General features: G+C 52.9%; 40 protein-coding genes and 1 riboswitch (2 of these 41 running past the window's edge). Of the genes, 23 read left to right on the forward strand and 17 right to left on the reverse strand.

The window, feature by feature from the left end; genetic code table 11:
* On the reverse strand, positions 1-101 hold the 5' portion of the coding sequence (locus BCM14_RS08760; protein ID WP_106227631.1) for a TonB-dependent receptor. The gene continues 2,287 nt to the left of window position 1, outside the view; the window shows 101 of its 2,388 coding nt (coding positions 1-101); it begins with the start codon at positions 99-101; the stop codon falls past the left edge of the window.
* Positions 102-345: 244 nt separating this feature from the next.
* On the opposite strand from BCM14_RS08760, the gene BCM14_RS08765 reads away from it, so the two are divergent.
* The 4 genes from BCM14_RS08765 to BCM14_RS08780 all read left to right on the forward strand — a co-directional run bounded on the left by BCM14_RS08765 (position 346) and on the right by BCM14_RS08780 (position 2,858).
* Positions 346-1,134: a MotA/TolQ/ExbB proton channel family protein gene (locus BCM14_RS08765; RefSeq protein ID WP_106227632.1), complete on the forward strand. Its 789-nt coding sequence runs from the start codon at positions 346-348 to the stop codon at positions 1,132-1,134.
* Positions 1,135-1,200: 66 nt separating this feature from the next.
* The gene (locus tag BCM14_RS08770; protein WP_106227633.1) at positions 1,201-1,632 is read left to right on the forward strand and encodes an ExbD/TolR family protein; all 432 of its coding nucleotides are present in this window, start codon (positions 1,201-1,203) and stop codon (positions 1,630-1,632) included.
* Between the two features lie 43 nt (positions 1,633-1,675).
* A complete protein-coding gene (locus BCM14_RS08775; RefSeq protein WP_106227634.1) occupies positions 1,676-2,101 on the forward strand; it encodes an ExbD/TolR family protein in 426 nt (141 codons plus the stop codon).
* Positions 2,091-2,858, forward strand: a complete 768-nt coding sequence (locus tag BCM14_RS08780) for a TonB family protein (protein WP_106227635.1) — start codon at positions 2,091-2,093, stop codon at positions 2,856-2,858. Before BCM14_RS08775 ends, BCM14_RS08780 begins: the two co-directional genes overlap by 11 nt.
* 11 nt (positions 2,859-2,869) lie before the next feature.
* On the opposite strand, the gene cobO is transcribed toward BCM14_RS08780, so the two are convergent.
* Genes cobO through BCM14_RS08805 form a run of 5 tightly spaced genes read right to left on the reverse strand, consistent with a single transcriptional unit; the run spans position 2,870 to position 8,172 of the window.
* On the reverse strand, positions 2,870-3,439 hold the full coding sequence (gene cobO, locus BCM14_RS08785; RefSeq protein WP_106227636.1) for a cob(I)yrinic acid a,c-diamide adenosyltransferase: 570 nt from the start codon (positions 3,437-3,439) through the stop codon (positions 2,870-2,872).
* Positions 3,440-3,485: 46 nt separating this feature from the next.
* Positions 3,486-4,265, reverse strand: a complete 780-nt coding sequence (locus tag BCM14_RS08790) for an ABC transporter ATP-binding protein (RefSeq protein WP_106227637.1) — start codon at positions 4,263-4,265, stop codon at positions 3,486-3,488.
* Positions 4,262-5,281, reverse strand: coding sequence for a FecCD family ABC transporter permease (locus BCM14_RS08795; RefSeq protein WP_311042726.1), 1,020 nt, complete (start codon positions 5,279-5,281; stop codon positions 4,262-4,264). The genes BCM14_RS08790 and BCM14_RS08795 overlap by 4 nt, the downstream gene beginning before the upstream one ends.
* Positions 5,278-6,195, reverse strand: a complete 918-nt coding sequence (locus tag BCM14_RS08800; RefSeq protein ID WP_106227639.1) for an ABC transporter substrate-binding protein — start codon at positions 6,193-6,195, stop codon at positions 5,278-5,280. The genes BCM14_RS08795 and BCM14_RS08800 overlap by 4 nt, the downstream gene beginning before the upstream one ends.
* Before the next feature lie 39 nt (positions 6,196-6,234).
* Positions 6,235-8,172 (reverse strand): TonB-dependent receptor domain-containing protein, encoded by a 1,938-nt coding sequence (locus tag BCM14_RS08805; RefSeq protein ID WP_106227640.1) that lies wholly within the window; start codon positions 8,170-8,172, stop codon positions 6,235-6,237.
* Between the two features lie 69 nt (positions 8,173-8,241).
* Positions 8,242-8,463: riboswitch (cobalamin riboswitch) on the reverse strand.
* Positions 8,464-8,567: 104 nt separating this feature from the next.
* Between BCM14_RS08805 and BCM14_RS08810 the strand changes: the two genes are divergently transcribed.
* From BCM14_RS08810 to BCM14_RS08820, 3 genes are read left to right on the forward strand one after another with little or no spacing between them, the layout of a single operon-like run.
* On the forward strand, positions 8,568-9,368 hold the full coding sequence (locus BCM14_RS08810) for a thiazole synthase (protein WP_259673525.1): 801 nt from the start codon (positions 8,568-8,570) through the stop codon (positions 9,366-9,368).
* A gap of 25 nt (positions 9,369-9,393) precedes the next feature.
* The gene (thiD, locus tag BCM14_RS08815) at positions 9,394-10,212 is read left to right on the forward strand and encodes a bifunctional hydroxymethylpyrimidine kinase/phosphomethylpyrimidine kinase (protein ID WP_106227641.1); all 819 of its coding nucleotides are present in this window, start codon (positions 9,394-9,396) and stop codon (positions 10,210-10,212) included.
* A gap of 50 nt (positions 10,213-10,262) precedes the next feature.
* Positions 10,263-10,943, forward strand: coding sequence for a protein-L-isoaspartate O-methyltransferase family protein (locus tag BCM14_RS08820; RefSeq protein WP_106227642.1), 681 nt, complete (start codon positions 10,263-10,265; stop codon positions 10,941-10,943).
* Between the two features lie 29 nt (positions 10,944-10,972).
* On the opposite strand, the gene rfaE2 is transcribed toward BCM14_RS08820, so the two are convergent.
* The 6 genes from rfaE2 to ubiE all read right to left on the reverse strand — a co-directional run bounded on the left by rfaE2 (position 10,973) and on the right by ubiE (position 16,639).
* A complete protein-coding gene (gene rfaE2, locus BCM14_RS08825; protein ID WP_106227643.1) occupies positions 10,973-11,458 on the reverse strand; it encodes a D-glycero-beta-D-manno-heptose 1-phosphate adenylyltransferase in 486 nt (161 codons plus the stop codon).
* A 20-nt stretch (positions 11,459-11,478) separates the two neighbouring features.
* Positions 11,479-12,345 (reverse strand): ferritin family protein, encoded by an 867-nt coding sequence (locus tag BCM14_RS08830; protein WP_106227644.1) that lies wholly within the window; start codon positions 12,343-12,345, stop codon positions 11,479-11,481.
* Between the two features lie 79 nt (positions 12,346-12,424).
* Positions 12,425-13,987 carry a ubiquinone biosynthesis regulatory protein kinase UbiB gene (ubiB, locus tag BCM14_RS08835; RefSeq protein WP_106227645.1) on the reverse strand — a complete coding sequence of 521 codons (1,563 nt, stop codon included), beginning with the start codon at positions 13,985-13,987 and terminating at the stop codon, positions 12,425-12,427.
* A complete protein-coding gene (locus BCM14_RS08840; protein WP_259673513.1) occupies positions 13,984-14,637 on the reverse strand; it encodes a ubiquinone biosynthesis accessory factor UbiJ in 654 nt (217 codons plus the stop codon). Before BCM14_RS08840 ends, ubiB begins: the two co-directional genes overlap by 4 nt.
* 127 nt (positions 14,638-14,764) lie before the next feature.
* Positions 14,765-15,796 (reverse strand): Tim44 domain-containing protein, encoded by a 1,032-nt coding sequence (locus BCM14_RS08845; RefSeq protein WP_106227647.1) that lies wholly within the window; start codon positions 15,794-15,796, stop codon positions 14,765-14,767.
* Between the two features lie 102 nt (positions 15,797-15,898).
* Positions 15,899-16,639, reverse strand: coding sequence for a bifunctional demethylmenaquinone methyltransferase/2-methoxy-6-polyprenyl-1,4-benzoquinol methylase UbiE (gene ubiE, locus BCM14_RS08850; RefSeq protein ID WP_106227648.1), 741 nt, complete (start codon positions 16,637-16,639; stop codon positions 15,899-15,901).
* A gap of 184 nt (positions 16,640-16,823) precedes the next feature.
* Between ubiE and phoB the strand changes: the two genes are divergently transcribed.
* The 6 genes from phoB to BCM14_RS08880 are packed head-to-tail and all read left to right on the forward strand — an operon-like array spanning position 16,824 to position 21,970.
* On the forward strand, positions 16,824-17,522 hold the full coding sequence (gene phoB / locus BCM14_RS08855; RefSeq protein WP_106227649.1) for a phosphate regulon transcriptional regulator PhoB: 699 nt from the start codon (positions 16,824-16,826) through the stop codon (positions 17,520-17,522).
* 30 nt (positions 17,523-17,552) lie between these two features.
* Positions 17,553-18,890 carry a phosphate regulon sensor histidine kinase PhoR gene (phoR, locus tag BCM14_RS08860; protein WP_106227650.1) on the forward strand — a complete coding sequence of 446 codons (1,338 nt, stop codon included), beginning with the start codon at positions 17,553-17,555 and terminating at the stop codon, positions 18,888-18,890.
* A 51-nt stretch (positions 18,891-18,941) separates the two neighbouring features.
* The gene (locus BCM14_RS08865; RefSeq protein WP_106227651.1) at positions 18,942-19,373 is read left to right on the forward strand and encodes a VOC family protein; all 432 of its coding nucleotides are present in this window, start codon (positions 18,942-18,944) and stop codon (positions 19,371-19,373) included.
* 9 nt (positions 19,374-19,382) lie between these two features.
* Positions 19,383-20,162, forward strand: a complete 780-nt coding sequence (pxpB, locus tag BCM14_RS08870; RefSeq protein WP_106227652.1) for a 5-oxoprolinase subunit PxpB — start codon at positions 19,383-19,385, stop codon at positions 20,160-20,162.
* On the forward strand, positions 20,159-21,157 hold the full coding sequence (locus BCM14_RS08875; RefSeq protein WP_106227653.1) for a 5-oxoprolinase subunit C family protein: 999 nt from the start codon (positions 20,159-20,161) through the stop codon (positions 21,155-21,157). Before pxpB ends, BCM14_RS08875 begins: the two co-directional genes overlap by 4 nt.
* Positions 21,158-21,214: 57 nt before the next feature.
* On the forward strand, positions 21,215-21,970 hold the full coding sequence (locus tag BCM14_RS08880; RefSeq protein ID WP_106227654.1) for a LamB/YcsF family protein: 756 nt from the start codon (positions 21,215-21,217) through the stop codon (positions 21,968-21,970).
* Positions 21,971-22,008: 38 nt separating this feature from the next.
* On the opposite strand, the gene BCM14_RS08885 is transcribed toward BCM14_RS08880, so the two are convergent.
* Positions 22,009-25,947 (reverse strand): DUF3683 domain-containing protein, encoded by a 3,939-nt coding sequence (locus tag BCM14_RS08885; protein WP_106227655.1) that lies wholly within the window; start codon positions 25,945-25,947, stop codon positions 22,009-22,011.
* Between the two features lie 155 nt (positions 25,948-26,102).
* On the opposite strand from BCM14_RS08885, the gene ilvA reads away from it, so the two are divergent.
* Positions 26,103-27,611: a threonine ammonia-lyase, biosynthetic gene (ilvA, locus tag BCM14_RS08890; protein WP_106227656.1), complete on the forward strand. Its 1,509-nt coding sequence runs from the start codon at positions 26,103-26,105 to the stop codon at positions 27,609-27,611.
* Between the two features lie 52 nt (positions 27,612-27,663).
* On the opposite strand, the gene purT is transcribed toward ilvA, so the two are convergent.
* Complete coding sequence (gene purT, locus BCM14_RS08895) at positions 27,664-28,905, reverse strand: formate-dependent phosphoribosylglycinamide formyltransferase (protein ID WP_106227657.1); 1,242 nt, start codon at positions 28,903-28,905, stop codon at positions 27,664-27,666.
* Positions 28,906-29,044: 139 nt separating this feature from the next.
* Between purT and BCM14_RS08900 the strand changes: the two genes are divergently transcribed.
* The 6 genes from BCM14_RS08900 (at position 29,045) to hpf (ending at position 33,188) form a co-directional block, all read left to right on the forward strand.
* Entirely contained in the window at positions 29,045-30,034 is a 990-nt protein-coding gene (locus BCM14_RS08900) for a KpsF/GutQ family sugar-phosphate isomerase (RefSeq protein WP_106227658.1), read from the forward strand.
* A gap of 6 nt (positions 30,035-30,040) precedes the next feature.
* Positions 30,041-30,640 carry a KdsC family phosphatase gene (locus BCM14_RS08905; protein ID WP_106227659.1) on the forward strand — a complete coding sequence of 200 codons (600 nt, stop codon included), beginning with the start codon at positions 30,041-30,043 and terminating at the stop codon, positions 30,638-30,640.
* An 8-nt stretch (positions 30,641-30,648) separates the two neighbouring features.
* The gene (gene lptC, locus BCM14_RS08910; RefSeq protein ID WP_106227660.1) at positions 30,649-31,266 is read left to right on the forward strand and encodes an LPS export ABC transporter periplasmic protein LptC; all 618 of its coding nucleotides are present in this window, start codon (positions 30,649-30,651) and stop codon (positions 31,264-31,266) included.
* A complete protein-coding gene (gene lptA, locus BCM14_RS08915) occupies positions 31,263-31,886 on the forward strand; it encodes a lipopolysaccharide transport periplasmic protein LptA (protein WP_106227661.1) in 624 nt (207 codons plus the stop codon). The genes lptC and lptA overlap by 4 nt, the downstream gene beginning before the upstream one ends.
* Before the next feature lie 8 nt (positions 31,887-31,894).
* Positions 31,895-32,686 (forward strand): LPS export ABC transporter ATP-binding protein, encoded by a 792-nt coding sequence (gene lptB / locus BCM14_RS08920; protein WP_106227662.1) that lies wholly within the window; start codon positions 31,895-31,897, stop codon positions 32,684-32,686.
* Between the two features lie 175 nt (positions 32,687-32,861).
* On the forward strand, positions 32,862-33,188 hold the full coding sequence (gene hpf, locus BCM14_RS08925) for a ribosome hibernation-promoting factor, HPF/YfiA family (protein WP_106227663.1): 327 nt from the start codon (positions 32,862-32,864) through the stop codon (positions 33,186-33,188).
* Positions 33,189-33,282: 94 nt separating this feature from the next.
* Here hpf and BCM14_RS08930 read toward each other — a convergent pair whose 3' ends face one another.
* The 3 genes from BCM14_RS08930 to BCM14_RS08940 all read right to left on the reverse strand — a co-directional run bounded on the left by BCM14_RS08930 (position 33,283) and on the right by BCM14_RS08940 (position 55,339).
* The gene (locus tag BCM14_RS08930) at positions 33,283-34,038 is read right to left on the reverse strand and encodes a bestrophin-like domain (RefSeq protein ID WP_106227664.1); all 756 of its coding nucleotides are present in this window, start codon (positions 34,036-34,038) and stop codon (positions 33,283-33,285) included.
* Positions 34,039-34,067: 29 nt separating this feature from the next.
* Positions 34,068-53,327 (reverse strand): autotransporter-associated beta strand repeat-containing protein, encoded by a 19,260-nt coding sequence (locus tag BCM14_RS08935; RefSeq protein ID WP_146129750.1) that lies wholly within the window; start codon positions 53,325-53,327, stop codon positions 34,068-34,070.
* A gap of 281 nt (positions 53,328-53,608) precedes the next feature.
* Positions 53,609-55,339, reverse strand: a complete 1,731-nt coding sequence (locus tag BCM14_RS08940; RefSeq protein ID WP_106227666.1) for a ShlB/FhaC/HecB family hemolysin secretion/activation protein — start codon at positions 55,337-55,339, stop codon at positions 53,609-53,611.
* 180 nt (positions 55,340-55,519) lie between these two features.
* Here BCM14_RS08940 and BCM14_RS08945 point away from each other — a divergent pair, with 180 nt between their 5' ends.
* The 3 genes in view from BCM14_RS08945 to rapZ are tightly spaced (at most 35 nt apart) and all read left to right on the forward strand, a layout consistent with a single transcriptional unit that may run on beyond the window.
* Entirely contained in the window at positions 55,520-55,975 is a 456-nt protein-coding gene (locus tag BCM14_RS08945) for a PTS sugar transporter subunit IIA (protein ID WP_106227667.1), read from the forward strand.
* Positions 55,976-56,010: 35 nt separating this feature from the next.
* Positions 56,011-56,940, forward strand: coding sequence for an HPr(Ser) kinase/phosphatase (gene hprK / locus BCM14_RS08950; protein WP_106227752.1), 930 nt, complete (start codon positions 56,011-56,013; stop codon positions 56,938-56,940).
* Positions 56,937-57,671 carry the 5' portion of an RNase adapter RapZ gene (gene rapZ, locus BCM14_RS08955; protein WP_106227668.1) on the forward strand. 138 nt of this gene lie beyond the right edge of the window, so only the first 735 of its 873 coding nucleotides appear in the window; it begins with the start codon at positions 56,937-56,939; its stop codon lies beyond the right edge, outside the window. Before hprK ends, rapZ begins: the two co-directional genes overlap by 4 nt.

The raw sequence follows: 57,671 nt of genomic DNA on the forward strand, positions 1-57,671 counted from the left end.
ACGTCGGTGGAAGACGCTGCAGTCGTCTGTGCCCAAGCAGCTGGCGTAAGGGACAAGCCAGCGATACAAATCGCCAGGGTGTTTAGTTTGAAGGTACGCATGGTCGACAGAAGCTCCGGTCAGGATTGAAACGAGTTGGTCAAAGTGAATGTGTTGCAGACTAACTGTCGAACGTTTCAATTTCTTTGCAAACCTGCCTGCCATGAAGATCAGTTGCAAAATTGATACGCCAATTAGGCTGTAACATTTCTTTAGTATTCGTCAGGTAAGGTGTTGGCGTTTGGTTGCGGATCACTTACGCCGTTCTGCAGCGCAATTTACCTATCCTGTGCGGAGCATCCCCTTATGTCTCGTTTGTCTGCGCTGTTAAAAGCAGCTTGCTTTGTACTCGTGCTCCAATGTGTTGTATTGCTGACGCCGTCCTCAGCAGTGGCCCAAGAGCCCTCTGCCAGTAAAACTACGCAAGCCGTACCAACAGAAAACCCCTATGGTCTAAAGGCCGTTTGGGCGCAGGGTGACTTGGTCGCCAAAGGCACGCTTTGTATTTTGGTATTTATGAGTGTGGCTAGCTGGTATCTGATTTTCTCGAAATTACTTGAGCAGACACGCATGATGGCTCAACAGCGAGCTGCTATGGGCAGCTTGAGCAAAGAAAGTACGCTGGATCAAGCGACTCAGACTCTACAAACCAACAGCCCGTTTCGCTATGTCGCGCAAGAGGCGGTGAGCAGCGCTGCAAGGCACCGCGACATGGGCAATTCGATAGATTTCAATGAATGGGTGATGTTGAGCTTGCAACGCGCGAACACGTCGGTTGGGCAAAGCATGCAAAAGGGTTTGTCATTTTTAGCGACGGTCGGTTCAACTGCGCCTTTTGTTGGCTTGTTCGGGACTGTTTGGGGCATTTACAACGCACTGGTGAGCATTGGTCTCTCAGGGCAGGCCAGCATTGATAAGGTTGCAGGCCCCGTTGGCGAATCGCTGATCATGACGGCAATTGGTTTGGCCGTCGCTGTGCCCGCGGTCTTGGGGTACAACATTGTGGTTCGTCGCAACAAATTGATTGTGCAGGGCGTGCAAAAGTTTAGCGGCCAAATTCATGCCAACCTCTTGGTTGAAGCAGCCCAGCGCTAGGTCAGTGTCAATCAGGGTTGTCCATGTTTTTGTTATTCGATCAACGCTAGAGGCGGGCTTTTTGCTATGGCAATGCAGCTAGGTTCAGATGACACCGATGAAGAGGTGATCAACCACATCAACACCACTCCTTTAGTCGATGTGATGTTGGTATTACTGATTATTTTTCTGATCACCATACCTGTCGTGACCACTTCAATACCAGTAGCCTTGCCTAAAGAACGTTTGGAAGCACGTCAAGCTAAACCAGAAACCATCATTATTTCTGTGAGTAAATCAGGTGGACTGTTTGTCTATGATCGGGAAGTGGCTGGCATAGACGAATTGGTTGAGCAATTAAAGGGTATGGTCAACAAAGACAAAGAAGAACCAGACGTTCAAATTCGTGGCGACCTGGATGCAGAGTACGAAGGCATCGGCCGAGTGATGCGTGCCTGTCAGCGTGCGGGTATCGCAAAAATTGCCTTTATTACTGAGCCGCCTCCTTTAGGCGGTTGATGGGTCTCACCATGCAAATTAAAGACAGGACGAAATAATACCGATGGCGATGCAGATCCCCGCAGATGATGGATCCGACGATGCGGAACCGGTGATCGAAATGAACACCACGCCTTTGATAGACGTGATGCTTGTGCTGTTAGTGATGTTAATCATCACTATTCCGATTCAGTTGCATGCGGTCAATATGAATATGCCAACCGATGCCCCTGCAGATTCGACGATGCCAGAAATCATTGAACTATCACTGCCTGCAACAGGCGACATCCTCTGGCAGGATAAAACCGTGGATCTGCCAGAACTCGAAAACCTGATGCGCAAGGCCGCAGCGGCAACTGAACAACCCGTCATCAATGTCAAGCCGGACCGCCACGCGAAATATTCAACGCTGGTCTCTGTTCTGTCTGCATCCCGGCGCACGGGTTTGACCAAAATTGCCATTGATGGAAATGAGCAATATGACCGCTAACACGACCACGATGCCGGCTTTTGCGGTCAATGATTTTGACAGCAGTAAAAATAAGGCTTGGTGGGGCCGTTACGGTGGGATCGTGCTCGTTGTTGGCTTTCACGTCGTCCTGTTGTGGTTCGTGCTTAGCGATTTTGCCAAGAGCGATTTGAAAATCACACAACCACCCGCGTCCGTTGTTATTCAAGACGTTGCGATTCCAGCTGCGCCTGTGCCGCCGCCGGCGCCACCACCGCCTGTGCCACCACCACCGGTTCCGCCACCACCAGCAGCACAGCCAGCGCCACCACCGCCCGCACCTAATGCGCTTCAAGTCAAGCCGAAGCTACCAGTCGTGCAGAGCCCTAAAGCGGTTGCATCCTCTGCACCTGCTGTGTCTGCTGAGTCGAGTACGGCGACTGCAACGGCTACGCCAAGTCAAAACCAAGTAACAGCGCCCAACGCGCAATCACTTGAAGCGGATTACGTCAGAAAAGTACAAGGCATGCTCAACAGCACCAAACGCTATCCCACCGGTCGCCAGGCCAGTCAAGAACGCCCACAGGGCAAAGTGAGGATCGTGTTTGTACTCAATCGCAGCGGCGCCCTGCAAACAGCCAAGGTACAAGAGTCGTCCAATTCAAATCTGCTGGATGACTCTGCTTTAGCGGGCGTTCGCAGAGCGACTTATCCAGGCTTCGATGCGGATTTGTGGAAGGGGCAAGAAACCCACGAGTTTTCAGTGGACATTGATTTTCTTCCACCAGGTATTCGCTAACTACTGTTGGATTAATCTTCAATACCTCGTTGAGCCGGAATGCCAGCGTCAAAGGCATGTTTGATCGGCATCATTTCAGTCACCGTGTCAGCAATGTCGATAATTTCTTGCGGGCATCGCCGGCCCGTCAGACAGACATGCACGTCCTTAGGCCGGCTTTTGAGTGTATTCACCACCTCTTCAAGTTCAATCCAGCCAAACGAGATGGGATAAGTGACCTCGTCCAGCACGACGAGAAAATAATCACCAGACAAAATAGCCGTTTTAACCTTATCCCAACCCTGGCGAGCCAGTAGCGCCGAGTTCTCAAGGTCTTTGCTTTTCCAGCTAAAACCGTCGCCTAAGCCCTCGATCGGGATACCGAGAGTCTCGAAGCTACGATGTTCGCCAAATTTGGACGTTGGCACTTTCATGAACTGAAAAATCTTCACCGGTTTGGCTCGGCCGTGAGCTCTTAGTGCCAGACCAAAAGCGGCTGTGCTTTTACCTTTGCCGTCGCCTGTGTTAACAATAATCAAACCGCGACGTTCTCCCTCGGATTTATCGTAGGGCTTTTCAGTAGGTGGCTTAACAATCTGCATGATGACTTTGTCCGGTAGGTAAATTAGTGTAAGTCTGAGACCGCATTCAACTGGGCAAAATCACCCAACGATCCATCAAGGGATAAATCTTGATTTTGTCATCAAACACGTTTTCAATGGCGCGATGTGTTTGTGAGTCGTGAGCCGCACCTTGAAACAGAACTCGACCCTGATCCATGATCACGATCTGATGAGCGTAAAGTGCCATAGAAATCTCATGCAACGCAGTCAACACGGTACAACCATGCTTGGTCAAGTTCTTGATCAACTTCAAGCAATCAGCCTGCTGGGGTGGGTCAAGATGATTGAGTGGTTCATCCAATAACAAAATCTCAGCCTCGACCGCCAAGGCCCTTGCCAGCAACACTCTCTGTTGTTCGCCGCCTGAGAGCTCGCTAATCATACGATCTCGCCATTGATCTGCGCGGACACTATTCAAGGCCTGTTCAACAATTTGATGGTCAGGTGCGCTCGGCGAGCTCAGCCAAGAGTGATGGGGTAGTCGGCCTAACATCACTAGATCGTAAACCGAGATATCGCTCGATATTTGCTCGTTTTGCCCCAACCACGCGACTTGTCTTGCCAGCAATCTGCCTGTCATGCCGACAAGGGGTTGGCCTAGCAAATCGATGGCGGATCGCTGACCAGTCAAACCCGCAATCGCGCGCAAAAGCGTCGATTTGCCTGCGCCGTTGGGGCCAATCAACGCGGTCCACTGGCCCCGGGGAATGGTCAGACTGACTTGTTTGAGCGCTTCGGTTTCTCCAAGTTTGACACTCAGCTCACGAACCACAATGGCTGGGATTTGATCGCTTAACGCGCTCATGGTGCCTGCCTCTTTGCGGGCTGGTCATACATTAACCAACAAAGATATCCGCCGCCCAAAACGGCCGTTAGGACACCCACAGGTAACTCTTCAGGTGCCAACAACCCACGCGCCAACACATCTGCCGCTAAGAGCAGAATGCCGCCCATCAACGCTGATAAGCCAATCAACTTTGCGTGCTTGGCTTTGACGAACGATCTGGCCAGATGCGGTGCCACCAACCCGACAAAAGCGACCAAGCCAGCGTGTGCGACTGCAGCGGCCGTCGTGAGAGACATAATCAAAATTAGCAAACTTCCCACTTGAGGTTGATGCACGCCGAGACTCGTCGCTGTCCTTGCGCCAAGAATCAAAGCGTCAAGCACGCGAGCTAGTGCGATCGATGCACAGAGGCCAAGCACCAACACTGAACCCATCACCAAGCAGGCAGCCCAAGTCATAAAGCTGGTCGAGCCTAGCAAAAAGGACTGCAAGGCCTGAAGAATAGTCGGCGACCGAAAGGCAATAGCAGATGTCAACGCGCTAAAGATCACACCAACAATCACGCCCGCAAGCAAAATTTTAAGCCGGTCTTGAGCGCCTCTGGCAAGCAAGAGCGTCAATAAGACCGCTACCACCGCGCCAATAAAAGCAGCGCCAGTCAGCCCTAACCGGGCAAGCCAATACCCTGCGAAAGGACTACCGCCAAACACCATCAACGCGAAGGCCACGGCAAACGATGCACCTGAAGCGCTACCTAACAGATAAGGATCCGCTAACGGGTTTCTAAAGAGGCCTTGCGCAATCGCACCAGTCATCCCCAACAGCGCGCCAGCTAAATAAGCCCCGATAGACCGAGGTAGCCTGATTTGCCAAATGATGTCATGTGATGCAGGGTTCGACAGAAACGTCTGAATGGGCTCGAACCCAGCACTACCCACACAAACACCGGCAACAATCAGCAAAGATGATAAGCACAGCAAAACAAACATGAGCCGTGCATATTGGTTTCTTCGGCGCTGAGGGGTGACGGTCACCTGGTGACCTCTGCATCTATCGAACTTAAACCGGCCTGCTGGCGTAAGCAATCAACGATCGCTCTCGCCCCCTCTGCCATTCGCGGACCTGGTCTCACGATGACATTGGCGACGTCTTTTGCGAATAAGCAGAGGTGATGGTTTTTTACCGCCTTGAGTGTCGACCAACCTGGCCGATCCGAAAGATTGATGAGATTGCCCTCAGACATCATCATGACGTCGGGATCCTCTTTCACCACCAGTTCAGGATTGATTTTCGGAAACGAGCCTCGTCCAGAGGGAATGATGTTTCGCAACCTCAAGCGAGATAAGGTTTGCCCAAGAAAAGAATCAGGTGATGCGGCGTAGGGCTCAGCGCTGACTTCAAAGTAAACACTCAAGTTGCGATCTGGCTGTGGAAGCGCTTTTACCGCAGACGCGAGCTCATCCTCAATCTGTAACCAGCGTTGTTCAGCTGCTTGCCGAGGCAAACTGAATACACGTGCAAGCGTCACAAGTGCCTGATGCACCTCATCATACGTCTGTGCATCGATCATCAGGACGTTGAGGCCCAGTGCGCGCAAGCGTTCATTCGCCTTGGTTGAAGCGCCCACCAGAACAAGATCAGGCTTCAGAACAAGAATACCTTCGATGTCAGGATCAAACCCACCGCCCACAACAGGAAGCGCCTTCAAGGTCGAGGGCCAGTTCGAGTAACGATCGATACCGACGAGACGATCACATTGATCCAACAGACAAACAGCTTCAGTCCACGAGGGAAGCAAACTCACCACGCGCTCAGGTGATCTGGCCAGGTGCACAGACTGACCGTCACTGCCAATCAGATTAATCTCTGCGACCTCAGTTGCGCTCGGCTCGCTGGCAAAAGCCGAGCCGCTATGACACAAGAAGAGAGCCAACAGCAGCTTCAACACGCTGACAGCCCGCCTGTCGAAGCGCTGTCAATCAACTCATCAATGAAGCACATATCTCATGCCTACGAACACGTTCGAGCCTGGCGGGTTGTAACCAGAGATGAATTGATATTGAGCATTCAAAATATTGTTCCATTTCAAGAACATGGTCCAACTCTTATCAATATCGTAGCTCGCATATAAATTGATCAGCGCATAGCCTGACAAGGTCTGGGTATTGGCCGAATCTGCGTAGCGCACGCCAGACCACGTCAAGGTCGAACCGAAGTCAAACGGACCGGTTCTGTAATCAGCACCCAAGTTAAAGACGTTATTAGCACGCTGTGGCAGTTGCAAGTTAGTCAAGACATTCAAGGGATTCATGACGTCGAATGAACCACGCACGGTTAATTTATCGAACACTGCGTTCGCCCCCACCGATACACCACTGATTTCAGTCTTCGCAAAGTTGGTCGGACAATAGCCACTCGACGCGTTTTGACAAGGCATGGCAATAATCAAATTATCGATTTTGTTATCGTAGCCAACCAAATGTAAACCGTATAGCTTGGTTTCGTAGTGCAGACCGAGCTCAAAATTCTGATTCGTCTCGGGCTTCAAGTCGGCGTTACCGTAGCCTGGGTAATACAAATCGTTGAAAGTGGGCGCACGAAACCCCGTGCCATAGTTAATATTTGCTCTCAACTCCTCAGTAATAAAGTAGCCATAGGCGACACTACCTGTCGTTTGATTACCATAGCCTGACATCGAATCATTGCGCAAAGCCGCCGTGGCGACATGAGATCCACGGTTTAATTGATACGACGCAGCGATCGAATCGATGGTGCGACTTTGATTCACACTCGTCGTGCCCGAGTAGGTAGCAGAGACATTCTGAATCCGATGCTCTGCTAACACCTGAGCAACATCTGAACCAAACTTGATGTTGTTTTGCCACAATACGTCAGTCTCTGGCGTACTGATTGGATCAGCGGTGTAGGTAGTCAGATTTTGACCCGGCGTATTAGCCTGAGAAACCTGAAGCAGACTTGACCACGTGTTGGTGATTTGATTTTTCGAATACAGCGCGGCGCTGTAATTACCCCCTACTTGAGTATCGATTTCAGGCAAAGCATAGTTGTAGTCATACCCTGGGTACTTGTTGGCAGTCCTTGTTGCAAAGAACTTCAAACCCAATTCTTGACCCACACCCCAATCTTGTGAGAACTGACCGGCAGCACCTGTACGGGTGTAGCCTGTCGCTGAGGTGGGATAGCCTGGTGCGCAATAATTGGCAGCAGCATTGGCAGCGCTGCAATAGTTATTGGCCGCAACAGTATTAAAGCCACTCGATGTTTCGTAGTTGATGCCAACCGCATAACGAGTTTTATGTTCGCCTTCCGTCGACCCCGACAGGCTAACACTGCTGATACTGGTGCCATAAGAACCATAGCCAGTTGACGCATTAAATTGCATCGGGCCATCGCCTCGTTTAGTAAAGATCTGAATCACGCCGCCTAAAGCATCTGCGCCATAAAACGTACTTTGAGGTCCGAACACGATCTCGATATGATCGATCAGCGACATGGGGATGCTGCTCCATACTGCACCCCCAAGGCTTGAGGACTCGCTGCGAACGCCATCAATCAACACCAACGCCTGATTATTGTTTGTGCCTCTCAGATAGACACTCGATACGTTGCCTGCACCACCATAAGAAGTAATCTGCACACCGCGCTGCTGCTGCAGCAACTCGGGTAAGCTGCTCTGCCCAGCCCGTTCGATTTGCTCTGGCCCAACGTACACGTGATCGGCAAGCACGTCATTGGCCGGTGTGGGCTCAATCGTTGCAGTCACGATGATAGGGTTGAGGAGCTCTGGCTCCCGCTGAGACGTGTTTTGTTGCGCATACGATGCGCCACAAAACAAGACAATTGAACAAGCAATAACTGACACGCCCCCAGCTTGAACAGGGCGCAAAAGGTTGTCGTAAGACATTACGATGATTCCAATAAAGTTCTCTCGCCAACTCTCCCCGTTGGCGGGATGAATAAGAATATTCTTTTGAATATTCCACCCGTTGAAGCCGGTATCCGGACTAGTGAGACTAAAATTTGTACCTTCTCAGGCGTTGCAGCCCAATGGTTTTACAAATCCCTGCATCCTGTTTAGCGGATGCGCTCACTTACCGTTGCGGGGACAGTATGGTGGCTCTGAAAGAACGCCAGTTTCCCGTTTAACTGTCTTTTCTGAACAAAAAGACGAGCACTATCAACCCTTGTACGATAGCACAGCCGACCTCGGGTTAACCGATGGCGATTACAATGGGTCACCGGCTAAAAACCGCGGTTTTTTTAGTTACACCCCCTGAACAGATGATTGGATGGATTGAGATGACCATGTCAGACCCGCTGGTTATTGCTGGCAAAACCTATCAGTCTCGGTTGCTCGTGGGCACAGGTAAATACAAGGATTTTGTTGAAACTCAACAAGCCATTGAAACCAGTGGGGCAGAGATCATTACGGTCGCAATCCGTCGTACGAACATTGGTCAGACGGCTGGCGAACCCAATTTGCTTGATTACGTGCCGCCCAATCGCTACACGATGCTGCCTAATACCGCTGGCTGCTACAGCGCCGGTGAGGCGGTGCGCACTTTGCGCTTAGCACGAGAGTTACTCGACGATCACAAGCTGGTAAAGCTCGAAGTATTGGGCGATCCACACACCTTGTTTCCTAATATGCCTGAGACGCTTGCTGCGGCTAAAACCTTGGTGGCAGAAGGGTTCGAAGTGATGGTTTACTGCACTGACGATCCAATTCAGTGCCGCATGCTTGAGGACATTGGTTGTGTAGCGGTGATGCCGCTGGCGTCGTTAATTGGTTCTGGCATGGGGATACTGAACCCCTGGAACCTCAAACTGATTATCGATCAGGCACGTGTGCCCGTATTGGTCGATGCTGGCGTTGGTACCGCTTCGGATGCCGCGATTGCAATGGAGCTCGGCTGTGATGGCGTTTTGATGAACACGGCAATCGCTGGTGCCCAGCATCCTGTTTTGATGGCGAGCGCGATGAAGAAGGCAGTGCAAGCGGGTCGCGAGGCGTTTCTGGCTGGCCGGGTGCCACGCAAGACGTATCAAGCTGCGCCAAGCTCTCCGACCAGCGGCATGATTGGCACAACTGCCGGTTAAATGACACGTTAAACCACCCCTCACTATGACAACGCAAATACCCAACACCTTAACGATTGCCGGCATGGATCCAAGTGGCGGGGCGGGCATTTTGGCCGATGTCAAAACCATGAGCGCACTTGGGGCCTATGCCTGCGCCGTGGTGGCTGCACTGACGGCGCAAAATACTCACAGAGTGTCTGATATATCGATCGTCAATCCAGACTTCATTCAAGCTCAGATCGATACACTTTTTGATGATGTCCGTATCGATGCCGTCAAAATTGGGATGCTCGGGCAGAGCAAAACGATTGAAGTAGTGGGTGAACGCCTGGCCCACTGGAAACCCGTCCACATTGTTCTCGACCCTGTCATGGTCGCCAAAAGCGGCGACTTGCTGCTTGAGCAAAATGCGATTTCAAGCTTAAGAGAGTATCTACTGTCGCAGGCAACGGTGGTGACGCCAAATCTGCCCGAGGCCGGGGTACTGCTTGGCCAGCGTCAAGTCGAGTCGGTGCGCGACATGCGTCGCGTGGCTGAACGTCTTAGAAATATGATGAGCCACAACGGCCATCGCTGGGTGTTGCTCAAAGGTGGGCATTTGCCGGGGGATGAAACGATTGATATTTTGCACGACGGCGACAAGATGATCGAGCTGCCCGGGCATAGAATTCAAACGCGCAACACCCACGGGACTGGCTGCACTTTGTCTGCCGCGTTGGCAGCACTATTACCGAAAATACCCGATGTGCCAGAAGCTGCTCAACAAGCAAAAACCTATCTTGTTGCGGCGATTGTTGCCTCAGCCAAGCTTGAGGTAGGTACCGGTCACGGGCCGCTTCATCATTTTCATCATTTTTGGTGAAAACCCCTATTACAATCTGATAGTTATTTTTGCTACTGCATGGATTTTTGATGAAAGCTTCTTCAATACCTGATATCGAACGCGCCCGCTTCAATATGGTCGAACAGCAGATCCGTCCCTGGGATGTTTACGACGCAAAAGTGCTGGACGCCCTGTTCGCTGTGCGCCGTGAGTTGTTTGTCCCAACCGTGCATCGGGCTTTGGCCTTTTCTGATCTTGAAATCCCGCTCATCGTCCAGTCGGTAGACACCCATCAAACCATGCTCGCGCCAAAGCTCGAGGCAAAGCTGGCCGGTGCGCTATTTTTGAAACCTGACGACTGCGTACTTGAGATTGGCACTGGCTCAGGCTATCAAGCGGCACTCCTTGCGCATCTCGCTCGCGAAGTCACCTCTGTCGAGATCGATCCCAGACTGGTCGCCTTTGCGCAGGATAATTTACGTCAAAATCATATCGATAACGTAAAAGTCGAAACTGGCGACGCAAGTAATGGTTGGGGTACAACAGAATACGACGCCATTCTCGTGACGGGCTCTTTACCGTCCGTCCCAGACGGTCTCAAGTATCAGTTACGGGTTGGTGGGTGCATGGTCGTGATTGTCGGTACGCAACCAGTGATGACCGCGTATCGTGTCACACGCATTACGGCAGCCAGCTTCGAAACTGTTTCGCTGTTTGAGACAGTAATCAAGCCCTTGACTGGCCCGGTCGTCTCACGCTTTAAGTTCTAAACCTTTGTCGACAATAAGCTGCAGCTTGTTTAGTTCGAACGGATTTTTTGCACCAAAGCGGTGGTTGAGCGATTGAATTCGAAGGGAATGGCGACGGCTTTACCGCCCCACGACTCAACCAGGCGAGTTTCAGGCAGCGTCTGCATAGCGTAATCGCCACCTTTAACAATCACGTCTGGGCGCAAGTGCCCAATTACTTCAACAGGCGTATCCTCTTCGAACACGATGACCGCTGTGACACAGCTGAGGGCAGCTAAGAGCGCTGCTCTGTCGTGTTCGTTGTTTAAAGGCCTGTCTGGCCCTTTGCCCAGTCGTCTGGCTGACGCATCCGAGTTAACTGCAACAATTAACGAGCCACCTAATTGTGACGCTTCGTCAAGGTAGGTGACGTGCCCCCGGTGAAGAATATCAAACACGCCGTTAGTAAAGACAATCGGACTTGGCCAGTTGCGCGCCGCTATGGCTGCGGCACAGTCGCCAATCGACAGGATTTTGCTCTCAAATCTAGCTGCCATATCTTTAACAAAGCCGCCGTTTAAGCACTTGTTGGCTGCAAAGCTGGCGCAGCTCTCATTAACTCTTTGCGGTAACGATTCAAATCCTGTACCGTTTTGAATGACCCATCCATTAATAGGGATAAGTTATGCAAAATGCGGGTGCTAACTTTCACTTCCCACTCTTTGTCAAAAACGATCTGATTATCTAACCATCTTTCTAACCAGCCTGGCTCGGGTAATTTTGATTGCACGGTGTCGTCAGGAAACATGTCTTTATTGACATGCAAATTGGTAGGGTGCAATGCCTGAGGGGTGCGATGCGCTGACGCCATTAACACACCAATTTTAGTGAAGGCCATGCGCGCTTGCGAACCAATCTCTTGACCACGTTGGGTCAACGCCCTTTTCATGTAACGCAAGTAGGCTCCAGCATGACGAGCTTCGTCTTGCGCAATAACTTTGTAAATTGCCTTGATCACGGGCTCAGTGTGCCAATCGGAAGCACAGCGGTACCAGTGATTTAATCTGACTTCACCGCAAAAATGAAGCATCAAGGTCTCAAGTGGTGGCGCTGGATCAAATTCGAACCGCACCTTGTGCAACTCTTCTTCAGTGGGCAACAAATCAGGTGCAAAGCGTCGCAGGTATTCCATCAGCACCAGTGAATGTTTTTGCTCTTCGAAGAACCAGACAGACATAAAGGCTGAGAAGTCGCTATCGTCTTTGTTGTCACGCAAAAACATTTCCGTCGCGGGCAAAGCTGCCCACTCTGTAATCGCATTCATTTTGATGGTTTGCGCTTGCTCATCCGTGAGCTTACTGCGGTCGAAATCGTCCCAGGGAATATCGGATTCCATGTTCCAGCGTACAGATTCCATTGACCTAAAAAGCTCTGCGTAAAGCATAATTTCTTGCCTTTAAATTACAAAATCCACCATTAATAGCAGACGGTCACGTCAAATTGATGACAAAACCATAAAACCTTCAAATCTGCCCGTAAAAATACCACCAGACTGCGGATACAAAACCCGTCAAGATCAGAAATCCCAGTGCGAGAAGCAGCTTATTGCCTCGCTCGCGCGCCTGCCGATTTAATCTCAATTCGTGCAAAATATCTGCAGACACGTCCCTTTGACTTAAGCGCTGATGAAGCAAGCGAGGAAACTCGGGCGTTAATTGTGCCCACTGCGTTGCCTCTTTAGCCATCTTGTTTCGAAAACCCTTGAACCCCATGCGCTCGTGCATCCAGCGCTCAAGGTAGGGCTTTGCTGTCATCCATAAGTCTAACTGCGGATCCAGCTCGCGACCCAATCCCTCTACATTTAACAAGGTTTTTTGCAATAACACTAATTGTGGCTGTATTTGCACATGAAACCGGCGCGACATCTGAAAAAGTCTTAGCAACACCTGCCCGAGCGAAATCTCAGCTAATGGTCTGTCGAAATAGGGCTCGCAGACGGCGCGAACGGCCGCCTCGAGCTCCTCTTCGCGGGTGTTCTCAGGAACCCAACCTGATTCAATATGTAATCTCGCGACGCGGCGGTAGTCTCGCTGAAAGAAAGCCAGAAAATTTTGCGCCAGGTAGTTTTTGTCGAACTCGGATAGTGAACCCACAATACCGAAATCGAGTGCGATATAGCGGCCTAAGGTCTCGGGTCTGTTGGATACAAAGATGTTACCTGGATGCATGTCTGCATGAAAAAAGCCATCACTGAACACTTGGGTAAAAAATATTTCGACCCCGGTTTGCGCTAACTTTGCAATGTCCACACCCGCTTCGCGCAGGCGATCGACTTGGCTAATCGGCAACCCATACATGCGTTCCATGGTGAAGACCGTTGTCGCGCAATAATCCCAAAACACTTCCGGCACCCAGAGAATGTCGCCTTTTTCAGTGCCGGGAGCAAAATTTCGTCTTAATTGGCTGCAGTTAGAAGCCTCGCGCAAGAGGTCGAGTTCATCATGCAGATGCTTGTCAAACTCGCCCACCACCTCTCGTGGCTTCAAGCGCTTGCCGTCGACCAACAGTCTTTCGACCAAGTTTGCAAGCGCCCGCATCAGGGATAAATCTTGTTCGATGACTTCACGCATGCCTGGGCGCAAAACCTTCACTGCGACTTGTCGCCCATCGTGCAAGGTAGCGAAGTGGACCTGCGCGACAGAGGCTGACGCAATCGGGTCTTTTTCGAAGTGTGCAAATAACTGATGCGGTGACGCGCCGAGGGCCAACTCGATGACTGCTGCGGCCTGATCTGAGGGAAACGGCTCAACCTGATCCTGCAAAAGGGCAAGTTCATCCGCGATATCTGGCGGGATGAGGTCTCTTCTTGTGGATAAGACTTGACCGAATTTTACGAATACGGGACCCAAACTCTGGAGCGCAAGTCGCAGGCGCATACCTCTTGGCATTTTGGGTCGTTTACCGAACCGCAGCAACTTGAGCAGAACCGCAGCAAAGGGATGACTAATGCCAGACAAGACAAGATCATCTAGCCGATATCGGTAAGCAATGAGAATAATACGGAGCAACCGCGTCCATGACATCATCGTGCGGGCCTGTCTTTCAGGCTACTTAGCTGCCTGGCTCGTCCCTCAAGCCCCGATTGGTTTTCAGAGAGTTTATCTAGCTTAAGCGTCAAACTGTTCACTGCGTGACGAAACGTCAAATAGGACTCTTTATCAGCCAGCGTTTTGGTTTCATAGACAAGGTATTCGGCAACATTTTGTTGGGTATTTTGAAAACCTGACCTGAGTGCTGCGGCTGCCCCACGCAAACCGCTGAAAATACGCGACGCGGGAATATCGCCGACTTGTTTCGCCAGCGCGTCCTCAAAATCAGGTCGCAGATCGCGAGCGAGGGTAGAAAGTGTTTGCGCCAAAGCAGCATCGCCCGATACCTTGAGGTTTGCTTGCATATCCTGCTTGGGGGCCAGTATTTTTTTTAAGGCAATGCCAGCGAGTGTCTCGGGGATATGGACCACTACATCCGGGTCCATCACTTGCGTGGCCGGCACCAATTGCCCACCATCGGTGATTGCAAGTGCCATCTCTGAATAAAGCCACGTAATTTGAAACGTCTTGCCCGCGTGCTGAGCAAGCAAGTCTGCCGCCCACGGCTGCTGCAGAGTCAGGCGATTGACACCCTGCGCCAGCAATTGAACACGTCGACCATCCCAGCTAGCGAATGGATCGAACAAATTGGGTTTCGAGTGAAGAGTCAAAACAAGTGACACAGTACGTAAAAACCCTCAGTTTAACGGTTTACCGGTCACTTTATCTTGCGCTTAACCCTTACCCCTCACACGAGTACTGGGACGGTAAGTTTTAACTCGCCAGTTCTACGGGTATCTGCTGAATCCCAGCAAGCATCCAACCGCCCTGTTCTGACTTATAGAGATTCCATATTTCTTCGAAGCGGAAGGCTTCGGTTTGTGGTTTCTCTCTGAGCATGCCTGAAAAACGAACGCTGGCGAGGTGACCATCAGTGACCTTCTCCATGCCAAGCAACTCAGCGTTGAGCATCACCACCTCGGTTTCATTGACACCTTGCCTACCGTCAAACTGCCCTTGTAGCGCTTTGATCAGATCATCAGTCAGGAACTGGTGCAATTGCGTGACATCGCCAGAGTCCCAGATCTTCTGGATGGCGACAAAATGTTTTTTTGCTTCTTGGATGAATGACTGAGTGTCAAAGTCTGCTGGGATAAACCACTTTGGCTCACTGTTTTCTGCCATCGGTGATCCGTTTGCCACGCCAGATGATGTAGCGACCGAAGTGCCGGAGGAGCCTGAAGCGGAGGCGTCTGCCTGGCGCCACATTTGCTGTGGGATTTGCTGAGCCGCTTGCTGCGGTACTGGCGCAGCTGCTTGCGGATAGGCGTTAGCCAATACGGACGCTGACTGGGTTTGCGCAGATTGACCCCTGCCTAAGAATAGCCGCATGACCAAGCGCAGGACAAAGAAAGCGAGCGCGGCAAAGATGACCAGCGTGAGGATCTCACCCATTGCACCACCGAAGCCAAGATGAGACATCAGCATACCGATGCCCAGGCCGGCAGCAATACCTGCCAAGGGGCCAAGAAATCTCGATGCGCCGGACCTTGGCGCAGCTGCGCTTGAAGGAGGCGCGCCAGCGGGCGCAGCCGAGCTGGGGGTCGCACTTTTTTGCGTCATCGTCGGTGCTGTACCTTTCATGGCACCTGAAGACTGGGTACCAACGCTCTTACCACCGCCAAGGCGAGCCGCATCGGACAGAGCCGGGGCAAACACCAAACTCAATCCGGCAGTAGCGATCGACGCTACGACGAGGTAGCGGGCAGACCATTTATAGAACCTGTTCAGTAAGGCAGAAAACATTAAAACCTCCGTCTGTGTGCAGGCGCAAAGCTGCGCATACGAAGCAACCTTACAGCAAGCTGAACATATTTGCAAGAGGAAGTACGAACTCCAAAGCAACGCTTAGGATAGCTTGATACCTTCATGCAGAGCCGTTAAGCCTGCAGACAAGTTGAAGTAATTGACCCGACTCAACCCGGCTTGCTCAAGCATCGCTTTGAGCGTTTGTTGATCAGGATGCATACGAATCGATTCAGCTAAATAGCGATAGCTCTCACTGTCTTTGGCTACTTTTTCGCCGAGCCACGGTAAAACCTTGAACGAATACCAGTCATAAAGCGGCGCTAACGGTTTCGCCACCTGTGAGAACTCGAGCACCAGCAACTTACCGCCCGGTGCCAAGACTCGAGCCATCTCTGCTAACGCTACCTCTTTATGCGTCATATTGCGAAGACCAAACGCTACGCTGACGCAATCGAAGTATCCGTCTGGGAAAGGCAGTTTTTCGGCATCGCACACCGCGACAGGTAAAAGTACACCTTCGTCAGTCAGGCGATCTCGCCCCACACTCAACATTGAATCGTTAATGTCAGTCAACCAGACTTCGCCTGTTGGCCCTGCCGCCTTTGCAAAGGCGCGCGCGAGATCACCGGTACCACCTGCAATGTCGAGCACCTTCATACCGGGCCGAATCCCTGCACGAGCAACCGTAAAGGCTTTCCAGACCCGATGCAAACCAGCTGACATGAGATCGTTCATGACGTCGTAGCGCTGAGCAACCGAATGAAAAACCTTGGCCACTTTGCGTGCTTTTTCGGATTCGTCTACGGTTTGGTAACCGAAATGAGTTTGATGTTCAGGCATGAGCTGTGATTTGGCTAATTTGGGCAGTTTGGCTAGAAGTTAAGTACCTATTATCGCAGGTTGCCATTCGCAAAAGCCCTGTTAATAACCTTGCGAACCAACTCAATGTCATAAACATGTCACATAATAGCCATACTATCGACATGCTGTTGACACTTAACCCCGAAATTCGAGCAGAAAACCCATGTCTAGCACCATCTTAGTCGTAGAAGACGAGCCCGCCATTCAGGAACTGATCGCCGTCAATCTGTCATTCGCGGGCCATAAGGTCTTGAGGGCATTTGATGCGCCCCAGGCTGAAACGCTCATCGGCGCTGAATTACCCGATCTGATTTTGCTCGACTGGATGCTGCCCGGTGCATCGGGACTCGCCCTCGCACGCAAATTACGCAATGAAGATCGAACCAAGATGGTCCCTGTCATCATGTTGACGGCCAAAGGATCTGAGCAGGATAAAGTGGACGGTCTGGAAGCAGGTGCGGATGACTACATCACCAAGCCATTTTCGCCGAAAGAACTGATGGCCAGGATCAAAGCTGTCCTTCGTCGTCGCGCGCCGCAATTGACAGATGATTTAATTGAAGCGGGCGGCTTGCGTTTAGACCCAGTATCCCATCGCCTGGCCGGTGGCGGGCAACCGCTGAATATCGGCCCCACCGAATTCCGGCTGCTGCATTTCTTCATGACACACCAAGAACGCGTTTTCTCGCGCGGCCAATTATTGGATCAAGTTTGGGGTGATCACGTGTTTGTTGAAGAACGAACCGTTGATGTGCATATTCGCCGTTTGCGCAAGGCACTAGAGCCAACTGGGCACGACATTCATGTCGAAACCGTGCGAGGCAGTGGTTATCGCTTTACCACCCAGGTCTCGCGGGTATAACAAACCAATCAGTGACGCGACAATGACACCATGAGATGGCCTTATCACTTGATCGTGGTCGCGTTTTTTTCGGGACTGGCAGAGCTCACTCAATACCTCTGGCAGCTATCGCTGGGCTGGTGGGTGCTTACCTTGAGCTGTGGCCTGGCGTTGGCGTCAAACGCCAAGTACAAAAAACGGCTTGAGCTCTGGATAAAGGAGTCGAATGGTGAGCGTCCCAGTCACTTAGGCCCCTTCGAATCACTCAGCCTGGACATTCACACAGAAAGAAAATCGCACGATTCTGCGCTAAGCGAAGCATATGAGACCAACGATGCCATCATGGCTGCTGCCCAAGCCTTGCCCATCGGGATCGTTACGATGGACAAAGATTTTCAAATTACGTGGGCTAACCAGACTGCTGAGGCGCTTCTGCATTTGAGGTTGCAGCAGGATCGCGGACATAGTTTGCTTAATTTATTGCGATCACCCGCGTTTGCGTCCTATGCCAATGCGCATGAGTGGGCAGAACCAGCGATTGTAAAAATTACTCGGGGTGGCCAAAGTCACAGCATCATGCTCAGACTGGTTAAATACTTGCGAGACCAGTATTTACTGATTGCCCGTGATCTCACTCAAATTGAAAAACTTGAAACGACGCGAAAAGATTTCGTTGCCAATGTATCGCATGAGCTCAGAACTCCCCTCACCGTCCTGACAGGTTTTGTCGAAACGTTAAAGGATGCCCCCGCCGACGCGCTGACGGCTGAACAGCGCGAGCAGTACTTCAATATGATGTATCAGCAGGCTCAGCGTATGGAAGCGCTGGTATCAGACCTTTTGACACTATCCAACATTGAGACCTCACCAAGCGCGGCGTTCGCGAAGGTGGATATGGATGCGCTGATCGAGCAAGAACGCCAACAAATCGAGGCACTGTCTGCGAAGCGCCATCGACTCGAGTGGGACATCACACCTGACTTGCATGTTTATGGCGACCGGGCAGAACTGGCGTCGGCCTTATTGAATCTGATGACCAATGCGGTTCGCTACACGCCGGCTGATGGTCTAATAAAAATCCGCTGGGCGCCCGAAATCGATGGCGGCGCAAAATTTAGCGTAATAGACAACGGCATTGGCATCGCGTCCGAACATATCCCGCGTTTGAGTGAACGCTTCTATCGAGTGGATCGTGGTCGATCCAGAGAAGTGGGGGGTACGGGTTTGGGTCTCGCGATTGCAAAACATATCGCCCTGCGCCATGAAACTGCTCTCGATATCCAAAGCAAACTTGGGCAAGGCAGCACCTTCAGTCTGATTTTTCCGCCAGAAAGACTTGTCAGCACCGACACAAGCAAGGCAAGCGAGGAAACGGTTTCAGCCTCCTGACAAAAAGGATAAACTTCCGAGATATCGCTTCAACCACTCAGGAGATTATCAATGAGCGCTCAAACAGCTATGCCGCCGTTTCACCTTGCTTTCCCGGTTCGTGATCTGGAAGAAGCTCGTCGCTTCTATGCCGGCGTACTAGGCTGTGGCGAAGGCAGAAGCTCCTCTGAGTGGATTGACTTCGATTTTTATGGTCATCAGATCGTCGCCCATCTTTCACCTGAAGAATGCGGTCATAAACAAACGAGTGCCGTTGACTCGCACAACGTACCTGTTCGTCATTTTGGTGCAGTCTTATCGATCCCTGAATGGGAAGTAATGGCTGACAAGCTTCGTGCGATTGGTACGAAATTCATTATCGAACCTTATATCCGGTTTAAAGGTGAAGTGGGTGAGCAAGCGACCATGTTTTTTCTGGATCCGTCAGGCAATGCCATCGAGTTCAAAGCCTTTAAGAACATGGAGTCCCTGTTTGCCAAATAAGGCAGCTTGATGACACAGCCAGCGCATAAAAACATAGTGCTCCTGCACCCCAGCTATCAAATTCGAGCACAGGGTGATCGTTGCCTCAGCATCGATTTCGGAGACAGCATTAGTGCTGAAACAGGGCGTATCTGTCTGAGTGCTGCGGCAAGCTTTCGGCACGCTGCCTTAGCTGGGGTGATTGATATCACCCCCTCCTTTAATTCAGTTGCCCTGCACTACTTGCCGTTTGCGCATCCAGCAAGCTCGGGTTCGACAGATCCACAGACGTTCGAGGTGATTTCTTTCGAGTCGCTGTCACGCAAGGTATCCGCCTTAATCGACGCTGGCTTGCCTGAGATCGGTCAACTTGCCCGAACCGTAGAGATCCCCGTTTGCTACGGCGGTGAATATGGGCCTGACCTGTCCTTCGTTGCCAGTCAGACCGGTCTGACCGAAACACAAGTCATTGAGCGTCATTCAAACAGCGACGTCATGGTGTTTACACTCGGCTTTGCGCCAGGCCTACCCTATATTGGTGTGCACGATCCGATTTTTGCTATCCCAAGGCGAGACACCCCGCGCACAGCAGTTCCTGCAGGGTCAGTCGCTGTTGCCAATCGACAGAGCACGATTTACCCGAATCTGCTGCCGGGTGGGTGGCATATTCTCGGCGCTACACCGCTCGCGATGTTTGCTGTTGACCGAGCACCTCCGTCGCGACTCATGCCTGGTGATTCGGTCAAATTTGTGCCAATCACTGAGACTCAATTCGATGAAATGCGGAAGACACAGGGGTTGCCGTTGTGACGATGCATTTCATCAAGCCAGGGATGTTATCGACCTTTCAAGACATGGGTCGAATCGGCTTTCAGCACCTGGGGGTGCCGACGGCTGGTCCCATGGACAGGCGATCGCATCAGTTGGCGAATCTTCTGGTTGGCAATCCAGTCTCTCTGGCAAGCCTGGAAATGACGCTGACTGGCCCGACTATCGATTTCTCAAGCGCCTGCTGTATTGCAATCGCTGGGGCAGATTTAAGCCCAAAGATCAACGACGAACCTGCTGCAATGAATCGGCCCCTGATTCTGCGCGAGGGTGACCGGTTGTCTTTCGGGGCCAGAGTGCGGGGCGCGAGAGCCTATCTGGCTATCCATGGTGGCTATCAGCTTGACCCGGTTCTCAACAGCACCAGCACTTACCTTCGTAGTGCGATGGGCGGCTATCACGGCCGTGCCTTGAAGCGTGACGATCGTGTCGAATTAAACAAGACACTGTCGCCGGCTGCGTTAAGCAGTCTGGCGCAAGACTTATGGAACATCCGCATCTATTTGCCAGCGCCAGTAACCGAGCAACCAAGAGATCGAATCCGCATCATCAAGAGTAATCAGTGGGTCGATTTCACACCAGAAAGTTGCATCGCGATGCTAACTGAAACGTTTCGGATCAGCCCTGACTCTGAACGCATGGGTTACCGTCTTGCAGGCCCCACTCTCTCCCTTTCGACGCCTCGTCAAATGATCTCTGAGGCAACTACTTTCGGTACGATACAAGTGCCAGCCGGTGGGCAACCGATTGTGTTGATGGCTGATACTCAAACAACTGGCGGCTATCCCAAGATAGCCTACGTTGCCAGTGTTGATCTGCCTTTGCTCGCACAAATGGTGCCTGGCGATCATGTTAGATTTGAGAGTATCAAACTTGAAAACGCACAGACCCTTGACTTGGCAAGGACGACTGCTTTTGAGAGACTCGCACAGACTCTCAAACCCATTGAACAACTGATCACGGCACACGTGATTTAGCAAGACCTTGACAGCGCGGGCTATGTTTCAATTTAAGACCACAGGAATCAACAGAAAATGACTTTGCGTATCGATTTGAATTGTGACATGGGCGAGAGCTACGGTGCCTGGAAAATGGGTAACGACGAGGCGATTCTGCCCTTTGTTTCATCCGCGAACATTGCCTGTGGCTTTCACGGAGGCGATCCAGCGACGATGCGTAAAACGGTCGCGGCTGCAATCAAAAACAAAGTTGGTATCGGTGCGCATCCTGGCCTGCCGGATCTGCAAGGGTTTGGGCGCCGCGACATGAAAATCACTGACCAGGAGGCCTACGACATGATGGTCGTGCAAATCGGCTCTCTAGCGGCTGTCGCGGCATCGCAAGGCGCAAAGTTACAGCATGTCAAAGCACACGGCCAGCTCTACAACATGGCAGTAAAAAACGAAGGTTTGACGCGGGCACTCGCCCAAGCAGTCTACGATGTCGACAAGAGTCTGGTCTTCTTCGGTTTAGCAGCAAGCAACATGATATCGATTGCCGAAAAAATAGGCTTGACCGCCAAAAGCGAAGTCTTCGGCGACAGAACCTATCAGCCTGACGGCACCTTGACACCTAGAACTCAGCCGGGTGCCATGATCACCGACGTGAAGCAAACCATCGCTCAAGTACTGCAAATGATCAAGACGGGCACGCTAACAGCCCAGGACGGCACCGTCGTGAAGGTGCGCGCCGATACCTTGTGTATTCATGGCGATCAGCCCGGCGCGGTTGAGTTTGCTAAAGCAATCAGGCAGGCGTTACAGGCAGAGGGTATTGAGGTTGGTTTTTAGGGATTTTCTAACGGTCCCAACTATTTACGCATAAATAGCTAAACCAACACTCTTTCAATCCCGCCGTCGTTAGCCCGTGCCACATAATCCTCAAGCCAGTTAGGGCCAAGTATATGTCTTGCCATTTCAACGACGATGTAATCAGATTTAGCACCCGTATCTTCTTCGAAGCGCGATAAACCTTGCAAGCATGCTGGGCATGAGGTCAGCATTTTGACCTCGCCGGTGTAGCCATCGCTCCGAATGGTTGCTGTGTTTTTGTGCAGCTCTTCTTCTTTACGATAACGGATCTGTGTAGAAATATCGGGTCTGGACGCTGCCAAGGTACCCGCCTCGCCACAGCAACGATCGGTTTTAATCGTCGAGTCGCCGACCAGCGATTTGACGGTTTTCATCGGATCTTGCAGTTTCATTGGTGAGTGGCAAGGATCGTGATACATGTATCTGACGCCCTGCACGCCTTCAAGCTTGATGTTCTTTTCCAGCAAATATTCGTGGATATCAATCAGGCGACAGCCAGGGAATATTTTCTCGAATTCGTACCCCGCCAACTGGTCGTAACAAGTACCACAGCTGACAACAACCGTTTTGATATCCAGGTAATTGAGCGTGTTCGCAACACGATGGAAAAGCACACGATTGTCAGTGATGATTTGATCAGCTTTGTCTTTCATGCCACTGCCGCGCTGGGGATAGCCGCAACACAAATATCCAGGAGGCAGCACCGTTTGCACGCCTGCATGCCAGAGCATGGCTTGTGTTGCAAGGCCTACCTGCGAAAACAATCTTTCAGACCCACAACCTGGGAAGTAGAAAACCGCCTCGGTCTCTGCAGTTTGCTTGGGATCCCGAATAATGGGGACGTAGTTTGCATCCTCAATATCGAGCAACTTGCGAGCAGTCTGCTTGGGTAAACCGCCAGGCATTTTTTTGTTGATGAAATGCACAACCTGCTCGCGAATCGGGGGCTTACCGATTGTTGCGGGGGGCTTTTCAGTTTGTTTGCGAGCAAACTTGGACAAGAAATCATGGGCGATTCGTTGCGCTTTATAAGCGACACCGACCATGGCTGTGCGAGTCGCATTGATCGTCGCGGGATCTTTGGCATTCAGGAAGAACATGGCGGCAGTCGTGCCTGGATTGAACGATTTGTGGCCCATGCGGCGCAACAAGGCGCGCATATTCATAGACACATCACCGAAATCAATGTCGACCGGGCAGGGGTTATAGCACTTGTGACAGGCGGTACAGTGATCCGCTACGTCTTCAAACTCTTCCCAGTGCTTCAGACTGATCCCACGACGCGTTTGCTCTTCGTACAAAAACGCTTCTATCAACAAGGAAGTTGCCAGGATTTTGTTTCGAGGCGAATAAAGCAGATTGGCGCGTGGCACATGCGTCGCGCAAACAGGCTTGCATTTACCGCAGCGCAAACAGTCTTTGATCGAGTGACTAATGGCGCCGATATCGCTCTGCTGCATGATCAGGGACTCGTGCCCCATCAAACCGAAGCTCGGTGTCCAGGCGTTACGCAGATCTGCACCGGGCATCAACTTGCCGGCATTGAAATGATCGTCGGGATCGATTTCTCGCTTGTACTTCTGAAACGGGTCGAGCTCTTCTTGAGTCAAGAATTCGTATTTAGTCAGACCAATGCCGTGCTCGCCCGAGATCACGCCATCCAGGTTACGAGCAATCTGCATGATGCGCTCGACCGTCTCATTGGCCTCTTGCAACATCTCGTAGTCGTCAGAGTTGACAGGGATATTAGTGTGGACATTACCGTCGCCTGCATGCATGTGCAAGGCCACGAACACCCTGCTCTTCAGTATCTTTTCGTGAACAGCATATAGGTCAGTTAACACTGGCGAAAAATCAGTGCCGCCAAACAGGCCTTCAAGGGCGGCTTTAACTTCGAGCTTCCAGGAAATCCGGATGGTTCGGTCTTGCACGACGTCAAAAATTCGCGCTTCGGGTTGATGGCTCAAACGCTCTTGCAATACCGGCACTAAAGCCTCGTAGCCGAACTGATTCAACGCCCCCGTTGCAGTTGCCACCTCTTGATCAAGGTGAGCCAGAACCCACTGCCAGCGAACCCTGACCGTTTCCAGCAAATCGATCGCAGCGTCACGCTTTTCATTCAACGCTTCTTCAATCGATACGCCTTCTTCGGTCGCGCGATTCATTTTTGCGATTGGCAAGTTTCCCGACAAGGCGCTATGCAAACCATCCAACAGGCGCAGTTTGTTTTTAATCGAAAGTTCGATATTGATGCGTTCGATCTCGTCGGTGTACTCGCCCATCCTATCAAGCGGGATCACAACATCTTCGTTGATCTTGAAGGCATTGGTATGCCGCGCAATCGCGGCAGTACGTGAGCGATCCAACCAGAACTTTTTACGCGCTTCTGCGCTGACTGCAATGAAACCCTCGCCATGGCGGGTATTGGCCAAGCGCACGACTTCGCTCGTTGCAGCGGCTACGACAGACTCATCATCACCCACGATGTCACCAAACAGCACCATCTTAGGCAAGAGACCGCGCTTGCTCTTGGTGGAGTATCCGACGGCACGAAGATAGCGCTCGTCCAGATGCTCAAGACCAGCAAGCAGTGCTCCTTTAGTTCGCCCTTCGCCATCCAAGTAGTTTTTGATTTCGACAATTGATGGGATAGCATCGCGTGCCTGACCAAAAAACTCAAGACAGACCGTACGCGTATGGGTGGGCATACGGTGCAAAACCCAGCGGGCTGCTGTGATCAGACCGTCGCAACCTTCTTTCTGTACGCCTGGCAAACCAGACAGGAACTTATCGGTTACATCTTTACCCAGACCTGCCTTACGGAACCGTGCGCCTTCAATCTCTAGCAAGCGCGTACGCAATACTTTTTCGCCTGCTGGAAACAAGCCATCTGACCATTTCAGCTCAAAACGCACCAAGCCAGCATCGTGGATTTTTCCAAGGTTATGCTCAATACGCGTGACGTCAAGCCAATTGCCATTGGGATCCACCATGCGCCACCAGGCGAGATTGTCGAGCGCTGTGCCCCAAAGCACTGCCTTCTTGCCGCCGGCATTCATGGCGACGTTACCGCCCACACAGGAGGCGTCTGCAGAGGTGGGGTCGACCGCAAACACGAACCCGGCAAGCTCAGCCGCTTCTGATACACGCTTAGTCACAACGCCCGCACCTGCCCGCACGGTTGCCACTTTTGAATCAACACCGGGCAAATCGATCAGTTCAACGACACCCAGGGTATCAAGTTTTTCGGTGTTAATGACTGCTGACTTCCATGTCAACGGGATGGCGCCACCTGTATAGCCGGTACCGCCCCCGCGGGGGACAATCGTCAGCCCTAGTTCAATACAGCCACGCACAAGCCCTGCAATTTCAGTCTCTGTGTCAGGTGTCAGTACAACAAAGGGGTACTCAACTCGCCAGTCTGTCGCATCGGTCACGTGAGACACGCGAGACAAACCGTCAAACTTGATATTGTCGCGCGCCGTCAGTTTGCCCAGCACCCGCTTAACCCGCGCACGCAACTCGGCAGTTCTGTCGAACTCAGCCTCAAACGTGCTGACCGCCTGGCGAGCCCGCTTGAGCAAAGCGGCGACTTTATCGTCTCTTGTTGTGACCTCTGTATCCCTGCGCTTATCTACCTCAGCCAAACGATGCTGCATCGCCTGTATCAGCATGGCGCGACGCTTGGGGTTGTCAAGTAAATCGTCTTGTAAATAGGGGTTTCGTCGAACCACCCAAATATCACCAAGTACCTCGTACAACATCCGCGCCGAACGCCCTGTTCTGCGCTCACCACGCAAATCGAAGAGCAATGCCCACGCATCATCACCCAACAAACAACGAACCACCTCTTTGTCAGAAAAAGAGGTGTAGTTGTAGGGGATTTCGCGCAAGCGAGCCTGACCTTCGGTCTGGGGCTCAGCTTTCAAGTATTGGCTGGCAAGGGGGGCGTTCATTCGCTGGGGATAACTCTTCTAATTTGATGCAAACCTTAGTGTAAGTCATCCCTTTGTTTTACCAAAAATAACCCCACGATCAGCTTGACTGCTCGTTTATTGATCGGCCATGGGATAATCAGAGCAACACTTTCTCAGCCAAGATACTTGCCTCCATGTCTACCGATTACCTTAAACGCATCCTGACCTCAAAAGTCTACGATGTTGCCATTGAAACCCCTCTAGAAATCGCCCCTCAAACGTCGCAACGCTCAGGCAACACCATTTTGCTCAAGCGCGAAGATACGCAAGCGGTATTTAGCTTCAAGCTGAGGGGCGCTTATAACAAAATGGCTCATCTACCGGGGTCAGCTTTGGCAAAAGGGGTGATTGCAGCATCAGCGGGCAATCATGCGCAAGGGGTAGCGCTATCAGCACAAAAACTCGGCTGCAAGGCGTTGATTGTCATGCCAACCACGACACCTCAGGTAAAAATCAACGCCGTAAGAGCGTTGGGCGCCGAGGTCATTCTGTGGGGCGATAGTTTCTCTGACGCCTATAGCCACGCGGCGATGCTCGAGAAAAAGCTACAGATGACGTTTGTCCATCCTTTCGATGATCCCGACGTGATTGCAGGGCAAGGGACGATCGGCATGGAGATCCTGCGACAGCATGCAGACCCGATCGATGTCATTTTTGTAGCAGTAGGCGGTGGTGGTCTCATTAGCGGTATTGCTGCCTACATTAAACAACTCCGACCCGAAATCAAAATCATTGGTGTACAAACGTTTGACTCAGACGCCATGATGCGAAGCGTAAAAGCCGGCAAACGGGTGCACTTGAATGAAGTTGGATTGTTTTCGGACGGCACAGCCGTCAAGCTGGTGGGCGCAGAAACCTTCCGCTTAGCCAAGCAATATGTTGACGACTATATCTGTGTGGATACCGACGCCATTTGTGCCGCGATAAAAGACGTGTTTCAGGATACGCGTTGCGTGCTGGAGCCCGCAGGAGCGCTTGCACTGGCAGGTGCCAAACAGTATGCAATCAATCATAAAATGAAGGGGCGAACCCTGATCGCCATTGCTTGCGGCGCGAATATGAATTTCGACCGACTGCGCTTTGTCGCCGAACGGGCAGAGGTCGGCGAGGCACGTGAAGCGGTCTTCGCCGTGACCTTGCCCGAGCAGCCTGGCAGTTTTCGGGCATTGTGCGAGCTGGTCGGTAACCGCAATGTGACGGAATTCAACTACAGAATGTCCGATACCAAACAAGCACATGTCTTTGTTGGTATTCACATCAATAACGCGTCTGAACCCGACAGAATCGCCCATGGCTTTCGCAAGCACGGCTTTGACACGATTGATCTGACGCAAGACGAAATGGCCAAAACGCATTTGCGCCATATGGTGGGCGGCAAATCCGGTCTGGCAGCCAATGAGGTTCTTTATCGCTTTGAGTTCCCCGAACGTCCCGGGGCGCTATTGAGGTTTCTCAACTCAATGAAACCCACCTGGAACATCAGCCTGTTTCATTACCGCAATCAGGGCGTAGACTTCGGCCAGGTTCTCGTGGGCATCCAGCTACCTTTTGGGCAAAAGAAAGCCTTCAGATTGTTCCTTGAAGAGGTTGGCTACCCTTATTGCAACGAAACCGACAATCCAGCCTATCGGTTGTTTTTATAGCGGCGATGCTTAACAGTAGGCACGCTTAGTCGTTGGCCAGGGCCAGTCACCATCAACGTCGAACTTTGACCGTACTGCTCACGCCGCGGGCACGGGTTCTAGCCTGCTCGACGGTCGGGGCGTAAGCCAAGCCCACACCCATGCGACGCTTAACGAACGACTCTGGCTTACCAAACAGACGAAGGTCAGTGCAGGGTTCAAGCAAGGCCTGCGCCACGCCTTCAAAGTGAACGCCTTTGGCATCTACCCCGCCATAAATCACACTGCTTGCCGCAGGGCTGCGTAAGGATGTGTCGACGGGGAGCCCAAGAATTGCCCGCGCATGCAGCTCGAATTCGCTTTGCATCTGCGACACGAGCGTTACGAGACCGGTGTCGTGCGGGCGTGGGCTGACCTCTGAAAACCAGACTTCATCGCCTGAGACAAATAGCTCAACCCCGAATAGGCCTTGGCCCCCCAGGTTGGCGGTTACCTCTGAGGCAATCTGACGTGAGCGCTCTAGGGCAACCTGTGACATCTTTTGAGGTTGCCAGCTTTCGACGTAATCCCCGTCCACCTGAAGATGCCCAATCGGCGCACAAAAGTGGGTCGTCACGTTGCCATCTGCCCCAACCGCACGCACAGTCAGTAAGGTAATTTCATACTCGAACTGAATGAAGCCCTCAACAATGACTCTGTCAGCACCTACACGACCGCCCTGCTTGGCTTTGGACCAGGCGGCTTCAACATCCTCAGGCCCTCGCAACACGGATTGCCCCTTGCCTGACGAGGACATCACCGGTTTCACCAAGCACGGATATTTGACGTAGTCGGCGGCGTCACGAAGTTGCTCTGGTGAATCGGCAAAGCGGTAGGGCGACGTCGGCAAGCCGAGGGTTTCAGCAGCTAACCGGCGAATGCCCTCCCGGTTCATGGTTAGCTGCGCGGCGCGAGCTGTCGGTGTCACACGGATTTGACCTGCCGCCTCGAGCTCGACGAGCAAATCGGTTGCGATGGCCTCAATCTCGGGCACGACAAGATGAGGCTTTTCAAGATCAATAATTCGTCTCAGTGCGTCGCGATCCGTCATGGCGATGACATGCGCCCGGTGCGCCACCTGCTGCCCCGGTGCGTCGGCATAGCGATCCACTGCGATCACTTCTACGCCCAGTCTTTGCAAACAGATGATCACTTCCTTGCCCAGTTCGCCAGATCCAAGCAGCATGACCCTCAAGGCGCTAGAAGAGCCAGGCGTACCCAGCTTCGGCGTAAAAGCAGAGACGTCTGTAATGGAATCAGGATAGGCAGTTGACATATCGCTCTCGGTAAATAAACAGGTCACTCATTGCGAAAGATCGCTTTTGAATCATTTAAATCGTGATAATCGATACTTTAGCCTGACCTGAACAAGGGAGGCTGGGACGAAGCACCTAACGAAAGGCTAAAATTGTTAAATGTCGTCCTTTAACCCAGATCAATCCGCCAAAACCCTGGCGTCCGCCTTACAAACACTTCAACTCGAGGCCAACGCTATCCTCGAGCTACGGTCGCGGCTCGACGCGACATTTGTCACGGCAGTAGAACTCATGCTCGGTTGCACAGGTCGGGTGGTGGTCTGTGGCCTTGGTAAAACAGGTCATATCGCCCGCAAAATAGCAGCCACCCTGGCATCAACTGGCACGCGCGCTTTCTTTTTACACGCTGCAGAGGCCATCCACGGTGATATCGGCATGTTGGCTCAAGAAGACGTGCTGCTAACTGTTTCTTACTCTGGTGAAGGCCATGAAATTCTGACCATTCTGCCGGCAGCGCACCGCCTTGGGGTAAAAGTCATCGCAATGACGGGCAATCCTCAGTCTGAACTCGCCAGACTGGCTGACATTCACCTGGATGTCTCAGTGAGCCAAGAAGCTTGCCCTCTTAATCTGGCGCCGACATCCAGCACAACGACTGCTCTGGCTTTGGGGGATGCGCTCGCAGTGGCTTGTCTCGGAAGTCGTCATTTTGATGCGACGGATTTCGCCAGATCGCACCCCGGCGGGGCTTTGGGGCGAAAACTGTTGACGCGTGTATCGGACGTGATGAGAACTGGCAGCGCCTTGCCCACCGTTTCAGAAAGTGCGACCGTCTCTCAAGCGCTTGAAGAAATGTCCCACAAAGGCATGGGCATGACCATCGTCATAGGTAAGTCGAACAAACCCGTAGGCATTTTTACAGACGGCGATCTGCGCCGCTTAATCGAACGTGCTGGCGATGTGCGTGGACTTCAGGTTTCAGCTGGGATGGGTAAACAACCTCGTCACATCACTGCGAATGCGCTTGCCGTAGACGCAGCAGCGCTGATGGATAGCCAAAGAATCAGCCAAATGCTCGTTTTAGACGATTCCGGCAACCTCACCGGTGCCATTCATATGCATGATTTAATGGCAGCTAAGGTAATCTAGTCGCTTATGTCTCTCAAAAAAAAACCACCTCATCCCGCCGAATCTTTGGTGCTGGCAAAAATTGCGCCAGAGCTACGCGCCTGTTTGGCGAATTTGCGAATGATGGCTTTTGATGTCGACGGTGTACTGACGGATGGAAGTCTGTGGTACTCAGAGTCCGGTGAAGTAATGAAACGCTTCAATGTGCTGGACGGTCATGGACTTAAAATGCTTGCAACAAGCGGTATTGTTGTTGCTTTGATCACCGGACGAGAAGGTCCCATCGTCGAACGCCGTGCCGCCGAGCTCGGGATCGCCGAAGTGAAACAAAACGTTCGGGACAAGGGTGCGGCCCTGCTTGAAATTGCAACGCGGCGTGGCATTGACCTGACCCAAACTGGCTTTATGGGTGACGACCTGATTGATCTGCCTGCCATGCAAAAAGCCGGGTTTGCTGCCACCGTTTGTACTGCTCCCGCCTACATGGCCCAGGCTGCGCACTGGGTATCGACGCGGTCAGGCGGCCAAGGCGCTGCTCGTGAATGTGCCGATCTGATCCTCGCAGCACAAAATCGACTTGGCACTTATTTTCAACCGGGCGGCTTGGGCGCCGGGACGATTCAGTAAAGCCATCAATGAAAGAACGCTTCTCCACCCTCTTCTCTATCGGCCTCATGATTGCTTTAGTACTGAGCACCTGGTGGGCGTCAGAGTACGCCCAAAAGGCGGTGCAGATCGATCCGCCACCCAGACTGACTCATGAGCGAGACAACTGGTCTGAAAAATTTGTTGTCCTGCGCACAGATCTGAATGGTATGGTCATCCATCGGCTTGAGGGCGACTTGATGGTGCACTACCCAGATGACCTGTCGTATGAGATCACAACCCCCCGAGGTTTTGGTTTACGTCGTGACAACCCCTTAACTGTCGCCACAGCAAAAAAAGCCACGATTTATGATGATGGCAACCGCATTGTGATGGAGGGCGACGCCGTTCTGCTTCGTCTCGCCGACCCAAAACGGCAAGCCTTAAACTTTATCAGCCAGCAAATCACAATGCTGGTTAAAGAAGACATTACCTATACTGATCTGCCAGCTATTGCAGTCAGCGGCCGTTCACGCATGAACGGCATTGGTATGCGTTACAACAATAATACCCAGCAGCTAGACGTGCTTAAATCCACCGATGTTGATATCGTTGCCAAAGACTCTCGAGACCGTTCAACTCCCGTCGAATCCAAGAAAAAACCATGACTCTCTTCTCGCCCAGCATCTCACGTCTTGCGCTGACCCTGTCACTATGCGTGCTTTCGACCTTAACAGGCGCAGCGACGCTTAAAGAGTCGGCTAGTGGCAAACCCGGCGATCCCCCTAAAGAAGCCCCTAGCACCTTGATCGTTTCAGACACGCTCCATTACGACGACACCAAAAGCGAAAGCACGTTTACTGGCAATGTAGTGATGACGCGCGGCCTGCTGACGCTGAACTCTGATGTATTACAAATGCACGAAGATAAAGACGGCTTTCAGTTCGGCACGGCTACCGTCGACAAAGGCAAACGGGTGTTTATTCGTCAAGATCGGCCAGACACCTTCGAGGTACTGGAAGGTATTGGCGATCGCGCCGAGTACGACGGCAAAGAAGAAATTTTCGACTTAATTGGTCACGCAATCGTCACCCGCTACATCTGCGGCGACCGCTTCGACACCATCAATGGGCAAAAAGTCAGGTATCACCAAAAGACCGATGTATATGAAGCATTTGCCGGCCCCGAGGCAGGCACCTCAGGTGGGCGCGTCAGATCGGTCGCTCAGCCTCGCTCTAAAGTTGACGCCGCAATCGCTGCGTGTAAAGCAAAGAAAACTGCAAACTAGCCTGACTCATGCAACAGAAAACTCGCTCGTCTAGTTCTGAGAAAATAGCTCTCGATCGCCCTGGCAGCTTATTGGCAACTGGGTTGCGCAAGTCTTACGGCGGCAGAATGGTCGTGCAAGACGTCTCGATTTCGGTCAATAGCGGCGAAGTGGTGGGTTTGCTCGGGCCTAACGGTGCAGGCAAAACCACGAGCTTTTACATGATTGTGGGACTGGTGCCCGCTGATGCTGGTCGAATCGAGATCGATGGTGCAACGATCACCACCATGCCTATCCACACCCGAGCCCATCGAGGATTGTCTTATCTGCCTCAAGACGCCTCAATTTTCAGACGTCTGACTGCAGAGGAAAATATCCGCGCGGTTCTTGAGTTGCAGGTCAATGAAGACGGACAAAAGTTTTCACGCAAGCAGATTGAAAAGCAACTTGACGTGTTACTGGAAGAACTGCAAATCACCCACATCCGTGGTAACGGTGCCCTGTCGTTATCGGGTGGTGAGCGTCGCCGGGTGGAAATTGCTCGCGCTCTGGCGACTCGCCCGCGGTTTATCCTGCTGGATGAACCTTTCGCAGGCGTGGATCCCATCGCGGTGATCGAAATTCAACGAATCGTGCGCTTTTTAAAGAGCCGGGGTATCGGTGTGCTGATCACCGACCATAACGTGCGTGAGACGCTAGGCATCTGTGATCGCGCCTATATTATCAACGAGGGCAGAGTGCTGATCACGGGTAGCCCGACAGAGATCGTTGAGGATGCAGACGTACGCAAAGTTTACTTAGGCGAACATTTCAAGATGTAGGTAAGGCTTTCTGGACAAAAACTGCTTTAGCCAAAATTGCTTAGACCAATTTTGCGCTTGATTTTCTGATCCAAGTGGGTAAACTGGGATTGTCATCAAACTGTAAAGGAGACTTGACAAGACCCACACCGCGCAGCCGCGCAAACTACCCACAATTTGTCCAGGAGTGCAGTCCATGAACATAAGCATCATTGGTCATCATCTTGAGGTCACACCTGCTATCCGGGAATACATTCACGCCAAACTTGCGCGTGTTGCCCGACACTTCGACAAGCTTATCGACTTGCAAGTCATGCTTTCAGTCGAACCTCTCAAACACCATGTCGAAGTCACCCTGCGCGTCCCAGGGAAAGACATCCACTGCGAATCAACTGAAGATAACCTCTACAGTTCTATCGATATCGTAGTCGACAAAATCGATCGAAAAGTCATACAGTACAAAGATCGAACTCATCACCACGGCCATATGGCTGCTAAGCGCCAGGCTCTAGAAGCCGCTTAACTGTGATTGGATTAAGTCCCCTCTTCTGCGGGACTTAATCCTTTTCTCGTCTGCTTAAACTTTTATCGACGTTTTCTTAATTCAAAGCCTTACCTCACCATCCCGGGATAGACCAGGCATCGACCGCGTTCTGACCGACAAACACACCGCTTGCCTGAATCAGCAAAGTCAGCAATACCGAAAACCCCGTGACCACGCCTCCCGCATAGCCGGCTAGCCTGGGCAACGGTGTTTCAAGCCAGCCCAGAATGATCACTAAAGCCAGAGCACACGTGATAGCCTGTGTGAGGTAATTGGGTAGCGTGACCTTGGCTGCCGTCAACCGCGCTTGCCTTGTGTCGGTCAACTGACTGATGGTTAAGCCAATTTCAACCCTCGCCATTTGTTGTTTCGCGTTCTCAGGGGTTAATAACCCAATGCCCTGTGTCAAATCTGCCAAGAGGCCAGTCGTCACGTCGCTGGAGACGCCTTTAGCCATCAAGGGCCACTCGTCATTGGCCACTGATTTAGTATAGGCCTTCAAATCTTCAACTGATTCTTCTGCATCCGGGCCACCAAACACAGCCAAGGCGCCTGTGAGCTTGAGCGTCAGCGCGACCTCTTTGGCCGCGATGTCTTCTGCATTTCTATGATCTCCCTGCACACGTACCAGCGTGATCACAAAGAGCAAAAGCGTAATAGAGATGGCAATCTTGTAGGCCTCTGTGGCGCCTTTGGACAGCGCGTCGTTAGGCGTAATTTTGAACTTCCAGCGAATCAGCACCGGCAAGCCCACTGCGAGCAGGAGCCCCGAAGACATAATCACCAAGAAAAGCACTACGTTGGGCAGATCAACTAGATAGTCAAACATATCTATACCTTATAAAAAAACGTTACGCTTTAAGGAATTGCTAACACGTTAAGTGTAGTTGTCAGGTTAGTCGCCTCTGGGCTTTCATACGAATTTTGCGAGCCGTTTACTTTCTTGTCTTTGGCAGTTTGAGAGCTGGCTGTGTTGCCGGTCTCAACCGTGGATCCTGACACACGACTAGCAACCATTAGCATCGACGTTGAATCCATCCCTCCTTTAACTTCGGGAACTGGAAGCGCGGGGTTAATGCCAACGCTGGTAAAGCCACCGTTGCTGAAGGTAATTTTGTTGTCTGTATTGGCATCCGTTCTGGTCGCGTATTTTTCGACGCGTGGCGGCGCGACGTTTACTGGTGTTGGCGCTGGTCCGTTCGCTGCGACACCCACGCGAGGCGCTGCAGGTGTGACTCTGGCTACTGGTGTTGCGGCGCTGCGTGCACCATCAGCGTATTTTCCGGTGTACTTGGCCGAGGGCGCATTGGCGCTGGGCGCTGCGGGTTTCGCAGCGGTCGCGGTGGTTCCGCTAGCTGTCCCCGTTGCAGTGCCAGTGCCGCTTGCACTCACTGCTCGCTTACCATCAGCACCCGTTGCGTATTTGCCTGTGTACTTCACGCTAGGCGCGGCGGTGGCACCAGCGGCTGCCGGTTTTGCCGCTGCGTCGGTTTTAGCGCCACCATCAGCTCTCGCGGCTGTGTCGGTTCTGGCAACAGTCACTTTTTTCCCGTCCGCATCGACAGCGTATTTACCGGTGTATTTAGCAGAAGGCGCAGCAGCGGTCGGCGTCTCAGCTTTACCAGTTGCGTCTGCTTTAGCAGCCGTCGCCGGTTTAGCGCTTGCCTCAGTTTTCACGCTCGGGGCTCGTTTGCCATCTGCTGTAGTCGCATATTTTCCGCTGTACTTAACGGTTGGCGCCGCGGGTTGAGGTGCATCAGCTTTTCCGCTACCGCCTTTGGCCGTGCCAGAAGATCCCGAACCGCTCTTGGTGCCTGTGCCGCCGTTGCCACTTGCAGATGAACCACCCGAGCTTGAGCCACTTGCGCTTGAGCCACCCGATGATGAACCGCCGGAGGATGAACCGCCGGAGGATGAGCCGCCCGAGGATGAGCCGCCCGAGCTTGAACCGCCCGAAGAAGAGCCACCTGAGTTCGAACCACTGGATGACGCGCCCCCTGCGCTTGATCCACCTGCGCTTGAACCGCCAGTAGCTGAGCCTCCACCAGACGCAGCGGCATCCCCGCCACCCGATGAGGTAGCAGCGGATGAACCACCTGAACTTGAGCCACCTGAGGACGAACCACCCGCACTTGAACTACTTGAACTCGATCCGCTCGATGATGAGCCGCCAGAGGACGACCCGCTGGACGAGGCACTTGCGTCGCCGCCAGCAGCTGAGCCACTTGAGCTTGAGCCGCCTGAACTTGAACCACCTGAACTTGAACCACCCGATGATGCACTCGTCTCACCGCCACCAGATGTACCGCTTGAGGTTGCACTACCTGCACTTGAACCGCCAGATGAAGCTGACGCATCGCCCGAAGCGCTGCTTGACGATGAAGAAGATGTCGAACTAGAGGTGCTTGCAGTGCTAACCGAAGAAGTCGTTGCCGCTACAGGAGTTACTGTCGTCACTGGTACTACCGGCACTACGGGCGGCAGAACCACTGGGACGGGGGTAAACGTCGCAACAGTCTGCACAACAGGCGTAACAACTGTCGCGACAACAGGGGTCACCACGGTTGTTTCGACTGTTGTAACAGCAGGAGTGACAACTGTAGTCGTAACTGTAGTGGTGACCGCTGTCGTTGTGGTGGTCACCATGGTCGCAACCACAGTTGGTGTCGTCACGACTTCTTCCGTGGCAACGACTGGCGCTGCAGTGATGGTATAGGTTGCGTATCCAGCAGAATAATAGTTATCGCCTTCCCTATACTGCGGGTAAATATAGATATTCGAGAGGGTTGAAGTGATGGTGCCCTGAACCAAACTCGTTGCCGCTTGCACGCTGTTTGAGTTACCGCCTATGGTGCTCGAAAAACGCAAACTGGATAAAACGGCTGTGTTCGTTGTATTTACACCAAAGCTATAGGTCGAGTAGGTACCGTAAATAGAGATGTTGTTAGCGTTGCTCAGCCACGCAAGCGCCGTCGCTGAATCATAAGTAGTGCCTTCCACTTGCGAGTAATTATTCTGGACGCCCAAGTAAGTTGTCGTGGTATTTTGTGCCCGATAGTTAACGTAGCCGTAGCCTAAGCCAGACACAAAACTGACTGGTTGACTATAGCTGCCCCCTGCTTGGCCATAGCTTACGTTCGTACCCACAGCCGCATTCGTGCGTGTCAGCCCGATTTGATATTCAGGTGATGGATAAAGACCCGCGCCGTAGTAACTGGAGGGGGCAGCCATCGAAAGCACCACAATGCCTCCTGTATTGGTCACCGTGCCTAAACTCGAAATCGTGCCGTACGAACTTGCGTTACCTGCGGCTAAGCCGTAGCCACCTGCCAACTGAATCCCTGAGCTGCCGCTATTGTTAACACTGTTTAGATACAAAATACCGACAGCCTGAATCACAATACCGGTGCCCGTTCCACCTGTATTGGTGATGGTCCCAGTCGCGTTAACGTAATTGTATAAACCTGAGCTGTTAATCGTAATCCCGTTGCTCGAGGTCACGCTTTGCATACTGACATTGCCTGCCGAGATGTTCAACCCACCGATGGCAGAGGTTGCCCCAACGGCGCCACCTAAATACACAGCGTCCTGATGGTAGGTGGATACCGTGTTGATTGACAAAGAACTACCGTTTGGCGCATCAATCGTGCCGTAAAAATTCACACCTCCGCTCACTTGACTGGTTGAGCTAGTCGTTATGGTTGTATTCGCACTAAGCGTCACGGCGCCAGAGTAAGTCTGGGCCCCAGTTGTAGTAACAGCCGAAGGTAAAACAACATTACTTGCATAGACTAATAAGCCGCGCAAAGAATTAGTTGCCCCGACCGCACCGGCAAACGTAACGGTGCCTGAATAGTTGCCCGCTATGACCTGCAGATAGTTTGACCCAGTAGAATCGACCGTGCCATTAAACGTAAACGCTGTGTCGGCTCCAAAGGTTAGGAACGTATCCTTGCTGAGGTTGACTGCTCCGGTATAGGATTGCGAGCCTGTTGTGTAGATTGATGCGGGCAGAGTGATCTGACTTGCAGATACGGTCAGCGCACCCACAGAGCTAATATTTTGCGTAAAGGTCGCTGTCCCGCTAGTCATTAGACTCAATGAATAGCCTGATCCGTAAATGAATGCGTCTATGCCGATATTGCCCGCGGCGGTGAGAGTCGTAGCGCCCGACAAACTTAACTGACTATCGACCGAATAGGTTTGTGTCCCGCTCGTGGTGATCGCGGCAGCAAGATTGACGGTGTTGGCACTAACGTTCAACGAGCTAAGCGACTTCAATGCACCAGCCGTGCCACTAAAAGTGACGGCGCCTGACCCACTATTAATGACCGTTAGGGATCTTTGTGTGACCAAGGAGTCAACACTACCGTTAAACGTGATGTCACCACTGTAGGTATTTGTTATGGTCGTATCGGCACCAAGAGATAACGCGCCGCTATAAGACTGACCGCCGGTGGTGGTTACGTTACCGTATAAGGAAATAGCGCTGGCAGAAACAGTCAGTGCGCTGAGGGCAGTCGTGCCGCCTATGGCTTGGCTAAAGTAGGCGGTCGAACCGCTTGTCACACTCAAGGCGTAGCTCGCGTCAGAGTAAGAATTAACTGAGCCGTACAGGTTGACGTTACCCGAAGCTGTCAGCGCCGAATCGGCAGAAAGCACCACGCTTCCAGTTAATGCTAACGTCGCGTTGGTGGTGATATTCCCGCCAAGTTGGATTGTTCCCAAGCCCACATTGACATTGAGGCCACCTAAGCGACTTGTCGCGCCGACCGCGCTTAAAAAGCTTACGAGTCCAGCACTGGAGGTTGTCCCGGTGTTGATCGTCAAGCTGTATGTTCCGGGCGAATCAATCGTCCCGTTAAATGTCACGGCACCATTCGCGGTTGTGCTGATGGAGGTATTCGCAACAAGGCTGACCGCGCCGCTGTAGGTCTGAGCGCCGGCGGTGGTGATGCTGCCAGCTAAAGTACTAGCACCACTCACTGCCAGCGCTGACACGTTGACAGAGTTGGTAATCGCCGCGCCCGAAGCCATCGTCAGTGAAGTCAAGGTAGCTGTGCCCGAATACTGCAGATCAAGCGTCGCACCTGAGTCGATCGAGACTGCGCTGCTACCGAGAGCGGCAGTCGTGGGTGCCACCAGGGTGCCAGCGCTAATCGTGGTGTTGCCCGAATAAGTGTTCGCGCCTGTCAAGTCGAGCGTACTGGTTGACAGGGTTTTGCTGAGCGAACCATAGCCACTAATCACGCCAGACAGCGTCTGTGTAACAGAGGATGCATAGTTAAAAACTGCGCCACTCGCTACGCTAATAGCACCGGCGTAATCGCCACTACCGAGACTGCCCGCACCACTGACCTTTAAGGTACCGCCCGCGATTGTGGTGTTACCCGTGTAAGTATTAGTGGCTGACAGACTTAACACGCCACTGTTCGTCCCGGTATATCCCTCTGCGCTGTTCAACACCACAGCGGTTGAACCAGAAATCACTCCGTTCACTGCGCTGGTTGCTGAAGTCGAGTTAATCGTCAGCGTTGAAATATTGGTGGTAGTGCCCCCAATCACAGCAGCGCCTGAACCTGACGAGATAGTCAAAGCATAACGGCCTACTGAAGCGACGTTTCCGGAGGCGACCACCACGCCGCTTCCACCATTACCACCATATGTACCCACATAAATGCTCGAGCCACTGGATCCCCCACCGCCCGTATTCGACGAACCAGAAACACCAGGGCAACCGCTACAAAGTGCTGTGCCACCGCCACCTAAACCCCCTGAATAACTTACTGCTCCGCCACCACCACCCACGTAACGAGATCCGTCGTAATAATAAATTTCACCAATATTCGAACCGGCGATTGGGTTAACAACACCAATTCCGCCCATGGCAGGGCCGTTCTGGCCACGACTAGGGCCTGCGTAGCCACCAGCACCGCCCGCGCCACCACCACCGCCTGGTACCTCACTATAGTAGGAACTTGCGCCTGCGTAACCTTGGCCTGATGTGCCGCTACCGGCGGTAGAGTAGAAGAAGGAGTAGCCATAATAATAATAGCCACCAGATGATGCACCAGCGCCACCACCCGAACCACCAGAGCCTGCTCCGTAAGGCTGACCGTAGAGACCCCCTGCGCCGCCACCGAGCGCGGTGTATCCAAAAGCGCTAGAGTTAGACCCGTTACTTGCACTGGTCTGATACAAATAATCGGTATAGTACGAAGTTGCATTGCTACCACCCGCCCCCACCACAATCGCGTAAGATTGATTTGAGACAGCGACGCTACCCGAGAGCACTCCACCGGCGCCGCCTCCGCCACCGTAATAGGCCCCGCCACCGCCACCGCCGCCCACAATCAGATAGCTTAGTGTCGTTCCCGTAATAAACGTCCAGCCATAACTTCCGTTGCTGTAAGTAATCGAAGGTGCGTTACTCAGCGCGCTACCTCCAGAAACATAACTACTGCCAGATGCACTGGCCTGATAGATCTCCCAGGTAGCACCTGCGTTGGTACTCACTTCCCAAAGGCCCGAGCCTAAGAACTCGACAATCTCGCTCGTCACTGCATTGAGCGTACTCACGTTACCAGCGATGCTTACATTACTGTTCGTGGACGTCAGCGACACGTCTGTACCCAGCTTGAGATTGCCGCCGAAGCTTTGAACACCTGTCGTGGTGACATTGCCATTTAAGGTTGTAGTCTGGGCGGTGGTATTGCCTAATACCCCGGTGATCGTCAAGCCGCCCAAGGCAGTCGTTGCCCCAACCGCGCTTCCGAACGTCACATCACCGCTGCCGTTTGTAATCGTCAGGGTCTCACTACCTAGCGTGCCGTTCACCGCTGAGCTAAAGGTCACCGAAGCATTGGTGTTCGTAGTGCTGGCATACAAAGTACTCAGTGTCGTATTGGCAGCTAAGGTGACAGCGCCGGTATAGGTCTGCGCACCAGCCGTGGTGATACTACCGCCTAAAGTACTGGTGCCCGTTACCGTCAAGGCTAAAGTATTCACCGAGTTCGTAATGGCAGCACCTGACGTCATCGTTAATGAGCCGATCGTAAGCGTCCCCGTGTACTGCAAATCAAGCGTTCCGCCAGAACTGATCGAGACGACCGAGGCATCAAAGGCCCCTGCAGTGCCAATTACCAGCGTGCCGCCGCCAACCGTCGTGCCGCCGCCGTAGGTGTTTACTCTGGGGAGTTTGACGGTGCCGTTATTGGTTGAATCACCCGAGGTCAAGGCGCCGGTTGAGCCCGAGATCAAACCAGCGATCGTCGCGGTCACGCCTGTCACCGCTGCTATCTCGTTGGTCGTGCCTGAGCCTAAGATGATGGCATTACTAATTGTGCTGATCGTCGTATCAACCAGTGCACCGCCATTAATAGTGACTGATCCCGACGATAAGTTCGTGCCACTTGCACCACCTGACGCGATCTTTAACTGACCTGCACTAATTGTGGTGCCACCTGTGTAAGTATTTGCGCCTGTCAGGGTTTGCGTGCCCCTTCCGACCTTAACGATAGAAATAGTTGAGGTCGACGATCCGCTCGCTAAATAACCAATGACCCCTGAATAGCTCGTGTCGATATTGACTGCGCCTACTGACAAAGTCGCCGTATTGGTACCAGAATTGAAATTGATATTGCTCGATCCGGACAGCGAACCAAATGAATAAGTCCCGCTGCCGTTAAGCCAAGCCGTGACGTTATTGAACGTCCAATTTGCGCTGGCACTGGTCGCAGAAGGGGAAAGGAACAAGTTACCCGAGCTGCCGTTTCCACCTGCAACAAAAGAGCCGGTAAAGCCACTGTTGTCGCCGTTGAAATAACCTGTCCAGCCAGTGGTCAGCTCATTGAAGTTCAGCGTGCCCGAGCCGGTGATGTTTCCGTTAATCGTAATATTCTTGTCTACGTTGATTGTCCCGCCTACTTCGGCAATTGTCGACGAGCTGTTCACCGCGATGGGGTTATAGATCTGATAGCCAGCGGCTGAGTTTTCTAAGGTGCCGCCGTTCAAAGTCAGCGTGCCTGTGCCGAGCGGTCCTGCGCTGCTGCTTGAGGTTTGATTTGACCCGAGGATGATAATCCCCGTGCTTAACGTGGTGCCACCTGAGTAAGTGTTTGCGCCCGACATTGTTAATGCGCTGGAGGACGTGTCTTTAAGAAGCGAGCCGTAGCCACTGATTACGCCGGACAGGGTCTGTGTTGCCGAAGACGCGTATTGAAATACTGCACCGCTAGAAACACTGATGGCGCCTGCATAAGTGCCGCTACCGAGGCTACCCGAACCACTCACCTTTAAGGTACCACCCGATACCGTCGTACCGCCTGTGTAAGTGTTCGTCGCTGACAGACTCAACACGCCTGTGTTAGCACCGGTGTAACCCGCTGCGCTGTTCAAGGTTACCGCAGTCGAACCAGAGATCACACCACTCACCGCGCTCGAGGCTGAGGTCGAGTTAATCGTGAGCGTTGAGAGGTTGGATACAGTGCCGCCGATAGAAGTAGAACCGGATCCAGACGAGAGAGTTAGCGCGTATTTCGGAAATTCAGGTGACACCGTATTCACGTTACCCGCAATACTGACGTTGCTGTTAGTCGAGGCAAGCGATAGATTTGCGTCAAGTGTGACGTTGCCCCCGAAGCTCTGGACGCCTGTGGTCGTCACATTGTCCGTCAAGCTTGTAGTCTGGGCTGTGCTAGTGCCGGGGACCCCGGTGATCGTTAGGCTTCCCACCGCAGTGGTCGCGCCTACTGTGCTACCGAAGGTCACATTGCCGCTGCCATTGGTAATCGTGAGCGACTCCGTACCCAGGGTGCCGTTGACAGTTGAACTAAATGTCACTGCTGCGTTGGTGTTGGTGTTGCTCGCATTCAAGGTGCTCAGCGTGGTATTCGCAGCAATCGTTACCGCCCCGGAATAAGTCTGCGCACCGGCCGTGGTGATACTGCCCGCCAGGGTGCTCGTGCCCGTGACCGTCAAGATCGATGTATTCACCGAGTTGGTAATCTCAGCGTTTGACGCCATGGTGAGCGAGGTGATGGCGACTGTACCGGCGTACTGCAGATCAAGCGTGCCGCCCGAAGCGATCGAAACTGGACCAGAGCCGAAGGCACCAGCATTGCTTATTGCCAGCGTACCGGCACTGATACTTGTACCGCCACCGTAGGTGTTTGCATTAGGTAACTGAACAGTCCCAGTATTCGTTGCATCACCGATCGTCAACGCCCCGGTTGAACCCGAGATCAAGCCAGTGATCGTCGCAGTTGCACCCGTTACAGCTGCGATCTCGTTTGTTGTACCTGTAGCTAAGGTGATCGCGCTAGTGATCGTGCTTGTGGTCGTATCAACTAGTGCACCGCCGCTAATGGTGACTGATCCCGATGAGAGGTTGGTCCCGCTTGCACCACCTGATGTCACCTGCAAGCGCCCTGCACTGATCGTTGTGCCGCCTGTGTAGGTATTTGCATAGGACAAGGTCAGCGCACTGGTATTTGAAGTGTCTTTGCTCAGCGAGCCATACCCACTGATCAAGCCAGACAAGGTTTGATTGGCGGACGATCCATAATCAAAGAAGGCGCCGCTGGCAATACTGATCGCACCAGCGTAGTTGCCACTACCGAGGCTACCCGAACCACTTACTTTCACGGTACCACCCGCTACCGTCGTGTTGCCGGTGTAGGTATTCGTACCTGCCAGGCTCACTACGCCACTGTTAGCGCCGGTATAACCTGAGGCGCTATTGACCACCACCGCAGTCGAGCCTGTGATCGCACCATTGACTGCGCTAGTTGCCGAAGTAGAGTTAATCGTCAGCGTTGAAATATTGGTGGTGGTGCCACCAATCAAAGCGGCGCCTGAACCTGACGAGATAGTCAGAGCATAGCGGCCTATCGAAGTTACGTTGCCAGAGGCGACCACCACGCCGCTACCACCATTACCACCAGCTCCACCACTATCGTGACTGCCGCCGCCGCCGCCACCGCCAGTGTTCGCCGTGCCTGCTTGCGCACTCGATAAATTTGAGCCGCCGTTCCCACCACCACCAACACCACCAACACCTCCTGATAAATATCCAATATTTGCTAAGGATCCACCACCACCACCACCCACGTAATAGCTTCCATTATTCAACTGACCGATATTCGATCCAGAAATCTGATTAACGAGACCCACGCCACCTTGTCCATCGCTGCTATTGCCCGCATTGCCGTCTCCTCCTGCACCACCACCACCACCACCACGGCAAGAACCAGCACAGTTATAGTAGGGATAAGAAGTAAAATCTCTGCCCTGGCCGCCACTTCCTGCGGTCCCAATGACCGTACCAGCTGGACCCGTGCCCATCACGCCCCCAGCAAATCCGTAAAGGAAATTATGCCACCCGCCTCCGCCGGCGGCATAAGATACCCCGTTGTACGAGGCAGTAGGTATGTTTAACGCTGACCCACTCGCATCTAAATTATTGCCTTGTGAACCACCGAAACCACCACCGTATGCGGTAATTGATCCAAAACTAGAGGCGCCACCAAGTTCATTTTGAATAACGGAAGAAGTCTCAGTCTGACCAGCGGTATTGGCAGTGCCGCCCTGCCCAACTGTTGCTGAGATCTGCGAGCCACTGGTAATGCTATAGCTAGCGCTATAAAGCACACCACCACCGCCGCCGCCGCCAGCAGCCCTCTGTGGTTCGGCTAAAGCGCCACCACCGGCACCGCCGCCGCCGACGACCAGAACAGCTAAATTACTGCTCCCGCTAAACGTCCAGCCATAACTTCCGTTGCTGTAAGTAATCGAAGGTGCGTTACTCAGCGCGCTACCTCCAGAAACGTAACTACTGCCCGATGCACTGGCCTGATAGATCTCCCAGGTAGCACCTGCGTTGGTACTCACTTCCCACAGGCCCGAACCTAAGAACTCGACAATCTCGCTTGTCACATAGGTGAGGGTACTGACGTTGCCAGCGATACTTACATTACTGTTCGTGGAGGCCAGCGATATATTCGTGCCAAGGGCGAGATTGCCGCCGAAGCTTTGAACACCTGTCGTGGTGACATTGCCATTTAAGGTTGTAGTCTGGCCGGTGGTATTGCCTGATACCCCGGTGATCGTCACGCCGCCCAAGGCAGTCGTTGCCCCAACCGTGCTACCGAACGTCACGTCACCGCTGCCGTTTGTAATCGTCAGGGTCTCACTACCTAGCGTGCCGTTCACCGCTGAGCTAAAGGTCACCGCTGCATTGGTGTTCGTAGTGCTGGCATACAAAGTACTCAGTGTCGTATTGGCAGCTAAGGTGACAGCGCCGGTATAGGTCTGCGCACCAGCCGTGGTGATACTACCGCCTAAAGTACTGGTGCCCGAAACCGTCAAAGCCGACGTATTCACCGAGTTCGTAATGGCAGCACCTGACGTCATCGTCAGTGAGGCTAAGGTGATCGTGCCCGAGTATTGCAGATCAAGGATAGCGCCTGAACCAATCGAGACAACGCCCGTGCTGAGGGCGCCGGCGCTGCCAACGGCGAGGGTGCCCGCGCTAATGCTCGTGGCACCTGTGTAGGTGTTCGTACCGGTCAAGGTTTCGGTGCCAGTACCAAGCTTAGACACAGCAATGGTTGAGGTGGACGATCCACTTGCCAAATAACCGATCACGCCTGAATAACTTGTGTTGGCGTTCAGCGCACCCACTGACAAAGTCGCCGTATTCGTGCCTGAATAGAAATTGATATTGCTCGAGCCTGAGAGCGAGCCGAATGAATAAGTCCCGCTGCCGTTAAGCCACGCCGTGACGTTATTAAACGTCCAACTTGCGCTGGCACTCGTTGCGGACGGAGCGATAAACAAGTTACCCGCGTTGCCGTTTCCGCCTGCAACAAAAGAGCCCGTAAAGCCACTGTTGTTGCCATTGAAATAAGCGGTCAGACCAGACGTTAATTCATTGAAATACAGCGTACTTGAACCGGTAATGTTGCCATTAATGATGATGCTTGATCCACTCACCTCACCTATGATGGATGAGCCGCTGACCGCGATGGAGTTGTATAGCTGATAACCAGCGGCGGAATTTTTAAGGGTACCGCCATTCAAGGTCAACGTCCCTGAGCCCAACGGGCCCGCACCGGCAGAGACGGTCTGATTGGATCCGAGGATGATGGTACCTGCGGTCAGGGTTGTGCCACCTGAATAAGTGTTTGCATACGACAACGTCAGTACGCTTGATGAGGTGTCTTTAACAAGTGAGCCATAGCCACTGATCAAGCCGGACAAGGTCTGATTGGCAGAAGACGCATAATCAAAGATTGCACCACTTGCGACACTGATTGAACTGGCATAAGCGCCGCTGCCAAGACTACCCGAACCGCTGATCTTCAAGGTACCGCCCGATACGGTGGTGGTGCCCGTATACGTGTTGCTAGCTGACAGGCTCAACACGCCCGTGTTAGCACCGGTATAACCTGCCGCGCTATCAAACACTAACGCCGTCGAACCAGCAATCACCCCACTCACCGCGTTCGCTGCTGAAGTTGAGTTAATCGTTAGCGTTGAGATATTTGAGACATTCCCTGCAATCGAAGTCGAGCCTGAGCCTGAAGAGAGCGTCAAGGCGTACGAGGGAAAGCTAGGTGACACCGTGTTCACAGCGCCTGCGACAGTAATGCTACTGTTAGTCGAGACCAGCGACAGGCTGGTGCCGAGCGTGATGTTTCCGCCATAGCTCTGAAGGCCAGCAGTCGTCACGTTGCCCGTCAGGCTTGTCGTCTGTGAGGTGCTGCTACCCGCTTGGCCCGCGATTGTCAGGCTACCCAGGGCCTTTGTTGCCCCCACCGTACCGCCGAACAATACGTTCCCGCTGTTATTGATAATCGTCAGTGCTTCAGTCCCAGCTGTGCCGTTGACAGTTGAACCAAAACTGATGGCGCTGCTGGTGTTGACAGTGAGGGTTGTGTTGGCGGCGAGGACGACCGCAGCGGAATACGTCTGCGTACCGTTAGTGGTGATCGTACCTGCCAGGGTGCTGACGCCAGTCACCGTCAAAGCAGACGTGTTCGTTGAGGTAGTGATCGCGGCGCCAGATGCCATTGTCAGTGAGGCTAGGGTAACTGTCCCCGAATATTGCAGATCAAGCGTTCCGCTAGAGCCAATCGAGACTACGCTTGCACCGGGTACCCCAGCACTAGTGACTGCCAGCTTGCCTGCACTGATATTAGTGGTGCCTGTATACGTATTCGTGCCTGTCAAAGTTTCGGTGCCAGTGCCAGCCTTAGTCAGGCTCAAAACTTCAGTGCCGTTGGCATAGCTTGAGTTGGTGATAGCACCGCTGAAGGTACCCGAGCCATTATCGTTACCTAAGGACAAGGTGAGCGCTCGGCCCGCGCCGCCGTCCGGGAAGTCGACGTTACCGCTTCCGCTTAAGGTGCCAATCGCAATGGTTTGATTGGCAGTGCCATAGAGGCGTAACCAAGTGTTGCTCCCATTCAGGTTGATTGCAGACGTGGACGTGATCGAGGCATCCGACGTGGGGTTAAGCCATAAATTTCCGTAATTCGTTAACGTAATCGCGCCGGTAGTCGTGCTACCCGTGAAGAAGACCCTTTCGTTATAAAGCCCGCCGTTATTATTATTGCTGGTGATGTTCCAGGCACCTGATCCTGACACATTATTTAGATAAATGGTCGAACAACAGTTACTGGAAGACTGATAACCATTGGACGTATCAAGGTTGACCGTGCCGTTATTCACAAAATTACCACTTAGTGTGTAATTCTGAAACGCATAACTGGGCGTCACATTCAAGGTGCTGCCACTGTTTACGGTGGTAGTCCCAGAGTAGGTATTGCTACCAGTCAGTGTCACAGTCCCTGCTCCGCCAATCGTCAGGCCACTACTTTCACCGTATATCGCTGATTGCACGGTTAAAGAGGCATTGGCCGTCGCAGAGATCGTGCTGCTCGACTGAAGCTGCAAGTTGGTCGTCGCAACGCTCACTGCTGTATTGGCCTTGGCGTTCGTCAGCGTACCGCCATTCAGGAAGATCCAGTTCTGGGCACTGTTATAGCCGTTCAAATCGAAGGTGCCGTTTGAATTAACGTAGACGATGGGGTTAGTCGCCACTGGCCCACCACTGCTCATGGCTGCACCCAACTGGAAAGTGCCGTAGTTAACGTTGAAAGCGTAAGTCGTGAAAGTGTTGTTGGCTGAGAAATTGACGGTACCCGTGTTGCTGCTGTTACCAATTTTTAGGTTACCTGGCTCGTCGTCAATGTTTGAAGCATCCGAGATGACGCCCGAGAACTTCACCAAGCCTGCTGCCGCTGACGCAAAGGTCGCGCCATTACTACCCACATAAATCGGGTTACTGATGGTGACACTAGAGGCCGTGTTTACCAGCGTACCGCCGTTGATGTTAACGCTACCTGTTGACAGGCTCGAGCCGCTCGCGCCACCTGACGAGACTTGCAAAGTACCTGCGTTAATCGTGGTGCCGCCGGTAAACGTATTAGCACCCGACAGTGTCAATGTGCTGGACGACGTGTCTTTAAGAAGCGAGCCGTATCCGCTGATTACGCCGGACAAGGTCTGAGTAGCAGAGGATGCGTAATTGAAGACAGCCCCACTTGCCACACTGACTGCGCCAGCATACGAGCCACTGCCGAGGCTGCCCATCCCGCTGACTTTTAAGGTGCCGCCGGCTACGGTCGTGTCACCAGTATAGGTATTCGTACCTGACAGGCTTAACACCCCATTGTTGCTGCCGGTATATCCCACTGCACTGTTTAACACTAGTGCAGTTGTACCCGCAATCGCACTGTTTACTGCACTGTTTGCTGAGGTTGAGTTGATGTTAAGCGTTGTAAGGTTAGAGACCGTGCCGCCAATCGATGCAGCGCCGGATCCTGACGAGATGGTCAGAGAATAATTGCCAACCAAGGTCAAATTGCCTGAAGCGATGACGGCGCCGCTTCCACCGTTACCACCATAGGGTACGGTATCTTGACTTCCGCCGCCGCCGCCACCGCCCGTGTTGGCCGTGCCTGCTGACGCAATGACAGATTGTTTACCACCGTTCCCGCCACCCCCGACGCCCCCAACACCAGCGGCCGAATTGGAGTTTTCTATCGAACCACCACCGCCGCCACCGAGGTAATAGCTGCCATTTTTCAACTGACCGATATTCGATCCGGATATTGGGTTGAGGATACCCACCCCACCCGCTCCGTTACTGCTATTGCCGTCGTTGCCGTTGCCTCCCGCACCGCCGCCGCCGCCGCCACGCCAAACATAACCGCCGCAGTAGGAACAACCTTGCCCACCGTTTCCGGCGGTGCCAATAACCGTACCGTCTGGACCTGTCCCCATCACGCCGCCAGCAAATCCATACCGGCTCTGCCATCCGCCGCCGCCGCCTGCATAAGATACCCCGTTATATGAAGCGCCCGGTATGTTTAACGTTGACGCGCTCGCGTCTAAATAATTACCGTTTGAACTCTCGGTACCACCGAACCCGCCGCCATAAGCGGTAATTGATCCAAAACTGGAGGCGCCGCCAATTTGGCTTTGGATGATGGCGGTAGTCTCAGTCTGACCATTGTTGGCAGTCCCGCCCTGCCCAACTGTTGCTGAGATCGCGGTGCCGCCAGTCACGCTGTAGCTGGCGTTATAAAGGACACCACCACCGCCGCCGCCGCCAGCGGTTCTCTCGGGCGAGGCATCACCGCCAGCCCCGCCACCACCGACAACCACCACTGCAAAGTTACCGCTTGCCGTTGGTGTCCAGAGGTAACTACCGCTGCTATAGGTGATCGAAGGCACTATCGATAAGGCAGTGCCACCAGAAACATAGGTGCTACCGCTTGCGGTTGCGGAGTACTGCTCCCAAGTAGTCCCCGCATCCACACTGATTTTCCAGTAGCCGGACCCTAAAAACTCGATGATCCCGGCGGTGAGCGTTGTTTGGGTACTGACGTTACCCGCAATGGTGACGTTACTGTTGTGCGAAGCAAGCGACGTGTTGCTGCCCAGGGTCAAATTGCCACCGTAACGCTGAACACCGGCGGTCGTGACGTTGCCGTTCAAGCTCGTTGTCTGGGCAGTGGTATTACCCGACACCCCTGTGATGGTCAGACTACCCAGGGCGGTCGTTGCCCCAACCGTGCTGCCAAAGGTCACGTTACCGCTACCGTTTGTCACCGTCAGCGACTCAGTGCCATAGCTGCCATCTACCGTTGAACTAAAGCTAACTGCTGAGTTGTTATTTGCAGTCAGCACGGTGCTGTTACCCAGTATCACCGCACCCGTGTAGGTTTGTGCACCATAAGTAGTGATGTTCGCGCCCAACGCTATCGTACAGGCATTCAAGCTTAACGATGAGGTACCCGACGTCGCAGTAATCGCAGCGTTCACTGCAATCGTGCTCGCCGAATCTGTTGTGATCGTCACACTGGTGTTGGTCAGAGCTGACGAAACCGCACTAGCTAGAATGATGCTGGTAGATGAGGAGGTGTAAGTATAACTTGAGCCGCTTGAGCTAAAGACAGACCCAGAAGTGGTCGTCCCGGCTGCTGCAATGGTCACGTTACCTGGATCCAACAACCAGTTACCGACGCGGCCGTTTACCGCTGAGGTAAGAACTGAGGCACCCGTCAGGTCAAGAAAATTACCCGAGGTCTCGACCAAGCCGCCATTACCTGAGGTGCCAAAGGCCGATGCGCTGAAGCGCCCATAGGCCCCTAAACCCTGACCCCAATTAAGTACGTTACCACCATCGCCGCTCAGCAACGCGTTGGCGCTCAGGCTGGACGCTTGGTCAATGACCGTGATTTGGGATGTCGGGACGACAACAATACTGGATAGCCTTGGCAATAACGCGTCTTGTGCTGCGCTACCTGAGAGGGGATTTGCTTGAAAATCGCGACCGGTGATGATGTTACCGCCGCCGCTTGTACCGTTAGCTTCGAGCGTTGCACCCGAGAGCCCCGTGCTAATCAGACCGGACTGAGCGATCGTGCCACCCAAACCTGCCCCACCATTGGTCTGAACATAGCCAGTATTTTGATAAGTGCCGGCAGGCGAGCTAAGAATAATTAAACCGCCGTTATCGCCATTCGCCTGTATTTGTGCTGCAGTGCTCAGACTATTGTTACCCGCGATATAGATCTCGCCGGCTTGACTTGGGTTGGCAGATGCAGAGGCGGAGGCCGAGTTGGCCGTAATAATGGTCTGGCTATCGAGGGTAGTCGTGTTTGAAATCGTTGCGTTATTGGTAAAGGCAGCGAGTGCCGGTGGAGCCAAAGTTGAACCACTGCCAGAGGTGTTGTTAATACCAATCTGGATACCGCCACCAGTCGTCGCACCATTGGCGCTAACCGACGAAGCAGCAAGCTGCGTTTGATTTAGGCCAGCGATCTGCACCGAACCACCTGACCCGGTCGTGCCATTTGCTGCGACCGTGGTATTGGCCAGCGTCGCGTTACCTGAGGTAGCCGTTACATAGATTGCACCACCAGTTGTTCCGTTTGCCTGCAGCGTTGCGCCATTAAACAAAACATCATTTGCGGCGACTGCTACGACACCACCTGCTCCCGTCGTACTGTTCGCACTCACGCTACCTGCCACCGAAACAGGGCCACTATAGGCAGTCAAAGCGACGGAACCAGCAGAAACTGAGGAGGATGAACTTGATACACCGCTTGATACAGAGCCTGATACGCTTGATACAGTGCCCGAAACCGCTGCAGAATTTGCGGTAATACTTGAGGTTGAACTTGCTATCAAGTTCTGAGTGGTTTGAATATTGACCGAGCCGCCACTCGCCAATGCAGCCGCGGTCGGCGTTGCAGTCGACGTTGTAGAAGGGGCAATCATGATGTTCATGGCGGCTTGCGAGGTGCCCGCCACGGTGCCGGCGCCCACATTGATGTAGGTGGTCGTGCCTGTCGCTGCCGCAGCACTTGCCGAGTTAATGGCTGCCGCCAAATTTGTCGACATATTGGCAGCCGTCAAATTCACGACATTGATATGTGCAACAGCACTCGTGACCGCCGCATTAGCGATGGCCGCATTGGCTGCCGCAGCCGCCTGAGCAGTCGTGATCGCCGTTAACAATTGTTGGGCTGAAGCGGGGGTTGGGTTAGCGCTTGAGCCGTTTGAGGATTTACCGGTCGAGGTGTTCGATTGTGAACCCGTGCTCGACGAAGAAGAGCCAGTTCCAGTTGATCCAGACCCACTCGATCCTGAGCCACTCGACCCTGTGCCAGATGAGCCTGAGTTGCTCGATCCAGAAGACGAACCCGACCCTGAACTACTTGACCCCGATGAGCCGCTCGACGTCGACCCTGAAGTCCCGCTTGAGCTCGTGCCTGACGAGGAGCCCGAGCTACTGCCACTTGCCGAAACGCTTCCGGTGATCACCGCACTCGTGGCTAAAAGGGTGACACCGCCACTACTGCCGCCGGTACTGGTAACCGATCCACTAGACGTGATGCTTTGTGCCGTCGCAGTGACTTGGTTGGCACTCGTCACGCTTCCTGCCGCTAAGTTAAGCGCAGTAGCGGTCAGGACGAGACTGTTGGTTTGACCCAGGGTGAGAGAACCATTACTTGTCAACGTGCCGGATGCGTTAAGCGTTAAAGTTGACGCGTTCGTGTTTGAGCTACTGGAAGTTGACCCGCTTGAGGATGAAGCAGCGCTTGCAGCGGCACTGATCGTGCTGATCACTGCGCCGGCAGCGACGGTCAAATCACCCTGCACGGCGACCGTCACGTTGGCATTCGCCAAAGCCGCCGACAACGCACCGGCAGTGCTGGCGTCAATCGTCAACCCGTCAGGATCAAGCAGCCAATTACCTTTAACACCCAAGGGGGCCGAGGCGTTAACCAGAATCGCTGGCGATATCGTCAGCTTGCCTTGAGAGCTGGTTTCGATGTTACCGCCGTTGCCACCCAACTTGCCGCCCGTCGCATTGAAAGTGCCCGCAACGGTGGTCTGTTTGCTTGACCAGACGTTAATCTGACCGCCATTACCAATACTGGTTGAGGACACATCTACCGTCGCACTTGACTCAACGGTGACAGTCTTAGCCAAATTCTGTGCTTGAACGTTGCCGCGGGTACCGTCGGCGTTCTGGGTGTAGCTAACCGCAGTCGTCCCGATATTGACAGTGCCGCCATTGGTTGCACCTTTCGCCGTTGTCTTGGAGCCTTGCGCCAAAACCACATTATTGCCTGCGATAGTGACCTGGCCACCGGTCGTCGTGGCGGAATCCGCACTCACCGTCGCACTTTGATTCACGGTATCGCCGGATAGAAACACCTTGCCGCCAGACACCTTGAAACCGTTGGCGCTGATCGTGCCGGTGTTGTTGATTACGGAAGCGCGCAAATCTGAGGCGGCGTTGGCAGCAATGAGCACTTGACCGCCATTCACTTGAATTAACCGTTTATTGGCGATCAGTGACTTGACCGCCGAGGCGTCCACGGTGAAGCTCAGGAGTTGTCCATCATCAAAATTCAAAGTCACCTGTTGGCCCGATACCAAGGCAATTGCGTTGTTACCCGATAAGGTCGCGCTCAGGACACCTTCATTTTTTACTTCGGGTGCCATCAAGGCGATATAGCCATTGGCATTGTTAACCGTAATTTTGCCCTTGTTGACGACCTTGCCCGTGCCATTACCCGAATAGGTGTTGCGGCCATTCATGTAATCCGAGTCTTTGATGTCCATCGTGGTGGCGGTGATCCCACCCGTATTGACCTCAGCCCCTTTGCCGAACACAACCCCATTGGGATTGACGAAAACGACTTGACCGTTCGAGTTGACGGCGCCATTGATCATTGACTTTGACGCGCTGTTGACACGATTTAGCGTGGAGGCGTTTGCGTCAGGCTGGTTGAAATTGACGGTCGCGTTTTTACCGACGTCAAAAGAGTTCCAGTTAACAACCGCCTTTTGTGTGGTTTGGTTGACGTTAAGGGTATTGCCGTTCTGCGTAATAGTCGCTTGCCCTGCGCTGACGGTACCACCCGTGGGCAGCGCAGTGGGTGCAGGCGAGGCTGCATAAGTGCTCGCAGCTAGAACAAAAAGCCCCAATACTTTGGCTACATCAACCAGTGTTTTTAATGGCCGCAAAAACCCCCAACCCCCCGTTTTATGGGGGTTGTGGCATAACACAACTTTTGGATAAGCTAAGTTTGTGTTCAAAATTGCCGGCTGTGGGTTGGTACCTCAGTACGTTGCCACATTAAAAAACGTGCGCACACCCGCCCGATTATCCGTCAACAATGGCTTATTAAGCTAGCGGGAAAAATCGTTTTTATGTGTAAGTGAAAGTCTATTTAATGACCTGATTGGGTGACAAAAAAAGACTGACTAACCGAGCCCTCAGACACGGCTTGGGGTGCTGACGGCACTTAAAATGCGTAACTCGCTTTGACCCAAGCCTGAACCATCTTGTAGGCGTTATCGGCATTTAATTGCTCGCCAGACGAGTTGTAGAGCGGGTTATTACCCAACCGCAAGGCAAGGGTCGCGCTAACCTGCAACTTCTCGTACTCGAATTTAACGATTGGGCCCATTGCCGCCAGAAAGTAGACGTTGCCGGCATTCGTCAATCCCTGCCAGCTGTCGTAAAGATTGACGTATTGCTGCACGAGACCAACATCAAGAAACGCGCCTAATTGCCAATTTTCGTTCAACCGGTGCTGCAATTCATTCGTAAAAATCCCACCTTGCGACCCGCCCCCTTGGCCACCTGGATAAGCCCTGACCGCATAAGAACCACCCAGATAAGTCTGCTCTGAGCTGTTCAAATTGGCACTGGCGATCTGACCATTGAGCGACATCAACCAGGTCGTACTGGGCAGCCAGGCAAGCGTTTCCGTCCGACTCAGCGTGAAGCTAAGCTTTTTATAAATCCCAGCCGTCCCGGGGCCAGCCGCATCTTGAGCCGCTTGCGCCGCATTATTCATAACCAGATTGCCCAAGACGCCGGTCAGGCTATAACTGATCAATGACTGCGTCGTATCGGCAAAACTGCCATCTAATGCCGCTGAATACGCCGTGATCTGATAATTACTGATGTTGGCATGAGCCTGGCTGTTGCTATAGCCGCGATTTTCTATCTTGAAACGGGCATTCATCGTATTACCCGGTTCACGCAGTAAGGCGTAACTCGCATTCATACCGACAGTATCGGCGATACCTTGGGATTGGGTTGCACTCCAGTCCGCAAGGGTTTCGTAAGTGAGGGCGTTGGCCTGCACACCTAAGCGCCAACCATCATGACCGACCGGGAATGAATACCCTAGTTGGCCATAAAGGGAGCCCAGAGTTTGAATCGCATCAATCGTGACTTGATCACCGTAACCAAGGGGATTATTCACGCTGAGATTGGCAAGCACCTGGGTAACCCCGGTACTTCCCGACCCCGCGTTACTTATCGAAGCTTGCCCTGCAAAGAGCGGCCCATCATCCAGTTTCACCCGAAAATTACTCTCCCCCGCAGTCGAGCCAGCTTCAAACCCGCCAGTCGCCTTGACGCCCGGCAACTCATTTATGAGTAGCAAGGAGCGATTAAGTGGTCTGGTATCAATGTATTCTTTACCTTCGTCGGACCGTTTGAAATAACCCTGTACGTGATCCGGCTGCGTCCTTAATGCCTGGCCTTCTTGACTAGGTTCGACAATCACTGCGCCCAGCTTACCTTCAACAATATTGATCAAGATGACGCCGTCTTGAATTTCTTGAGGCGGGATATTGGCCTGGGCGACCCGTCCATTTTTTGCGTATAAGTTCCGAAGGGCAGCCGTGACATCCTGTAATTCACTGAAGCGGATTTGAGTATTCGCCCATTGTTTGACGGCTTCTTGCAACTGTTCATTAGTCAGTAGGGTATTACCCTGAAACTTATAGCCCTTGACCTCTTGCTTCTGCTCGTCAGGCTTGGGCGGAGTAGGCGCCACCGGCTTCTGAGGTTGCACCGGTGCCTGGGGAGCAGAGCGTTGAAGCTGCAACTGCAACTCGCGCTGCAAGGCGCCTGCATCTTGCGCATGGCCGGCCGATGAGACAAATAAGCCTGTCACCCAGGCCGTAGCCACAAAAGAATAACTTAAGGGCCTAGCACCCAGAAAGTTGATACTCATTACTGATTTCCCTGAAAACGATAGCAATTAATGAGTGCAAATGTGGTGAACAAGCGATAACTCAAGGGTAAACACCGGCAAGGGTAGCACGCCGGTTTCTGACAAACAACCCGTCGTTTAAGGAAGCAGTTTTTGGTATAAAGACGCATCGCCCTCGTACCGCAACCAAATAACCAGCACATGCCGCTTTTAGCCAAAACACTTACTCTGCAAAATGTCGTGCTCGACTTGGCCGCAACCAGCAAGAAAAGGGTGTTTGAGCAAGCTGGCTTGTTATTTGAAAACAATCACGGGCTTGAATCGTCAGCGGTCTATCAAGCTCTGTTTGACAGAGAGCGACTTGGATCAACCGGCCTCGGCTTTGGTATCGCCCTTCCTCATGGGCGGGTAAAAGGGCTCACGACACCGATTGCCGCTTTCGTTCGCATCCCCAAACCAGTCCCTTTTGACTCGCCGGATGGTCAGTTAGTCAATCAATTTCTTATTTTGCTGGTGCCAGAGTCTGCCACGCAACAACATCTCGATATACTGGCCGAGATTGCTACTCGGCTGTCAGACGAAGCACTCAGGCTCAAACTAAATGAAGTTTCCGATCCCAAAATTGTTTTCAATCTTTTAACAACCGGTTTAATCTAAACCCTAGCAAACACTCAGGCAAACGCGCGATGACCATGCTGACCGTCAAAGATTTGGTTGAAGACAACCGCGAAGACATCAACTTCGTCTGGTTAGCGGGCGAGGCGGCAGCGGATCGCGTCATTCCGGATAACGGAATGGCAGCCGCTGATCTGATTGGTCACCTAAACCTCATCCATCCCTCGCGCATTCAAGTGTTTGGCCAAGAAGAGATGGCCTATTACAGCCGGTTTGATTTGCGACGACGGGTGCACCACCTTGAAGAATTATTGGCTGGCGGGGTCCCAGCGCTAATGGTGGCCGACGGTTTATCACCAACCGATGACCTGATTGAAAATTGCGAACGTAATCACGTCCCGCTGCTCTCAACGACCATGCACACGGCCGATCTGATCGACCTGTTAAGAATCTACCTTGGTCGCAGACTGGCACCTAAGACAACGGTGCACGGTGTCTTCATGGACGTACTCGGGCTTGGGGTACTAATTACCGGCGAATCCGGTCTTGGCAAAAGCGAACTGGCGCTTGAGTTGATCTCAAGGGGGCATGGCTTAGTTGCGGACGATGCAGTCGATCTCTCAAGAACCGCCCCCAACATGATTGAAGGCACCTGCCCAACCTTGCTGCAGAACATGCTGGAAGTTCGGGGTCTGGGGCTGCTTAACATCCGCACCATCTTTGGCGAAACGTCAGTGCGTCGAAAAATGAAACTTAAACTCATCGTTCATTTAGTTCGAGCCACGGCGCAAGACAAGTTCGAACGCCTGCCCTTGCAAGAGATGACGCAGGATCTCATGGGCTGCCCGATCAGGCGAGTGATGTTGCAGGTGGCGGCGGGGCGCAACCTCGCGGTCCTGGTCGAGGCTGCGGTGCGAAACACAATCCTGAAGTTACGCGGTATCGATACCTTGAATGAGTTTCTCGAGCGGCAGGCTCAAGCGATTGCTGACGGGACCGCATCATGAACTCGCTTCGGGTAGTCCTCATTACTGGTATTTCCGGCTCGGGGAAATCAGTCGCACTAAGGCTGCTTGAGGACTCCGGCTATACCTGCGTCGATAATCTTCCGGTGCGTTTTCTGAGCGAATTCATCGCTTCGGTCAGAGATAGCACGGTCAAGCTCGTCGCCGTCGCGATTGATGCCAGAAGCCCGGACGAAATTGACGAATTGCCGGGTGTAATCACCGCTTTGAGGGCGATGGGTACCTCACTACGAGTCGTATTTCTGGAAGCAGATGACGAAACCCTGATCGCTCGCTATTCTGAATCGCGCAGAAGACACCCCTTATCTGACCGGATTGCTGCCGAAGGCATCACCGCATCGCTCGAGCAATGTATAGCCATGGAGCGTGAGCTGCTCGAGGATCTGCGTAATCAAGAACATGTCATCGACACCTCCGGCCTCTCGCCAGGTCAATTAAGAGCCTGGGTTCGAGATTTGGTGCAAGCCGACCGCACCCCGCTCTTGATTACCTTTGAATCCTTTGCCTTCAAACAAGGCGTGCCGCGAGACGCCGATCTGATGTTCGATGTGCGCTGCCTGCCAAATCCTCACTACGACAAGGACTTGCGTCCGCTAACGGGCCGCGACAAACCCGTGGCAGACTGGCTTGCCAGTTTCGACGAATGTGGGCAAATGATTGATGATATCGAAACATTTATCCGCAAATGGTTACCGCATTACACCGAAGACACC

The sequence above is a fragment of the Jezberella montanilacus genome (assembly GCF_003003055.1).
Classification (GTDB): Bacteria; Pseudomonadota; Gammaproteobacteria; order Burkholderiales; family Burkholderiaceae_B; genus Zwartia; species Zwartia montanilacus.

Coding starts and splice junctions, on each gene's coding strand:
- BCM14_RS08905 (WP_106227659.1), top strand. CDS start 30,041: ATGTCTCTCAAAAAAAAACCACCTCATCCCGCCGAATCTTTGGTGCTG.
- hpf (WP_106227663.1), top strand. CDS start 32,862: ATGAACATAAGCATCATTGGTCATCATCTTGAGGTCACACCTGCTATC.
- ilvA (WP_106227656.1), top strand. CDS start 26,103: ATGTCTACCGATTACCTTAAACGCATCCTGACCTCAAAAGTCTACGAT.
- phoB (WP_106227649.1), top strand. CDS start 16,824: ATGTCTAGCACCATCTTAGTCGTAGAAGACGAGCCCGCCATTCAGGAA.
- BCM14_RS08775 (WP_106227634.1), top strand. CDS start 1,676: ATGGCGATGCAGATCCCCGCAGATGATGGATCCGACGATGCGGAACCG.
- lptA (WP_106227661.1), top strand. CDS start 31,263: ATGACTCTCTTCTCGCCCAGCATCTCACGTCTTGCGCTGACCCTGTCA.
- BCM14_RS08765 (WP_106227632.1), top strand. CDS start 346: ATGTCTCGTTTGTCTGCGCTGTTAAAAGCAGCTTGCTTTGTACTCGTG.
- BCM14_RS08770 (WP_106227633.1), top strand. CDS start 1,201: ATGGCAATGCAGCTAGGTTCAGATGACACCGATGAAGAGGTGATCAAC.
- phoR (WP_106227650.1), top strand. CDS start 17,553: ATGAGATGGCCTTATCACTTGATCGTGGTCGCGTTTTTTTCGGGACTG.
- BCM14_RS08790 (WP_106227637.1), bottom strand. CDS start 4,265: ATGAGCGCGTTAAGCGATCAAATCCCAGCCATTGTGGTTCGTGAGCTG.
- purT (WP_106227657.1), bottom strand. CDS start 28,905: ATGTCAACTGCCTATCCTGATTCCATTACAGACGTCTCTGCTTTTACG.
- BCM14_RS08940 (WP_106227666.1), bottom strand. CDS start 55,339: ATGAGTATCAACTTTCTGGGTGCTAGGCCCTTAAGTTATTCTTTTGTG.
- ubiB (WP_106227645.1), bottom strand. CDS start 13,987: ATGATGTCATGGACGCGGTTGCTCCGTATTATTCTCATTGCTTACCGA.
- BCM14_RS08805 (WP_106227640.1), bottom strand. CDS start 8,172: ATGTCTTACGACAACCTTTTGCGCCCTGTTCAAGCTGGGGGCGTGTCA.
- BCM14_RS08780 (WP_106227635.1), top strand. CDS start 2,091: ATGACCGCTAACACGACCACGATGCCGGCTTTTGCGGTCAATGATTTT.
- rfaE2 (WP_106227643.1), bottom strand. CDS start 11,458: ATGGCAGCTAGATTTGAGAGCAAAATCCTGTCGATTGGCGACTGTGCC.
- lptB (WP_106227662.1), top strand. CDS start 31,895: ATGCAACAGAAAACTCGCTCGTCTAGTTCTGAGAAAATAGCTCTCGAT.
- thiD (WP_106227641.1), top strand. CDS start 9,394: ATGACAACGCAAATACCCAACACCTTAACGATTGCCGGCATGGATCCA.
- BCM14_RS08830 (WP_106227644.1), bottom strand. CDS start 12,345: ATGCTTTACGCAGAGCTTTTTAGGTCAATGGAATCTGTACGCTGGAAC.
- BCM14_RS08885 (WP_106227655.1), bottom strand. CDS start 25,947: ATGAACGCCCCCCTTGCCAGCCAATACTTGAAAGCTGAGCCCCAGACC.
- hprK (WP_106227752.1), top strand. CDS start 56,011: ATGCTGACCGTCAAAGATTTGGTTGAAGACAACCGCGAAGACATCAAC.
- ubiE (WP_106227648.1), bottom strand. CDS start 16,639: ATGCCTGAACATCAAACTCATTTCGGTTACCAAACCGTAGACGAATCC.
- cobO (WP_106227636.1), bottom strand. CDS start 3,439: ATGCAGATTGTTAAGCCACCTACTGAAAAGCCCTACGATAAATCCGAG.
- BCM14_RS08845 (WP_106227647.1), bottom strand. CDS start 15,796: ATGTTTTCTGCCTTACTGAACAGGTTCTATAAATGGTCTGCCCGCTAC.
- BCM14_RS08810 (WP_259673525.1), top strand. CDS start 8,568: ATGACCATGTCAGACCCGCTGGTTATTGCTGGCAAAACCTATCAGTCT.
- BCM14_RS08865 (WP_106227651.1), top strand. CDS start 18,942: ATGAGCGCTCAAACAGCTATGCCGCCGTTTCACCTTGCTTTCCCGGTT.
- lptC (WP_106227660.1), top strand. CDS start 30,649: ATGAAAGAACGCTTCTCCACCCTCTTCTCTATCGGCCTCATGATTGCT.
- BCM14_RS08900 (WP_106227658.1), top strand. CDS start 29,045: ATGTCGTCCTTTAACCCAGATCAATCCGCCAAAACCCTGGCGTCCGCC.
- BCM14_RS08930 (WP_106227664.1), bottom strand. CDS start 34,038: ATGTTTGACTATCTAGTTGATCTGCCCAACGTAGTGCTTTTCTTGGTG.
- BCM14_RS08945 (WP_106227667.1), top strand. CDS start 55,520: ATGCCGCTTTTAGCCAAAACACTTACTCTGCAAAATGTCGTGCTCGAC.
- BCM14_RS08820 (WP_106227642.1), top strand. CDS start 10,263: ATGAAAGCTTCTTCAATACCTGATATCGAACGCGCCCGCTTCAATATG.
- pxpB (WP_106227652.1), top strand. CDS start 19,383: ATGACACAGCCAGCGCATAAAAACATAGTGCTCCTGCACCCCAGCTAT.
- BCM14_RS08880 (WP_106227654.1), top strand. CDS start 21,215: ATGACTTTGCGTATCGATTTGAATTGTGACATGGGCGAGAGCTACGGT.